Here is a 57,671-nt window from a genome sequence, read left to right on the forward strand (position 1 = left end):
CTTCAAGCCCCCACGCGGATGCGCGTAGATGCTAGCGTAAATGGTTTCGTGGCTGACGCGCTGGGCAGGATCATCCGGATACATATGCGAGAGCTTGGCAGCAATCTGCTGGGGCGACCAGCGCCATAGCACCAGATGATCTCGCACCAGCTGGAATAACGGCGTTCCTGGCGTCAGTCGCCGCTGCCGGACGCTAAGCTGACGCCGTGCGCGGTAGCGCTTGCCCGCACTGCGCGCGCAATAGGTGGTACTGTCCTGCTTGGCCAATTCCCGACTCAATGTCGACGGGCTCCTGCCTAAAATCCTGGAAATCGCGCGCACACTTTGACCGCGCCCCCTCTCGATCTGGAGCATTGCGCGCTCTTCCGCACTGGGGTGTTGATAGCTTTTTGACATGTGCATACCCTAACTGCTGAGAGGGTGTTGCACTTGGAAATTGAGTCTAAGCTGCTCCAACGCACTCCACGGCAGCCGATGGCTCAGCTGGACCAGTGGATGGCGCAAGTCGATCTGGTTCTCCAGGCGCGAACGAAACAGCTCATCGGCAGGCAACTGCTCGGCGGCAGGACGGCGTGTACGCATGGGCGAAAACTGCCAGAAACCAGGACGTAGCGTAACGAACACTGGCAATTCCAGCACACCGAAAACGCAGATGAAGCCTTGCAATGGATGTGGTCTGGGGGTTTTTCAGGGGCGACTAGTGAAATAACAACGGCCGCAGTACGCGGCCGTTGTCGTTCGATCAGGGAGCCCGAATCATCTGAAGATTCCCGATTCCCGATTCCCGATTCCCCAATCCCGAACCTCAATGATCGCTGGAGCGCAATCCATCCACATCCAGGATCAGTGCCATGCGGCCGTCGCCGATCAGGGTGGCGCCGGCGTAGCCGGGTAGGCCGCGCAGGGCGCGTGGCAGGGGTTTGATCACCACTTCCTCGCGGCCGCGCACCTGGTCCACCACCAGGCCGAAGCGGGTTTCGCCGGCCTGCAGCAGCACCACGGTGAGCAGCGGCGGTTGTTCGGCCGGTACGCCCAGCCAGCGGCGCAGGTCGATCAGGGGCAGGGTATGCGAGCGGCGGTCGAGCACGGCGCGGCCGTCGAACCAGCCCAGCGAGGTCTGCGGTGCATGCAGCACTTCCACCACGCGGGCCAGCGGCAATGCGTAGACCGCTTCGCCGGCCTGCACCAGCAGGGTCGGCAGAATCGCCAGGGTCAGCGGTACGCGGATCATGAAGCGGCTGCCGCGGCCCAGTTCGGACTGGATCTGGATCTGCCCGCTGAGTTCGCGGATGCGCGATTGCACCACGTCCATGCCGACGCCGCGGCCGGAAATGTCGGTGACTTCCACCTTGGTCGAAAAGCCCGGCATGAAGATCAGGTGCAAGCACTCGTCGGTGCTCAGGCGCGCGGCGGCTTCGGCGTCGATCAAGCCCTTGTTGCGGGCGATTTCGCGCAGGCGCTCCGGGTCGATGCCGGCGCCGTCGTCCTGGATTTCGATACTGACGTAGTCGCCTTCCTGCTGCGCCGACAGACGCACATGGCCGCTACGCGGTTTGCCGGTGGCTTCGCGCAGCGCTGGCGATTCGATGCCGTGGTCGATGGCGTTGCGCACCAGGTGCACCAACGGGTCTGCCAGGGCTTCGACCAGGTTGCGATCCAGTTCCGTTTCGGCGCCGATCAGTTCCAGCTCCACTTCCTTGGACAAGGTACGCGCCACATCGCGGGCCACCTTGGGGAAGCGGGCGAATACCTTGCTCACCGGTTGCATGCGGGTGCGCATGACCGCGGTCTGCAGGCGTGCGGTGGCGATGTCCAGCGTGCTGACTGCGCGGTCCAGTTCTTCGTCGCGCAGGCGGGTGCGCAAGGTCTTCAAGCGGTTGCGCGAAAGCACCAGTTCGCCGATCAGGTTGACGATGGCGTCCAGGCGCTTGGTATCCACGCGCACGGTCTGTTCGGCTTCGGCGCCGGCCTTGGCTGCGGCCTTGCCGGCCGCCTTGGGGGCGGGGGCATGCGCATCGTCGCCATGTGCGGCAGCCGCCGGTTTGGCCGCCGCTGCCTGCGGCGTGGCCTTGACCGCCGGCGGGCCACTCTTGGCATCGAACTGGGCGATCAGCGTGGCCGGCGCATGCGGCACGGCCTCGCCGGAGCTCATCGCATCCAGCATGGCCTGCAGATAATCCAGCGACTGCTGCGCGGCATCGAAGTGATGCGCCTGCAACACCGCCTGGCCCGAGCGCGCCATGCCCAGGGTTTCTTCCGCGGCGTGGCACAGCTCCACCATCGGCTTGATCGCCAGAAAGCCGGCGCCGCCCTTGAGCGTGTGGAAGCCGCGGAACACCGCGTTGAGCTGGTCGGCTTCGTCTGGCGCCTGTTCCAGCGAGACCAGCTGTTCGCCGAGGCGATCCAGGATTTCCTGGGCCTCGACGATGAAATCGGCAGCAATATCGTCTGGAACAGCACTCATGGTTACAGCCCCAATCCGGACAGCAGGTCGTCGGCGTCGTCCTGCGACACCGCGTGACGGTCCAGGCCCTTGATTGCAGGACCGGCAAGACCGCCGTCGTCTTTCTTCGGTTCGATGTTCTTCGGCGGCAGGCCGAGCGCACCGAAGCCTTCATGCACGCGTCGCACGATACCGGCCACGCGACGGATGATCTGGCCGCTGAGGTCCTGGTAGCTCTGCGCCAGCGACAGCTCGGTGAGGTTGTGGCGCATTTTTTCCAGCAGCGCGCCCTGGTCCTGGTTGAGCCCGCCTTCGCGCAGCTGGTTGGCCAGCTCGCGGCATTCTTCGACCAGATCCAGCGTGCGGTGGCTGGCCTTTTCGGTCATTTCCACCACATGGTCCAGGCGCGAACAGGCATCGTCCAGTTCGCCGGCTTCTTCGGGCACGGTGGGCAGTTCGCCCAACGCCTGGCCGAGTTCGCGGGCGAGCCGGCTCAGGCTCTGCATCATCGGGCGCGTGCGCAGGGCGGCGAGATGATCCACCTCGCGACGCCAGGCGACCTGGTCACCGCTTTCCAGTGCATCCAGTGCGCCTTGCAGGCGCTCGATCAACGCGGCACGTTCGGCATCGCTTTCCACGGTCGCGTTCATCAGGCGGTCGCCGCCAGACGTTCGAACACCTTGCCCAGCTTTTCTTCCAGCGTCTGCGCGGTGAACGGCTTGATGATGTAGCCGTTCACGCCGCACTGGGCCGCTTCGATGATCTGCTCGCGCTTGGCTTCGGCGGTCACCATCATCACCGGCAGGTGCTTGAGCTTGGCGTCGGCGCGGATGTTGCGCAGCAGGTCGATGCCGGTCATGCCGGGCATGTTCCAGTCGGTGACCACGAAATCGAACGGGCCAGCACGCAACGCCGCCAAGGCGCTGTTGCCGTCTTCGGCCTCTGCGGTATTGGTGAAGCCGAGATCGCCCAGCAGATTCTTGACGATACGTCGCATCGTCGAGAAGTCGTCCACGATCAGGATCCGCATGTTCTTGTTCACATCAAGCTCCTAACAGGAAAAAATACGCGAAAAATTATTCGTCAATTTCGACACCGGCATCGGCCAGTTCGAAGACTTTGAGGCGGCCCCGCAAACGCACCACCGCCTGGCCGTGGATCTGGCAGACGCGCGATTCGCTGACACCGAGCACGGCGCCGATTTCTTTCAGATTCAATTCCTGTTCGTAGTACAGCGACAGCACCAGCTGCTCGCGCTCGGGCAATTGGCCGATGGCCTTGCCCAGTTCGCGGCCGAATTCGCTACGTTCCATCATCTGCTGCGGGTTGGGGCCACCCTTGGCGGTGGTGTCCAGCTCGCCGTGATCTTCGATGCGCGATTCCAGGCTCAGCACCTGGCCGCGTGCGGCGTCTTCCATCAGACGCAGGTAATCGGGCAGCGGCATTTCCATTGCGGCGGCCACTTCGGCGGCGGCAGCGGCGCGGCCGGTGTTCTGTTCGATCTTGCGCACAGCGGCAGCGGCATCGCGGGCGCGGCGGTGCACCGAGCGCGGCACCCAGTCGCCGCGGCGGATTTCGTCGATCATCGAACCGCGGATACGGATCGAGGCGTAGGTTTCGAACGAGGCGCCCTGTTCGGAGTCATAGCTGCGCGAAGCCTCGATCAGGCCGATCATGCCAGCCTGGATCAGATCGTCCACTTCCACGCTGGCCGGCAGACGCGCGGCCAGGTGGTGGGCGATGCGGCGAACCAGGTCGGCGTGCTGGGTTACCACGTTGTCGGCGTTGTTGCGCTGGACGGCACGGTACTGCGCTGCGGCGGTGGTGTTCATGCGGCAACCCCCCGTTGGATGATGCGTTCGACGAAAAACTCGACATTGCCGCGCGGCACGGTGGGAGCCTGCCAGCGCGATGTGCGACGTGCGATCTCGGCAATGGCCTGCGCCGAGGGGCTGGCCGGGTAGGCCTTGATGACCGGTTGCTGGCGCTGCACCGACAGGCGCAACCAGTCGTCCTGCGGCACGTGGCCGAGGTAGTTCAGCGAGACGTCGCCCAGGAACTTTTCGCACACGCGCGAGAGCTTGTCGTACAGCAGGCGCCCTTCATTGGGGTCGCGCACCATGTTGGCGATGATCTGCAGGCGGTCCACGCCGCGTTCGCGCGAGAGCACCTTGATCAGCGCGTAGGCGTCGGTGATCGAGGCCGGCTCGTCGCAGACCACCACCACGGTGTCCTGGGCGGCCTGGCAGAAGGTCAACACGCTGTCGGTGATGCCGGCGGCGGTGTCGATGACCATCACGTCCAGGTCGCGTTCCAGTTCGGAGAACACGTTGACCAGGCCGATGTGCTGGGCCGGGGCCAGTTCGGCCATGTGACGGCGGCCGGAGGCGGCCGGCACCACCAGCACGCCGCCGGGGCCTTCGATGATGACTTCATCCAGCGTGCAACGGCCGGCGATCAGGTCGGCCAGGGTGTACTTGGGCGCCAGGCCCAAGACCACATCCAGGTTGGCCAGGCCAAGGTCGGCGTCCAGCAGCAGCGTGCGTTTGCCCATGTCGGCAAGCGCCACGGCCAGGTTGGCGGAGATGTTGGTTTTGCCCACGCCACCCTTGCCACCGGTCACGGCAATGGTGCGCACCGGGCCCAAAGGCTCGGGACGGGTCGCCGACAGGGGGAAGGCGTTGGTCAGCTTGGCGTATTCACGCGACTGCATGGTTGTGCTCCGGAGTACAGGGCTTATCGGCAGCGCGCCGCAAATCTTCAAGGCGAAGAACGAGACTGGCGGCATTGGCGCGGTGCAGGTCGTCGGGGACCCGCTGTCCGTCAGTCACCCAGGTGATGGGCATTTGGTGGTCGACCACCACCGACAAGGCGCTGCCGAAGCGGCCGGTCTCGTCGAGTTTGGTCAGCACCACGCCTTGGGGTTTGGCGTGGGCGAAGCGGCGTACGACCTCGTCGAGGTCGGAAAAATGGGCGTTGGCAGGCAGCACCAGCAGCGAGGTGACCTGCTGGGCGGCGCGCAGCCAGTTCAGCTGGGCGGCCAGGGCGCGGTCGCGCTGGCCCATGCCGGCGGTGTCGATCAGCACCAGCTTGTAGTCGCGCAGGCGCTCGAACAGGTCAAGCAGGCTTTCGGCGCTGTCGGCTTCGTGCACCGCGACGCCGAGCTGACGGCCGTAGCTGTGCAGCTGCTCGCGGCCGCCGACGCGCTGGGTGTCGGTGGTGACCAGGGCCACGTCGCGCGGAGTGTGCTGTGCGGCGAAGCGCTGGGCGAGTTTGGCAATGGTGGTGGTCTTGCCGGCGCCGGTCGGGCCGACCAACGCGATCACGCCGCCGCGTTCCAGCGGGTCGACCGGGGCCACCGGCAGACGCTTGGACAGCAGGCCCAGCATCAGGCCGCGGCCACGGTGCAATTCGGTATCGGCCGGGATCTGCATGGCGACATCGCGGGTCAAGCCGGCATCGAAGCCGTAGTCGTCCATCAGCTCCAGCGCCTGCGCACGCGCCGGTGAGCCACGCAGGCGCTCGTCGGTGAGGCGGTTCATTTCGCGCTCGATCATCTGCCGCATCAGCGCCAGCTCACCGCGCAGCTGCTTGAGTTCTTCGTCGTTCTGCGGCGCCGGAGCGGCAGCAGCGACCGCCACGGCGGCCGGGGCGACCACGATCGGCGGCAGCGCGTCGTCCATGTCGAAGCCGTCGTCGTCCTGCTCGTCGTCGTCCTGCCCGTAAGAGGCGTGGGTGGCAAGCGCGGCGGCCATGATCGGCGTGCGTGCCTGCACCGGGGCAGCGTGGACCGGAGCCTGCACCGGAGCCTGCATCGGAGCGGTGGTCAAAAAGTCGGCGAACAGCTGTTCCGGCACGGCCGACAGCGCGTGTTCCTGGCGCGGTGCGGTGGTGACGGCCACCGCGTGCGCCAATGCCTGGGCGGCCGGCGAGGGGATGGATGCGGTGCGCACCGGTGCGGCGGCCGGCGCCTGGCGCGGCACGTTGACCGGCTGACGCAGCGCCATGGCGGCGATCATGTCTTCAGCGGCGTTGGCAACGCGCTGGCGCTGGCTCACGTTGGCGTTGGCAGCCAGCTTGAGCGGGGCATGCACCGGCGCGGCAGGCTTGGTCGGGGCTTGCGGGGCAGGCGCCTGCTGGATGGGGGCCGCCGCATTATGTGCGGCGGCCGACGTCTCGGAGCGCGCGGTTTCCAGGGCGCGCTGCACGAGTTCTTCGTCGTAGTTGCTGGCAGCGACGATCTCGATGCCTTCGGCGGTACGGCGGTTGGACAGGATCACTGCGTCCGGGCCGTGTTCTTCACGCACCATGCGGAAGGCGGTGCGCATGTCCGGGGCAACGAAGCGTTTGATTTTCATGCGAATTGCCTCGAGGAACGGGACCCGCCGGACGCCGGACGGGTGCGCGATGAATGTGGGTGTGTTGCCAGCGTCATGAGGTGCCTGTCCCGGTCGTTGTTCCAAGTCCTGCGTTCGCTCCGGAGCGGTGCTGCTGCTGCGGTGTCGGCAGAGCTGATGCATGCGGTGTGCCAAAACGCGCTGTGCTGGGTTTCTGGCGCCGGAAGATAGAGGGCCGCGACAGGGGCGACGCAGTGCGTGCGGCTCGGCTGGGGCTTCACGTCACTGGCTTGACTTGCTTTTTGCCCAGGACGTTGAAACGCTGGCGTTAGCGTGCGGGCAGATGCGGCGGGGTAGCCGGCCTTTGCAGCCCTCAGGCATGGCCAGCGGCGTGCAATCGATTGGATGGTCAAACCAGTGGCGGCTTTCCGACGCCGGCTGTGGTGGTCGATCGCCGACCCGTCGCCGGTACTGATGGCGTGACGCTTGCCGGGTGCACGTGTGCGTCGTTGGGCGCGATGGGCCTTGCCGGTAAGCCCGGTCGCGCTCGGGGGCGCTTCTAAGGCGTGCGTTGGTTGGCGGACACATGCGGGCGTCTGCGGGATTCAGCTGATCGTACCCACCAGCTTCAGGCGCTTGTCTTCCGGCACTTCGCTGTAGGCCAGGACCGACAGGCTGGGGACGCTGTGGCGAACCAAGCGGGCCAGTGCGGCGCGTACCTGGCCGGGCACCAGCACCACCGCCGGTTCGTTGCGGGCTTCCTGTTTGCCGACGCACTCGGCCAGGCTCTGGTGCAGGCGTTCGGCCAGGCCCGGTTCCAGCGCCACGCCATTGCCGTGGGTGGATTCCTGTAGCACGCGCTCCAACTGCGGGGCCAGGGTGAACACCGGCAGTTCGGCCGACATGCCGGCGATTTCCTGCACGATAAAGCGGCCCAGCGAGGTACGCACTGCGGCAGTGAGGGTGGCCGGGTCCTGGCTGTGCGGGGCGTGTTCGACCAGTGCTTCGACGATCTTGCGCAGCTGGCGCACCGGGATCTTCTCGATCAGCAAGTTCTGCAGCACGCGCACCACGACCGACAGCGGCAGCGCCTTGGGGGTGAGATCTTCGACCATCTTCGGCGCAGTCTTGGCCAGCGTCGCCAGCAGCTGCTGCACCTCTTCGTGGCCGAGCAGTTCCGGGGCGTGTTCGCGGATCAGGTGCGACAGGTGGGTGGCGACCACGGTGGCCGGGTCGACCACGGTGTAGCCCATCGATTCGGCATAGGCGCGTTGATGCGGCTGGATCCAGGTGGCGTCCAGGCCAAATGCCGGGTCCTTGCCGGGGATGCCGTCGAGCTGGCCGAGCGCGCCGCCCGGGTCCAGCGCCAGCTCGCGGTCGGAATAGATTTCTGCGGTGGCCACCGGCACGCCGTGCACCAGCAGGCGGTAGGCGTTGGCGGACAACTCCAGGTTGTCGCGGATGTGCACCGGCGGGACCAGGAAGCCAATGTCCTGGGTGAGTTTGCGGCGCACCCCCTTGATGCGCGCCATGAGTTCGCCGCCCTGGTTCTTGTCCACCAGCGGGATCAAGCGGTAGCCAACCTCCAGGCCCAGGGGGTCGATCGGGCGCAGTTCGTCCCAGCTCAGTTCGGCGCTGGCTTGGGCAGCAGTGGCGGCCGCGGCGGCCTTGGGGTCGGTGGCGGGGGCGCCGGTCGGGGCGACCACCAGGCTGCGCTTGTACATTTTCCAGGCGATGACGCCGAGGATCAGGCCGAGCGTCAAAAACGCGACGTTCGGCATGCCCGGCACCAGGCCGACCAGGCCCAGGATGGCCGCGGCCACCGCCAGCGCGCGGTGCTGGCCGAACACCTGGCTGACCATGGCACCGCGCATGTCCTGCGCGCGCGAGGCGCGGGTCACCAGCAAGGCGACCGACGACGACACCAGCAAGGCCGGCAGCTGCGCCACCAACCCGTCGCCGATCGACAGCAGCGTGTAGGTGGACGCGGCATCCATGAAGCTCATGCCGTGCTGGAGCATGCCCACGGCCATGCCGCCGACCAAGTTGATGAACAGGATCATGATCGCGGCGATGGCGTCGCCGCGGATGAACTTGTTGGCACCGTCCATCGCGCCGTAGAAGTCGGCTTCTTCGCGGACTTCTTCGCGGCGGGCCTTGGCTTCCTCACGCGTCAGCAAACCGGCGTTGAGGTCGGCGTCGATGGCCATCTGCTTGCCGGGCATGGCGTCCAGGATGAAGCGCGCGGTCACTTCCGACACGCGCCCGGCACCCTTGGTGATGACCACGAAGTTGATGATGGTCAGGATCGCGAACACCACGATGCCCACGGCGTAGTTGCCGCCGATCACGAACTGGCCGAAGGCCTCGATCACCTTGCCGGCGGCGGCGTGGCCGTCCTGGCCGTTGATCAGGATCACGCGGCTGGAGGCGACGTTCAGTGCCAAGCGCAGCATCGTGGTCATCAACAGCACGATCGGGAAAATGGTGAATTCCAGCGGGCGCTGCACGTACACCACCGCCAGCAGCACCATCAGCGAGATGGCGATGTTGAAGGTGAACAGCGCATCCAGTACCGGTGCGGCCAGCGGCACCATCAGCATGGCCAGCATGGCCATCAGGGCCAGCGGGGCGCCCAGGCCGTTGCGCAGCAACTCCATGACGCGACGGGCATTCATCGGGGCGGGTTGGGCGCTCATGCGCTGGCTCCCTTGCCGAACTCATCCACTTCCAGCGAGGGCAATTCCGGCATCGGGCCGCCGTTCCAGCCACGCAGCTGGTAGACGTAGGAAAGGACCTGGGCCACGACGGAATAGAGTCTCACGGGAATTTCCTTGCCGACTTGCGCTTCCCTATACAAGGCGCGTGCCAACGGCGGTGCGGTGACGATGGCCACCCGGTGCTGCTCGCCCGCTTCGCGGATACGGAAGGCCATTTCGTCCACGCCCTTGGCCACCACGATCGGGGCGCGCATCTTGCCGCCTTCGTACTTGAGCGCCACCGCGTAGTGGGTCGGATTCATCAGGACCACGTCGGCCTTGGGCACCGCTTCCATCATCTGGCGCTGCGACATCTGCATCTGCATCTGGCGGATGCGGCCCTTCACTTCGGGGCTGCCCTCGCTTTCCTTCATCTCGCGCTTGATCTCTTCGCGCGTCATCTTCAGCTTTCGCATCCAGTTCCACTTCTGGTACGGCGCGTCGATGGCGGCCAGCAGCACCAGTGCGCCGGCGGTGTAGAACAGCAAGCTCTTGGTGAAGTCCAGCCCGTTGCCGACCGCCTGTTCTAGCGGCTGGCTCACCAGCGAGCGCAAGCCAGGCAGGCTCTTGGAGATGCAGAAACTGGCGGCCAGGCCGACGAACAACAGGCGCAGCACCGACTTGACCAGCTCGGCCAGACTATTGCTGCCCCACATGCGCTTGAGCCCGTTGGCCGGGTTGAGCTTGGTGAGGTCGGGCATGATCGCTTTGCCGGAAAAGTGCAGGCCGCTCATCAGCAGCGGGCCGGCCAGGCCGGCGGCCAGGCAGATGCCGATCAACGGCAGCATCACCCATAGCAACTGCAGCAGCAGATCGCCGAAATGGCCGAACAGCGCCATCGGGTTTTCGCGCATCGTCGGGTCCGGGCTGAGCGCGGTCTTCATCCACGCCGTAGCGCCATCGCCGATGCCGCGGGCCAGCGCCATCAACGCGAACACGCCGGCACCGAATACGGCCGCCGTCGACAGCTCGCGCGACTGCGGGATGTTGCCCTGCTCACGGGCCTCGCGCAGACGTTTTTCGGTGGGAAGCTCTGTACGCTCGCCGCCGTCTTCGGACTCGGACATGGAGGTGCCGGTGGGGGATTAGCCCAACTGATGCAAGCGGCGTTCCAGTGCGTGGAATCGGGAATCGGGAATCGGAACAGCAGTGGCGGCACGTGGCGTTGCGGCGTGTCGGGGCTGCCTGGTGGGGAGGGCCACACACGGGAGCTGGCAGGTTTCCACGGCGGTCCAGATCGCTGCTCGGCCCGGCCAGGGCGTCGTTGAGCGTGGAGGCCGGGTGGGCGTTCGTTCGACGCCGTTTGCAGCTCAGCGAGCCAGGCGGCGCGGGCCGTTGCGCTGGGCGACCACGGTGGCGATGAAGCGTTCGGCGTCCATCGGGCGGCCCAGCAGATAGCCTTGCAGTTGGTCGCAGCCCAGCCGTTCCAGGGTGTTGCGCTGGGCGATGGTTTCCACGCCTTCGGCGACTACCTGCAGACGCATGGTGTGGGCCAGTGCCACCACGGCGGCCACGATGGCGATGTCTTCGGCACTGCTGTCCATGGCCTGCACAAAACTGCGGTCGATCTTGAGCTCGTGCGCCGGCAGCTTGCGCAGATAAAGCAGGTTGGAATAGCCGGTGCCGAAGTCGTCGATGGCGATGCGCACGCCCAGTGCGTTGAGCTGTCCGAGGGTGCGCAGGCAGGCCTCGGCATCGCGCATGGCCATGGTTTCGGTGATTTCCAGGGTGAGCTGGCCCGGTGCCAGCATGAACTCGCTGAGCGTGGTGGCCACTTCGTCCAGCAAGCTGGGCGAGGCCAGCTGGATCGCCGACAGATTGACCGCCACCCGCCAGTCGCCGTGCCCGGCCGCGCGCCAGTCGTGCATCTGGCGGCAGGCCTGCCGCAGCACCCAGCTGCCGAGCAGGCCGATCATGCCGCTGCGTTCGGCCAGCGGGATGAAGCTGTCCGGCGGCACCAGGCCGCGTTCGGGATGCTGCCAGCGGATCAGCGCTTCGGCGCCGATCGGGCGGCCGTCCTCGGCGCAGTATTTGGGCTGGTAATGCAGCACGAACTGGCCCAGCTCCAGCGCGCGCGGCAGTTCGTGCAGCAACTGCAGGCGTTCGCGGGTGGTGGCCGTCATCGAGCGTTCGAAAAAGCTGTAGCGGTTGCGGCCCGCGTGCTTGGCGTGGTTCATCGCCGCGTCGGCATGCGTCAGGAGCTGGGGACCGCTGGTGGCGTCTTCCGGGTACTGTGCGATGCCAAGGCTGCTGCTCAGACGCAACTCGTGGTTGGAAACCATGAACGGCACCGCCAGTGCCTGCACCAGATGCGCGGCGAGTGCGGCGGCATCTCCCGGGTCTGCAATGTCGGCCACCAGCACGAACTCGTCCGCACCCAGCCGTGCCAGGCTGCCATGCGCGCGCCGATGCGCGTTCAAACGTTCGGCCACCACCACCAGCAGGCGGTCGCCCAGCTGATGGCCGTAGCCGTCGTTGATCACCTTGAAGCCGTCCAGGTTGATCAGCATCACCGCAAAGCGCTGCCCCTGGCGCTGGGCGCGTTCGATGTTCTGCAGGAGATGCTCGTGCAGCAGCACGCGGTTGGGCAGTCGGGTGAGTGGATCGTGTAGCGCCGCCAGGGTCAGGTCAGCATTGGCCTTGGCCAGCGATTGCATCAGCACGTCGGTACGCTGCTGAAAACGGCGCGACAGCACCGAAATGACCAGCGCCAGTATCAGCAAGGCCAGGGTCACCAGCACCACTGCCGCCAGCCACGACAATGGCAGCTGCGTATCGGCCTCGACTCCACACAAACTGCCGGGTGCGAACCGCGCGGCGGCCATGTCGGTGTAATGCATGCCCACGATCGCCACGCCCATGATCACGGCGGCGATCATGCGCAGACTGTAGCGATGCCCGTCGTGGCGCAGCCGGAAGACGATCCATAACGCAGCGGCAGAGGCGACGATGGCGATGGCGATGGCGATCGAGAGCCCGAACAGCAGTGGGTCATAGCTGATCGCCTTGACCATGCACAGCGCGCCCATGCCCATGTAATGCATCAGCGCAATGACCAGCCCCATCAGCAGCGCACCCAGGCCCAGCCGTGGCACGGACAAATCCGCGCGTGAGGTCAACCAGAGCGCTAGCGCGGAGGTCAGAATCGCCACGAGCATCGAATAGACCGTCAACGCCAGGTCATAGCCCACCGGAATCGGCAGGCGGAACGCCAGCATGCCGATGAAGTGCATCGACCAGATGCCAATACCCATGGCAATGGCGCCGCCGGACAGCCACGCGGCTGCGAAGCCGACACGGCTGGCAGTCATCCATGCGACTAGCGGCAGCGCGGTATAGAAGGCCAACACGGCCACCACCAGTGACAGCATCACCATGCCAAGGTTGTAGGTTCCGACCACCTATCCAGTTCCCACGTCGAAAGACGCGTTGCCCAAGACCTAGCGACCCCTCGCGCGACTTCTTGAGTGCAGGGGAGCGACCAATGTCATCAATGGTGCGTTGCCGCCAGATACGGCGCGCTTGAACCTGCTGCGGCCGCCCGGCCTGCGCAGGCGACATGCGCAATCACAGCGCGTTCGCGCGCTTCTCAACTGCCGGTGCAGCATGTGCGGCACTGGACGCGTGCGCGCGACATCCTTCGCGCGCGCCCTATGCCACCGAACTCTCCGGTTCCGCTGGTTCGATGCGATTACGGCCCGAGCGCTTGGCGCGATACAGCGCCTCGTCGGCACGCGCCAGCAACGACGCGGCGGTGTCGCCGACGCGGAACCAGGACACGCCCACCGAACAGGTCACCTGCAGCGGGCGTGCGGCACCCACTTCGTAGGGGGCCAGGCTGAGCGCTTCGTGGATGGCGCGCAGCCGGCGCTGGCTCTGTTGGATCACGCCCGGCAGCAACAGCAGCAATTCTTCGCCGCCGTAGCGGCCCACCTTGTCCGAATCGCGCAGGCAGGCCGTCAGCCGCGCGCCCACCGTGGCCAGCACCGCATCGCCGACCAGGTGCCCATGGTCGTCGTTGACCTGTTTGAAGTGGTCCAGATCGATCAACACCACTGCCAGCGGATGCTCGCCGTGCGCGCAGCCCTGCAGTTCTGCGGCCATCGCTTCCAGGATGCCGGAGCGATTGAGCAGGCCGGTCAGCGCGTCGTGGCTGGCCTTCAAGGCCAATGCCGCGCGCGCGTTTTCCAGTTCGCGTTTTTCGCGCTCCAGCTGGTAAGTGCGCTCGGACACCAATTCGGCCAGCATGCGTTCGCGCGCCACCAGATGGCGGTGCCGCCAGCGCCACAGGCCGATCAACAGGCCGCCGCCAATCAGTACATACAGTGCGATCGCCGGCGGGCTACGCCACCACAGCGGCGCGACCGCGAAGGGCAGGTCGGCGATGGGCGATGCGGTGCGACGGTAGCGATCCAGCACCTGGACCTGCAGGCGGAAATGCCCGGAGGGCAGGGGGGGCTGGTCGATGGACAGGTTGTCGCTCTGAATCCATTCGTCGTGCAGGCCGAGCAGGCGATAACGCACCGTCAGGCGGCTGGGGTCGTCGTAGACCTCCATCGTCGACAGCTCGATATGCAGCGGTTTGTCGCTCCAGCCCAGCAGTTGCCCGCGCTGCACCGGCATCCCGCCGCGGCTGAGGCTGTCGATGCGTACGCTCGGCTGGCGCTCGTCGAACAGGTGCGCCGGGTCGCTCAGGTGGCTCACCCCGCGTGCGGTGCCGATCCAGATCGAACCATCCGGATCTTCGGCAAACGCCGCCTCGGAGATGTCCTCCCAGATCAACCCCTGCGACTGCGACAGATGCGCCCAATGCTCACCGTCGTAGACCTCCACGCCACGTGTATGGCCCACCCAGACCCGGCCGGCGCTGTCGCCGCACAGCAGATACACGCCGACATCGCGCAGCGCTTCGTCGCTGATTTCTTGCAGGTCCAGGCCGTCGCGCAGCAACATGCCGTGCCACAGGCCGGGGCGATAGAACGCCAGCCAGACCTCACCGCTGTCGCTGATATGGAACTTGCTGATCCATGGCTCGGGCGCGCCGCCGTTGACCTGGACTTTGACGTTGGACCAGTGCCCATCCTGCAGCCGGAACAAGCCATTGGAGGTGGAGACCCACAGCGTTCCGTCGGCGGTTTGCTGGACATCGGTGTAGGCGATGGCGGGCATGTCGGCCACGGCCTGCATGCTGCCGCCGTCGAGCGGGTGCTCGATCACGAACAGGCCACCGGCACTGAGCATCCACAGCCGGCCCTGGCGGTCGATCAACAGGCGACGCCCAGTGCGCGGCAGCTTGGCGATTTCCGCGCTGTGTCCGTCCGGCCAGGTGCGGCGCAAGAAACCGGCCGAACTGAGTGTCCACAGACTGCCGTCCTGGCTGCGCTCCATGCCCACGATCTGGATGCCGGCGCTGTGCAGGGCCGGGACGAAGCGCCCATCCGGATCGGTCTGGCGACCGATGCCGTGTTCATTCCCGACCAGCAACGCGCCTTGCCCGTCGCGGGCGATCGACCAGGTCGGCGCGGCCGGCATGCCTTGCGAAGCGTCCCAGTTTTCGATCCATTCGTAGCCGGCCCAGCGCACCAGTCCTTCGCCGTCGACGGTCATCCAGACATCGCCTTCGCGGTCCACCAGGATCGCATCGCTGCTGGCCGGTGGCAGGCCGTTCTCGGTGCCAAACGTGCGCCAGCGGCCGTTTTCCCAGCGCGCCAGGCCGTCGTTGCGACGCACCAGCACGCGTCCCTCGCGGTCCATCACCAGCGGCGCCTGCCGACCGACCGTACTGCCATCCAGCAGCGGCAGCGGACGAACGCTGAAGGTGTCGGCGCCGCGCGCACGATAGAGCAGGGTGCCGGCACCGCGCACCCACAACCCGCCGTCTTGGTCGCGCAACACGCTGGACCAACGGTCTTCCGGCACACCACGTTCCGGTCCGAAGACCTGCACCTTGTGCTGCGCATCGATGGCGCACAGCTTGCGAGCGCAACCCGCCCACAGCGTGTTGCCATCCACCGACAAGCTGAACACCTTGGACAACTCGGGAACGCGTACGCGGGTTGCGGTGTCCAGCAACGGTTGGCTCTGCCAGTGCCCGTTGGCGCGTGGCTGAAGGATTTCCAGACTGCCCTCATTGAGCAGCACCGTGCCCCAGGGGAGGCCGGCAAGTTGGATTTTGTCCTGCAGGTGCTGGGCTTCGTCCGGCGCCAGTTTGCGGAACCCGTGTTCGTCGCCGACGAACACGCTCTGAAAGCCGGCCACCCACAACCGCCCATCGGCGGATTCGGTCATCGAACTGATGGGCTCGTTGCGCAAACCATCCAGCGGCACTTGTTGAAACGTGCGCCCGTTATAGCGATACAGCCCGCTCTCGGTGCACACCCACAGCAAGGTGGCGCGGGTCTGCAGCAGACAGGTGCCGGCAAGACCGAGCAGGCCCTGGTCGTGGGCATACCGCCGGATGCTGATGCTCTGCGCGCCTGCCAGATCCGCCAACGACAGCAACGCCAACAGCAACACCACGGCAAACGGTGCACGCCGGTGCGACGACCTCCATTGGCGTTGCTGAAACCCCACGGGCGTTGCAGTCTCCCATGCATCGGCGCATGCGTTCCGCGCAAATTGCGCGGTGTCTCACGCTTGCAATTGGCAGCCCCCCCCATAGCAGGCCGCATTGTAACCATTAGCGGCTGCCAATACGTATTTCTTTAATGTTCCAGCGAGCATGGCGACGTGAGGGGTGCGAGCGCGACTGTTTGCTCGGTTCGGTATACGGCGCTGGTCGCGCGCGTGCGCACGCTTGGCCCATACGCAGTCGCGAAAGGGTCCAAAGCGCTTGACCGGCCGGCATATGCGTCTTGCGGCAGTGCGATGCGTTGACGGCGCCGACCTGCCTTAAACAGCTGCGGTTGATGGGGTGCGACAGACGGCTGTGTCACTCGCGCTGCTGCGGGTCCAGCGGCAAGACCTGCCCAAGACGATCCAGGGGCACGTGGTCGTAATCGATCCGATTGCGGCCGCTGCGCTTGGCGCGGTACAACGCGGCGTCGGCGCGTGCCAGCAGTTGCTCCAGCGTTTCGCCAGCCTGGAACCAGGCTACACCGATCGAGCAGGTGACGTGCAGCCAGCCGTCGTCGACGGGGTAGTCGCCGCAGATGCCGCGGTGCATGGCGTCCAGGCGATGCGTGGCACCCGGCGTCAGCCCTGGCAGCAGCGCCAGCAATTCTTCGCCGCCGTAACGGCCGATGCGGTCGTCGCCGCGCACCAGCGTATCCATGCGGTGGCCGACCCCGGCCAGCACGGCGTCGCCGGCCAGGTGGCCATGTTGATCGTTGACCAGTTTAAAGTGATCCAGATCGATCAACACCACCGCCAGCGGCCGCCCGCTGCGCGCGGCGTGCAGCAGCATTTCGCGCAGCGCGGCCAGGATGCCGGCGCGGTTAAGCAGGCCGGTGAGTTCGTCGTGGGTGGCTTTGAGCGAGAGTTCGGCGCGCGCTGCTTCCAGATCGCGCTTGTCCTGTTCCAGCTCGGCGGTGCGCTCGGCTACCAGTTGCTCCAGCTCGTGTTTGCGCCGCAGCAGTTTGGCGGTGCGCCAACGCAGCAGCGCGATCACCGCCACGACGGCCAACAGCAGGTAGCCGGCGATGGCAGCGATGCTGCGCCACCATGGTGGACGTATGACGAACTGAAAGCGCGCGATCGGGCTGGCACTGCGCTGATAGGCATCCAGCGCCTGCACCTCCAGCGTGTAGTTGCCCGGTGGCAGCAGCGGATAGGTGAGGTGGCTGAGTGAGGACGTGGTCCAGCGCGCCTGGACCCGGTAGCGGAAGCTGATGCGGTTGGCGCCGCCTTCCACGCCGGGCGTGCTCAGCTCGATCTCCAGCGGCGTTTCCGACCAGGCGATCGACGCGCCGGAATGCACGATCTGGGCACCACGCCGGACCTCGGCGATGTCGACCCGCAGCGGTTGCGCGGCGAACAGCCGTTGCGGGTCGCGCAGATGGCTGAGTCCCCGGCTGCTGCCGATCCAGATGCTGCCGTCGTCGTCTTCCAGAAAGGCGTTGGACGACATGTCGTCCCATAGTAGCCCCTCGGCGCGGGTGATCCGCGACCAATGGCCGTTCTGGTACAGATCCAGCCCCTGGCTGCTACCTACCCACAACCGCCCCTTGCGGTCGTGGCGCAGGATGTAGGGCATGATTCTGGAAATCAGCGGGTCGTCCACCGCCTGCAACAGCAGGCTGCCGTCGCCTTGCAGGCGGCCGTGCCACAGGCCGGTGTCGCGCAGCGACAACCAGATTTCGCCATTGGGCGCGAAGTCGATCTGGAGCATGTCCTGGCTGGGCAAGCTGCCCCGCACGGGAATCTTCACCCAGGTAGTGCCGTTGCGGCGATACAGGCCATCGCGGGTGGCCGCCCACAGCCGGCCCTGGCGATCGAAATCGATATCGCCGATGAACTTGCCTTCCATTGCCGGGTCGGGGGCCAGTGCATAGGGCGGGGCGGCCTGGCCGCGGACCAGGCCGCGCGGTGTCGCGATCCACACCGTCCCTGCCTTGTCGAACAGCAATTTGTAGCCGGCGATGGGCAAATCCATCACGCGGCTGGTCACCCCGGTGAGCGGATCGCGCCGGGCAATGGCGCCGGAGTAATACGACACCCAGGCCGCACCATCGGGCGCCACAGTGATGTTCAGTGCCTGCGACAACACCGCACCGTCTTCCAGCAGCCATGGCTGCGCATGCGTGGCATTCCGCTTCAACAAGCTGGCGCCACCGTCGGCACCGACGGCGAGCATGCCGTTGGGTAGGCGCTGCATGGTCCAGGTCGGCGCTGGCGGCATGCCTTGCGCTTCGGTCAGGTGCTCGATGCTGTCGTAGCCCAACACCCGCTGCAGGCCCATTCCGCGGGTGCCGAGCCATAGCGTGCCGTTGCTTTGCAGCAGCAACGGGCCGACCAGGGCGTTCAGCTGGAGGCCCTGGTCGGCGCCGATATCGGTCCAATGCGTGCCTTCCCAACGCACCAGGCCATGATCGGACCGGGTCAGCATGCGTCCACGCGCGTCTTCCACCATCGTGGTCGAGCCGGACAGCGTATTGAAACTGTTTTCCGGATTGGCCGGGTGTTCGGTAAAACGGGCGCCGCCGGGGGCGCGCGAGACGATCGTGCCGCCGCCGCGCAACCACAAGCGTCCGCCCCGTTCGCGGAAGATCACCCGCCAGCGTCGCGCCGGCACACCATCGGCTTCGGACAGCGCTTCGACCACAGTGCCGCGCGCATCCAGGCGACAGACTCCGCCATCGCACGGTACCCAAAGGAACTGCCCATCTGCCAACAGCGTCGTACCCGGCTCACGCAGTTTGCCGTCGGCGGTGCGCACCGGCAGCGGTTGGACCTGCCAATGGCCGTCGGCCTCTGGCGTCAGTGCCAGCAGCGCGCCGTTGCTGGCCACCGCAACCCCGGTGCGGTAGGCCGCGATGACATTGCCGGCGTCGGCACGGATGCGTTTGCCGTGATCCAGCACTTGCACGAACTGCTCGCCGTTGCGCACGAAGACGCCGTTAGCGGTGGCCACCCACAGGCGCCCGGCATGATCCAGCGTCAGCGCGCGCGTATAGCGCGCATCCAGCCCCTGATCCTGGCCGACCGGAATGAAACGATCACGCTCGAAACGGTGCAAGGCCAGCTCGGTCGCCACCCACACCACACCGCGGCGGTCTTCGACCAGGCCGGTGATGCTCATGCCTTGCAGACCATCGCTCTGCGCGTAATCGCGGAAGCTGTAGCTCTGCGCGCGCGTACTTCCGATGCCCGCCGCTGCCAATGCGACCACGAACAGCCCGCGCCAGACCCAGAACGCGATGCGCTGCGGCGCAGAAAGGGCGAACAGGATATGCAGCTTGAACATCGGTCGCCGTTGGATGGGTAGGTGGTTGATGAGGTGTGAGCATCAATAAGTCAGTGGGATTGACGGCCTGTCGATTACAAACTTGAACGGCGGACTACGCGGTCAATTTTCTGGCGGCGTCGAATGCGGTATCGAACATGCGCTGCACAGGGGGGGCGAATTCGCTGGCGAAGCTCGACAACAGGAACAGCCCCAGCAACACCGTCAGCGGCAAGCCCAACTGCACCGGATTCAACGCCGGCGCGGCCTTGGACAGCGCGCCGAAGGCCAGGTTGACCGCCAGCATCGCCACCATCATCGGCAACGCCAGGGTCAGCCCGCCGCGCAGGATCTGCAGAAACAGGGTGGGCGCTACTTCGGCGAATGCGCCGGCATCGGGCAATGCGGTGCCGATCGGCAAGGCTTTATAGCTATCCACCAGCAGTGCGATCACCGCCAGATGGCCGTTAGCCGCGAAGAACAGCAGCCCGAAGCCGATGTAGAACCACTGCGCGATCACGCCCGACGTCACGCCGCGCATGGGGTCGGACATCTGTGCGAACGACAGGCCGGTGGACTGCGACACCAGCTCGCCGGCCAATGCGCCGGCTTCGAAAATCAGCTTCAGCATGAAGCCCATGCTGGCCCCGATCGCCAGCTCGCGCGCGATGCTCAGCACCGCCTGTGCGGTAAAACCGTCCCACTCCGGCACCGGCGGCAGGATCGGCGCCAGCACCATTGCCAGCGTCCCGGCCAGCATCACCCGCACCCGTCCGGGCACGGCGCGCGTGCCGATCAACGGCATAGCGGTGAGCAACGCACCGGTACGCAGCATGGTCCACATGATCGCCCCGACCATCGCGAACGCGCGCTGGCCGTCGATCACCATCTGGGTTGCAGCATCCATCCGCGCTACCCGCTAGCCGATCAGATGCGGTATGCGCTGGAACAGCGCGATGGTGAACTCCACCAGATGCCCTAGCAGCATGCTGCCGGTGGCAAACAGCGTGGCCGTCAGCGCCACCGCTTTGGCCACGAAGGCAATGGTCGGCTCGTTCAATTGGGTCGCGGCTTGCACCACACCAATCACCACGCCAACCACCAGCACGGCCAGCAACATTGGCCCGGCAATCCACAGGACGGTGACCAGGCCACCACGCAGTTCAGTCAGGGCGATTTCAGGACTCATGGGAGGTGCTGATGCAAGTGGGATGCCAAAGGGGGGGGGCGGGATTGGGGAGTCGGGATTTGTGATTTGGGCTTGGCAGGCTATTTGCTGGTGGATGAGGTCGGTTTCATCCCTGCGATTGGCCTTGCCGTCAGCCTGTTGTTGTTGTTGCTGTGCTCTTGCTTGGCTTTTGCAGTTCGCTTTTCATCCTCCATACCGCAGCGGCAGGCCATCCGGGTCAAACCCCACAGGGGCGGCGCGCATGGATGCGCGAGGTTTTTGTAAAGAGCCCAAAAGCAAGAGCTAAGCACAATGACAAAATGCACAGCCGCACAGCCGCACAGCCGCACAGCCTGAGCAGTACGGCTGTGCTGTGCGGCCCCTTCGACAAAACGCACTCAGATGGCAAGTGCTAAAGCGGGCAACGCGCGGCTACCCCTACGCGGCGTTGAAACTCGCAGCCAACGTGCCGACCACCAGCACCCAACCATCCACCAGGATGAACAGCAGAATCTTGAACGGCGCGGAGATCAGCATCGGCGAGAGCATCATCATGCCCATCGACATCAGTACGCTGGCCACCACCAGGTCGATGATCACGAATGGGATGAAGATCAGAAAGCCGATTTCAAAGGCGGTCTTCAACTCGCTGGTCACGAACGAGGCCACCAGCACCGGGAACGGCACGGCGTCCGGGCCGACGTATTTGCCGTCGCCCGCCATGCCGGCGAAGGTCATCAGATCGGTTTCGCGGATCTGCGCCAGCATGAAGGCGCGTAGCGGCTGGGTGGTCAGTGTCCAGGCGGTGGAAAAATCGATCTGGTTGTTGAGGTACGGCTGTAGGCCGGCGCCCCACATCTTTTGCCACACCGGCATCATCACCAGCGCGGTGAGGAACATCGACAGGCCCAGCAGTACCTGATTGGACGGCGTCTGGCCGGTGCCCAGCGCCTGGCGCAGCAGGCCCAGCACGATGGTGATACGGGTGAAGGCGGTCAGCACCAGCAGCATCGACGGCAGCAGGGTGATCGCCGTCATCAGCAGCAAGGTCTGCAGCGGCAGGCTCACCGGCTGGTCGCCGATACGGCCCACGCTCACGTTCGGCAGCGACGGTAGCTGGTTGGAACCGGCCGGCACCGCAGCCGGCGTGGCCGCAGGTGCGGCTGCCTGCGCCATCGCCGGCAGCGCGGCCGGCGTGGCCGCGGCCAGCAGCGGGCAACTCATCAACAGCACGATCAGCACCCGGCGCACGCTACGCCCCCAACGATTCCAACGGCTCAACATGTCACGGGTCCTTGCGCAGCTTCTGTGCGAGCAGCTGGGCGAAATTGGGGAGTTGCTTGAAAGTGGGCAGGGTGGGTGCGGGCGTGGTCGGCAGCGGTTCGGGCAAGGTGTGCAGGGTGCTGATGCCGCCGGCGGTGACGCCGAGCAACAACTGCTGGCCGTTCACCTCCACCACCACCACACGTTCCTTGGCACCAACTGCCAGGCTGGTCACCACACGCAAGCCCTCGGTGCTGCGGAATCCGCTGCCGGGCATGCGCTTGAGCAACCAGCTCAGGCCGACGATCAGCGCGAGCACCAACAGCAACGCAAAGATTGCGCCAAACAGGCTGGGCGAGGACGGCGCCTGCGCGCCGACCTGGGTCGCCTTGGCCGCGACTGGCGCGACTGGCGCGACGGTGGCAAGCAGGCCGATCACCGCAGCCTCCGGATCCGTTCGCTGGGGCTGACCACATCGGTCAGGCGAATACCGAAGCGGTCGTTGACGACGACCACTTCGCCGTGTGCGATCAGGGTGCCGTTGACGTACACGTCCAGCGGTTCGCCGGCGCCGCGTTCCAGTTCCACCACCGAGCCCTGGTTGAGCTGCAGCAGGTTGCGGATCGGAATGCGTGCGCGGCCCACTTCCAGCGACAGGGTCACCGGCACGTCCAAAATCACGTCCAGATTAAGGTCGGCGGCGTTCTGGTCGTGTTCGGCCTGCAGGCTGTCGAAGGTGGCAGGCGAGGCGTCGAGGATGTCGGAGTTAATCATTTGCTGGAGTCCTGGGAGGGAACGGCGCGTGGGGCTTGCACGCCGGGCGGGCGTACGGCGGTGATCTTGACGGCGTTGTTGCCATTGGAAACGCCGAATTCGCCGGTGAATAACGGGATTTCTTCCACGCACAGCGGCACCTGGGCGGGCAGGTCGATCGGCAGGATGTCGCCGACCTTCAAACCGGTGAGCTGGCGCAGACTCATGCGCTTGCTGGCCAGCACGCTGGACAGGGTCACCTCGGCGGTGTCCAGCTGCTCGCGCAGCATCACGTTCCAGGAGTCGTCGCGGTCGTTGCGGTCGCTCTGGATGCCGGCGTCGAGCAGTTCGCGGATCGGCTCCAGCATCGAATAGGGCAGGGTGATGTGGATCTCGCCACCGCCGCCTTCCAGCTCCACATGGAAGCGGCACACCACCACGTACTCGCGCGGGGTGACGATGTTGGCGAAGTGCGGGTTGATCTCCGAGTTGATGTACTCCAAGTCCACGTCCATCACCGGCGCCCAGGCTTCCTTCAAGTCGGCGAAGGTCTGCTTGAGCATCAGCTGCACCACGCGCATTTCGGTGGCGGTGAATTCGCGGCCTTCGATGCGGGTGTGATACCGGCCGTCGCCGCCGAAGAAGTTGTCCACCACGGTGAACACCAGCGTGGGTTCGAACACGATCAGGCCGGTGCCGCGCAGCGGTTTGAAGCGGATCAGGTTGAGGTTGGTCGGCACATACAGCGAGTGCATGTATTCGTTGAACTTGACCAGGTCGATGCCGCGCACCGACAAATCGGCCGAGCGCCGGATTAGATTGAACAGGCCGATGCGCCACAGCCGCGCAAAGCGCTCGTTGACCATCTCCATGGTTGGCATGCGCCCACGGATGATGCGGTCCTGGCTGGACAGATCGTATTGACGGGCCTCGCCGGGCAGCGGCTCCGGCTCGGTATTGACCGCGCCCGAATCCACGCCATGCAGCAGGGCATCGATCTCGTCTTGGGAAAGCAGATCACTGACGCTCATGGGGCAGGCCTTACTGAGTAACGAAACTGGTGAACAGCAATTCTTCGACGCACTTCTTGCCGGTCTCGCTGGTCATGACCTTCTGCGTTTCCGCCAGTGCAGCCTTCTGCAGCTTCTGCTTGCCGGCCAGGTCGGCCACGTCGGTGGCCTTGGTCTGCGACAGCAGCATCAGCAGGTGCGCACGGATCGCCGGGGCGTTCTCGGTGATGAGCTTGAGCTCTTCCGGGTCGCGGGTGACCAGCTGCACTTCCACCTGCAGGTACTGCGGGCCATCGCCGGGGTCGGCCAGGTTGACCACGATCGCCGGGTCCATCGGGAAGTACTGCGCCGGCTTTGGCACCTCGGCCACCTTGGGTGCGTGCTTGTCACCTTTGTCATCGGCCTTGTGGCCCAGAAAGAACCAGGCGCCGCCACCAGCGGCCGCCAACACCACCACGCCGATGGCGACCAGCAGAATGGGCTTCTTGCCGCCCTTCTTCTTCTCGCCCTTATCGTCTTTGTCTTCGGACTTCTTGGGTTTTTCGGCCGCTGCCACAATCTGCTCCAGGGGAATGCTCGCACTGTCGATGCAATTTGCATGCCAAAGCGGCGTCGGTTTCCTGGCGCGGGCAGCGCGCAGGCCGAAAAAACCCCCGCAATCCTTGCGCTGCGAGGATGCAGGCGCGTCATCGGCAGGCAGCCGAGGCGCGATGTTCAGCGGTGCCGGGGCGTGCCCGGCACGTTATCTCAGGCGTAGGCGTCCAGCAATCCACGCTGGCGTAACACCACCGACGGAATTCCGACGGGCGGGCTGTCGTCCAGGGTGAGGCCGTTGCCGTGGCCATTGCCGCCATTGCGATTGCCGGACGGATGCTGGTGTTGCTGGCCGACATCGGCCTGGCCAAGCTGGAAGCCGTTCTGGCCGAGCATTTCGCGCAGCCGCGGCAGGCTCTGTTCCAGCGCCTGACGGGTGTCGGCATTGGCAGCGGTGAAGCTGGCATTGACCTTGTCGCCGTCCAGATGCAGACGCACTTCGACCGGACCCATCTCGTTCGGGGTCACCTTGATGTGGGCGTGGCCGATCTTCTGGTCGGCCAGCCAACTCATGCGTGCGCCGATGGCATCGTCGAAGTTGTCGCTGCCCAGGTCCGGGGTGGGGGTGGGCGAGGCGCTGAAAATCGGCGCCGCATCCTGCAGGCGGCTGAGCGCCGGCGCGGTGGTGGTCGGCAGCGCGAACGCCGGGGTGTCCGGCGCGGCCGGAGCGGTACTGTCGTCGGCAGCCGGTTCCAGCGCTTTGGCGGCCATGCTCATCAGCGCGGCAGTCTGTGCGTCGCCGTTTACGGCGGTGGTCGACGTGGGTTTGCCGCCTGCGCCTGCGGCGGCGGCCGGCACCAGTGCGCCCAACGCGGGCAGGGCGGGGGCAGCGCTCGCGGTTGCGTTGGCGGCGGTTGCATCGGTGGGCAATGCGGTGGCCGTCCCGGCGGCGTTGGCTGCGCCGGCCATGCTGGCGGTCAGCGCCGCGGCTGCGGCAGCCAGCACATCGCCACCCGGCAGCGCCTGCGCCAGCAAGCCCATGCCGAAGCCGCCCAGGCCCGCGGGCGGCCAGCCGGCATCGGTCGCCGATGCAGTTGCCGCCTCTGCGGGTGCGTCCTCGCTCGCCGTGGCGGCGGTCTTGGTGTTCTTGCCGGTCTTGCTGGCAGCGGTAGCGGCGCTCTTGTCGGACGCTGCCGCGTCCTTGGCGGTGCCGGACTTGGCCGGCTTGGCATCGCCGTCCTGCGCCCGCGGCCGTGCGGTGGCATCGCCGGCCGCGTCGTCGCGGTTGTCGTCGTCGCTGCGATTATTGTCGGACTGGTTGGACTTGGGCGCGGCCTGCTTGGCGGGCACGCGTTCTGGCGCCTGCGGCGGGGCCTGGTGCGGCGTGTTGGCCGGATTGAGCATGCGCGCAAACTGGTCCTGGCCTGCGTCCGGTTCGGACGACGGGTCGCTGTAACTGGATTTCTTGCCAGTGCCGGCAAGCGCGCCGAGGCCGGCGGCGAAGGCGGACAGGGGATTCATGCGGATTCTCCGTGGGTGTCCTGGCTGCGGGCCAGACGCGAACGACGCGCGCCGAGGTCGTCCATCTCACGCTGGTCGCGGCGTTCGATCACTTTGTTTTCCTGGGCGCGATAACTGGCGGCCAATTGCTCCAGTACCTGCTTCTCGCGGCTGGCCAGCAGCAGGCGGGTACGCTCGGCTTCGACCTTGGCGATGTTGCTTTGCACGGTCTGTGCCTGCTGCAGCACGGCGCTGTCCAGACGGTCCAGAAATGCGCGGCGGTTGGTCAGCGCCACCGCGCTGGTGCCGGCCATCTTGCTGTTGGCGTATTCCTCGACGTAGCGGCGCAGTTCTTCCAGACGCGATTGGTGGGTTTGCAGGGTGCGCTGGCGTTCGGCCAGATCGCGAGCGACCTTGTCTTCCTGTTCCTGCGCGCGGCGCAGTAATGGGTCGATCCGTTTGGACTGCATCATGAATTAGTTCTCGGGTTCGACCAGCTGCTGCAGGGCGGACAGGCTGTCGCTCAGGACCGACGCCTTGTGTACGTCCTGCCCTAGGAATTCGACGATCTCCGGCCAGCGCGCCAATGCTTCGTCGGTGGCCGGGTCGCTGCCACGCTGGTAAGCGCCGATGGCGATCAGGTCGCGGTTGGCGGTGTAGGCGGAGAGCAGCCGCTTGAGCTTGCGGATGCGCAGGCGCCAGGTGTCGTCGGCGATGTCCTGCACCACGCGGCTGACCGAGGATTCCAGGTCGATGGCGGGGTACAGGCCGCTGTCGGCAACCCGACGCGAGAGCAGAATGTGGCCGTCCAGAATGGCGCGGGCGGCGTCGGCGATCGGGTCCTGCGGGTCGTCGCCTTCGGTCAGCACGGTGTAGAACGCGGTGATCGAGCCGCGGCCCTTGGCACCGTTGCCGGCCCGTTCCACCAGCGCCGGCAATTTGGCGAACACCGACGGCGGGTAGCCGCGGGTGGTCGGCGGCTCGCCGACCGACAGGCCGATCTCGCGCTGCGCCTGGGCGAAGCGGGTCAGCGAATCCATCAGCAGCAGCACGTTCAAACCCTGGTCGCGGAACCATTCGGCGATGGCGGTGGCGCGATAGGCACCATGCAGACGCGCCAACGGCGGGCGGTCGGCTGGGGCGGCCACCACGACGGCGCGGCGCAGGCCTTCTTCGCCCAGGGTGGTCTCGACGAAATCGCGCACTTCGCGGCCACGTTCGCCGATCAGCCCGACCACGATCACGTCGGCCGCGGTGAAGCGGGTCATCATGCCCAGCAGCGTCGATTTACCGACGCCGGAGCCGGCGAACAGGCCCACGCGCTGGCCGCGGCCGATCGGCAGCATGGCGTTGATGGCGCGTACGCCGACATCCAGCGAGGTGGTGATGGGTTCGCGCGCCAGCGGGTTGATCGACACGCCGGCCATGCCGACGCTGCCTTCGGCGCGGATCGGGCCCTTGCCGTCCAGCGGGGTGCCGTCGCTGTCGATGACGCGGCCGAGCAGGCCTTCGCCCACTTCCACGCCGCCGCGGTGCCGCGAGGGCACCACGCGCGCATTCGGCAGCAGGCCGTGCAGTTCGGCGCTGGGCATCAAATAGGTCCGTTCGCCGGCGAAACCGACCACTTCGGCATCGAGCCAGCCGCCATCGACTTCGACCTTGCAGGTGGCGCCCATCGGCGCTTCGCAGCCTGTGGCTTCCAGGGTCAGGCCGACCGCACGGCGCAGGATGCCTTCGCGGATCAGGGTGCGGCCGGCGGTGGGTTCCAGGCCGAGGGTGCCCAGGCGCGTGGCCAGGCGCAGATTGCGTGCATCCAGCCAATCGGCCGGGGTGGCGCCGAACAGGGCGCTCACAGGCCCGCTCCGGATTTGCGCATGACTGTCTCCAGTGCGGCCCGCAGGCGCGCATCCAGGGTGCCGTCGATGCGCACGCTTTCAGCGTGCACACGCAGGTCGCCGCGGCTCAGGCTCATGTCTGGGGCCACGCGGGTGGTGCTGCTGGGCGCCAGATACGGCAGCAGCGCGGTGATGTCGTCCGGGTGCAGGCGGACTTCGACCTCGCGGCCGGCACCGCCGACCGCATCCACCGCTTCGCCGACCAGCTCGGCCAGCAGCTGCGGATCGGCTTGATAGGCACGTCCGACCAGCTGACCGACGATGCGCACGGCCAGCTCGCCGAGCGCGCCGACCACTTCGTTTTCCAGCCGCGCCAGCGGGTGGGTGAAGTTGTCCAGGATGCCGTCGATCTGCGCGGTCAGGCGCCGCACTTCCGACTGGCCCTGGGCGAAGCCTTCGGCATGCCCACGGGCGAAGCCCTCCTGCTGGGCGGCATCTTCGATGGCCTGGATCTCTTCCAGGGTCGGCGCACGCAGCACCGGCTCATAAACGGCCGCTTCGTCGAATTCGGTTTCCGGCCCGGCCGGGACCAGGTGCAGGTCCGGGGCCAGCCAGCGGGTGACCACGTCGTTCATACCATCGCCTCCGCACCGGCGCCGCCCAGGCTGATGGTACCTTCGTCAGCCAGACGGCGGACGATGGTGAGGATTTCCTTCTGCGCCGCTTCCACGTCGGCCAGGCGCACCGGGCCGCGCGCTTCCATGTCCTCGAGCAGGATTTCGGCCGCGCGCTGGGACATGTTGCGGGTGATCTTTTCGCGCACCTTGACGTCGGCGCCGCGCAGGGCCAAGCCCAAGCGCTCGCCGGAGACTTCGCGCAGCAGCGTCTGCAGGCCGCGGTCGTCCAGGTCCACCAGGTTGTCGAACACGAACATCAGGTCCTGGATCTTGCCGGCCAGGTCGGCGTCGATCTTGCCGATCTCGCCCAGCACGCCCTGGTCGGAGCCGGTGTCCAGGAAGTTGAGGATGTTGGCCGCCACCTTGATGCCGCCGACGTTGGACGACTTGAGGTTCTGGTTGCCGGCAAACTGACGCTCCATGATGTCGTTGAGCTCGCTCAGCGCATTCGGCGGGATCCGGTCAAGGGTGGCAATGCGCAGCAACACGTCGGCGCGGGTGCGCTCGGGCAGCAACTTGAGCGCCTCGGCAGCCTGGTCGCTGTCCAGATGCGCCATCACAATCGCGATGATCTGCGGGTGTTCGTTGCGTACCAGGTCGGCGACCGCGCGCGGGTCCATCCACTTCAAGGTGTCCAGGCCGGTGGTGTTGCGGCCCAGCAGGATGCGGTCGATCAGGCCACCGGCCTTGTCGGCGCCCAGCGCCTGGATCAGCACGTTGCGGATGTAGTCGTCGGCGCCCACGCCCAGCGAGGTCTTGCCGGCCAGTTCGCCGTTGAAGTCGTCCATTACCTTTTCGACCTGATCGCGCGAGATGCCGGTCATGGTGGCCATGGCGATGCCGATCTTCTGCACCTCCTTGGGGTCCATGTGTTTGAGCACTTCGGCGGCGTCGCTTTCCCCAAGCGACAGCAACAACACCGCAGCACGCTGCACGCCACTCATCGGTTCTGTTTCAGGCTTCACTGGCAACCCATCCCTTTACGACTTGTGCAACACGTTTTGAATCGGCTTTGACTGCTTCGCGTGCAACACGCATGCGTTCTTCGTAGGCATCCGGCAGGGCGATTGCCGGTTTGCGCTCCTGCCCGATGCTGGCGGTGTCCTCGCCCATGTGCGGCAGCAGCGAATCCTCGTCATCGACCATCCGCACGTCGGCGCTCTGTGGAGTGCCATCGTTGCCGCCCTTGCGCTGCTTTTCCTTGATGGGGGTCACGCCGGTGAGCTGACGCAGGGTGGGGCGCACCACACCGAACAGCAGCGCCAGCACCACCAGCGCACCGACCAGCAAGCGCAGACCGTTCTGCACGCGCGGGTCTTCCCACCACTTCGGCCCTTCTTCGCCGGCCACCGCTTCACGCACGAACGGCGCATTCATCACCGACACCGTGTCGCCGCGTGCCGCATCAAAGCCCACTGCCTGCTTGACCAGGCCTTCGATACGGGTGAGCTCGGCAGCGGTGAGCGGTTGTTCGACCATCTTGCCCTTGGCGCCGGGGCGCGGGACGTTGTCCAGCAGCACCGCCACCGAGACGCGCTTGATGCGGCCGGCCGGCTGGCGGGTGTGCTGCAAGGTTCGGTCCAATTCGTAGTTACGGGTGGCGCTCTTGGAACTTTCGGTCGGCGCGGCCGCTGCGGTGGCCTGGCCGTTGGCAGCAGCGGGGGTGCCCGGTGCGCCTGCAGCGGCCGGTGCCGGCGGCTGGCCGGGGCTGTTGCTGGTGGCGCCCGGAGGGCCCTGCGGGCCGGTCGCCGTGGTGCTGGTGTCGTTGACCTGCTCGCTGCGTAGCTTGGCCGGCTCACCGTTGTAGAGCTCGCGGGCTTCTTCGACCACCGAAAAGTCCATGTCCACGCTGGTTTCCGGGTTGACCCGGCCTGGGCCGGTCATCGGTTCCAGCAATTCGCGGATGCGCTGGTTGTAGGAGCTTTCCTGGCGGCGCACCTGTTCGAACTGGGCAGCGTGCTGGGCGGCATCGCTATTGGGGTCGGCGATGGAGAGCATGCGGCCACTCTGATCGACCACGGTGACGCGCTCGGGGGTGATGTTCGGGATGCTGGACGCCACCAGATTGACGATGGCATCGACCTGGTTGCGTTCCAGACCCTGGCCACCGCGCAGTTCCAGCACCACCGAGGCGCTGGCCACATCACGCTGGCGGGTGAAGGCGCTGGGTTTGGGAATGGCCAGGTGCACGCGGGCTTCGCGCACCGGGCGCAGCGTGCCGATGGTGCGCGAAAGTTCGGTTTCCAGCGCGTGCTGGTAACGGGCGTTTTCCACGAACTGGCTGACGCCGAAGCCCGGGTCCTTTTCCATCAGTTCGAAACCGCCGCCGGTTTCCTTGCCGGTGAGGCCGGAGCCGGCCAGCTTCAGGCGGGCGTCGTACAGACGGTCCTGCGGCACCGAAATGGCGCCGGTACCCTGATCGATCTTGTAGGGGATCTGCGCGGTGCGCAGCAGGTCGGCCGCTTCGGCATTGCCCTTTTCATCCAGGCCGGTGTACAGCGACTGATAGCCGGGCTTCTGCGACCAGAAGAACACCGCCAGGCCGGCCGCCACCGCCAGGGCGATCATCGCCATCATGGTCAGCTTGCGGGTGATCTGCAGGCTGCTGACACGGTCGAACCATTGCCCCGCCTTTTCGGCGTTCTGGTTCATGTTTTCTTTGCTGATCGCAAGTGCCATGTGTCGTCAACCTTTACAGCGGCATGTTCATGACGTCCTGATAAGCCTGGACGAGACGGTTGCGGACTTCCACGGTGGCGCGGAAGGCCACCTGGGACTGCTGGGAGGCGACCATGACCCGTGCCAGATCGGCATTGGGGTCGCCCATTTCGAATGCTTTGGACAGGGCGCCGGCCCTCTGCTGGGCCTCGTTGACGCCACCGATGGCGCTGCGCAAGGTCTCGCTGAAGCTCGATGCCTGGGTGGCCGGTGTTCCCTGTGCGCCGGCCAGTCCCTGGATCTGGTTGCCGCGCGCCGCATCGCCCACCGCGCGCATCGGGCCTTGGCCCATCTGCGTCTGGTAGCTGCGGATCTGCGAGAGGATGGAGGTAACGGAGTCGCTCATGGGTGCGGTCAGCCAGGGAGGCATCCACACCAATGCAAGCGGCGTGCCGAAATGGTGCCAGTATCCCGGCGCCGGGGGCAGGGAGGGGGCTGTGCCTCGGCTGCCGGGAGCAGGCAGCGATTTGTGTGCTGGGCTGCGAGGCACTGCGCGGCCGCAGTTTCCCTTGGCGCCAGTGCGCCTGGCGCCTCCTCAAGAGTCGGACAGTTGTCGGCAAGGTGTTGTCGACAGGGCGCGCGCCTGTTCAGCCAGCCTGTCCAGCAAGACGCGGGCCTGTCTGGCGGAAAGCAGCTGATCTGCGGTTTGGCAGCAGGGTCCTTGCCCGCCCACCATCGCGGGACACGCTGCAAGTACGTCCTTGTCAGCACCGTGGCGGCATCCATGCCGCCACGGGTCCCGCGACGGTGAGCGGGCAAGGACCAGTGGTGGAGATGGTCGGTGTGTCGGTGCAGGCGACAGGTGACGTTCGCTCGCTGTGGAAACAAGCGTTGGCAGCTCGCATCTCCCCAAGCGTGACGCCGCGCCGTCTTCGCACCATGCGCCGCTTTTATAGAACCGCCGACCAATGTTCTGGTGCGGTGGCCTCGCCGCTTTCGGGACCGTTGGCGGCATGGATGCTGCCATCGAGCCCCCAGGGACGGGTTAACAGCGTGTCCCGCGAGCGGTGAGGCGCCGCGCACGCGACCGACTTGGCTTTTGCGACTCTCTAGAGCGACGCTGCGACCGAATAGTTCCCATGAGCGACAAGTGCGCCACGCACTCAACCGACTCGGCCTCTCCCTCCAGATAGATAACGCTAAGACCCGACATCTCTAAAACTGCGAGCCATCTGCGCATGATGATGGGCGTGCCCACCGGTGTTGGAGCGCCTCGCGCGGCTGAGTGATCAGTCCGGCAACCACGCCTCCCGCCAGCGCTCCAGATTGCTGCCGCTGAGCATCCAGTCGCGCCGCACCACCTCGCGCAGGGCGGCGCCCTTGGCGCGGGTCGCATCCAGGTCGGCCAAGTGCTCGCGGATGGCCCCGATCCAGTCGCGGTAGCGGTTCTTCACCAACGTCACCGGCAGGGTGCCCTGGTAGCAGCGCACGTCGCTGGCGATGACCGGATAACCGCAGGCACCGTATTCGAGCAGGCGCAAGTTGCTCTTGCACTCGTTGAACAGGTTTTGCTCCACCGGTGCGAGCGCCAGGTCCAGATCCAACGCCGCCAGCGCCGCCGGGTAGTGATCGATCAGCACGCCTGGCTGAAAGTGGTGGATGTGCTGGCGCAGCGCGAACGGGTACATCCCCATGAACACCCACTCAACTTCATCGGCCAGCTCGCGCACCACGTCGGCGATCAGTTCCAGATCGCCGGTATGGCTGGCCCCGCCGGCCCAACCAATCCGCGGCTTGCCACACTGGCGCTCGCCTCTCGCCGGCAACTGGTCCCACCAATGGGGCGGCAAGCGGTTTTCGGCCACCCGGATATCTCTGTGCAACCCGGCGAACGCCTCGGCCAGCGCCGGAGTGGACACGACAAAACGGTCCACCATGCTAAGACCACGCCGCACCGTTTTGAGAATGTCCTTGGGCATGTGCTCGCGGTGCGCATTCTTCAACGGCAAATTGGGCAGGTAATCGTCCAGCTCGTACACCTTGAACGCGCGCGACAGCGCCTTCATCCGCCGCATCGCCTCCAGTCGCGCCTCGCCGACCTGGCGCTGCAGGATCACCACATCGGGATCCTGACGCGCCAGTTCGCTGATCTCCAGGTAGCCGTTGAACAGCACTCCTTCGGCGAGTCCAGCTTCCCGAAGGGCGCGTAGCGGCTGGATCACCCGGTAGTGGCCGCAGCCTTCGATATCGGCCGGCAACGCGATCACGCTCGGCAGCGGCCGCCATGACTGCAATGGACGCCAGCTCGCGCGTGGGTCGGCCAACGCGAAGCCGGCGCCCGGGTCCAACGAAAAGCCCGGGTTGTAGGCAGGGTCGTTGGCCATCACCGGCAGCCACCGCGCGTACATCGCGTCTTCGTCCAGCGCGGTGACGGGTGTTGCCTCGAGCGGGTCGATCAACAACTGCGCATGCGCTGCGAAGACATTGAGGTAGCCCGCTTGCTGCAAGCGCAGGCACAGATCGACATCGCTCCACTGCGCCAGCGCCGGCTCCAGTTCGAAGCCACCGGCGTCCATAAACAGCTGACGCGGCAACATCAGGCATTCGCCGCTCAACGCGCTGTAGTTTTGATCCAGTTGCAGGCGCTGCAGATAACCCGATTCGTCGAATGCCGCGCCTTCGAACGCGCGCGTTGCCGGTGCCCCCAGGCCCAGCAGCAGGCCGGCGTGGTGCACCGTGCCATCGCCGCGCAGCAACTTGCCGGCTACCGCACCGACCTCCGGGCGCAGCGCATGGTTGAGCAACTGCTCCAGCCAATCGGCCTTCATCACCGCGGCGCCTGCCGCCAGCCACAACAACATGTCCCCACGCGCGTGTTCGGCGGCGGCATTGCACACCGCTTCGCGCGACGGTTCGCCGGCAAAGCGCAGCACGCGGATCTGCTGCATGCCGAGGGTATCGATGCCGGTCAGCCAGTCGCGCAGGTCTGGCGCAGTGGTGCCACGATCCAGCAGGAGCACCTCGTAATGCGGGTAAGCGGTGTTGGCGAGAATGCTTTCGAGGCAGCGCTGCACCTGCGGCAAGCGGCCATCGACCAGCACCAGAATGCTCACCAGCGGCTGCTGCGCATGGCGGTAGTCCACCGCGTGCCGGCCGGGCCCGGTGCTGTGCACCGCGGCGTCCACGTAGCCGCGTTCGGCGAGATGACGCGCAATCGCCTGCCGCTCGTCTTCGTCGGCATGCTGCGGCGTGGCCGATGCAATCAGCAATGGCTCAGCGATATGTCGAATGCAGGCCAGCCCGTAACGCTCGACCAGGCACAGCTGGTAATCCAGTTCGAATGCCGCGCTGGGCCCGGTGGGGAAGCCGCCATCGACCAGCAGCGTGCGCTGCCGGAACACCCAGTGCCGCGACAACGTCGCAGGTGCGCTCAACAGCATGTCCAGATACAGCGCCGGCCGCAGCGCCAGCCCCAGCTGGCCGTTGTCCAGCGCCATCACTTCATCGGCGTAGATGGCCTGGCAGTCGTCCGGTAGCGCGAGCATTTCCAGTGCCAGCATCAGCAAACCGCTGGCGGTGAACAGGCTGCCGGCATCGACCAGCAGCACCCAATCGATCGCGTCCTGTGAGGTGATCACTCGGTTGAGTGTTGCCGCCAAGTCTTGTTCGTCGATCAGCACGCCGCGCTCACCGGATTCGGCAACCTGCTGCGGCGAGCTGCTGATGACCCAGGTGTGATGGTGTTGATAGCAGGCCACCGCATCCAGGCTGGCCCGCGTTGCTGCCACCCCCGCGGCATCGCCGTGACGGTCGATCAGCAATACCGCAATGCGCGGGCCACCGGCATGCGCCTGCAGGCGCGCTTCGATCAACGCACGCTGCACTGTGTTCGGATGACGCACACCCAACCAGGTAGCCGGCGACACGCGCTCGGCCATACCCGCGCTTTGCATCAACGCATTGACCAGATCCACCGGCTTGAACACGCGTGCCTTGTGCGGACTGAGCGGTGCCACCCGCACCAGTCGGTTGTCGCCAGTCTCGCGTCGCCAACCGAGCTGCCGGATGCCCTGGCGCAAGTCTTCATGGCCCTGATCGCCGATGCCGGGCTGATCGCGACCACTCTGACTGAACTGCGCACTCGAGACACGGAACTGGGTCAGCGGGCTGGCCAGCATCGCCAGGTTGCCGTGGCGCAGCAGCTTGACGTAGATCGCCAGATCGCCGACCCAGTGGATGGCCTTGCCATTCAACGCCATCAACGCGTTGCCCAACGCCAACAGATCCGCGCGTCGTGCCAGCACGCAACTCGGCTCACCGATGAAATTGATGGTGTGGTCGGCCAGAAACGACACCAGCTCCGGCCCGTCGATCAGCACGTCGTCGGCGAATGGGAAGCATGTGGCCAGGATGTCCGGCAACGGCTGCCCGTCGTCATCGATGCGTATCCGCCGCGAGGAGGCCATCGCCGTGCCCGGATTACGCTCGATCGCTTCCACCAGCTGCGCAATGCAATCGGGCTGCAGCACATCGTCATCGTGCAGGAACTTGACGTACTCGCCCTGTGCCAGGGTGATCCCTTTGATTTTGCTGCCGAGCTCGCCCAGGCGAGCTGGATTGCGGAAATAGCGGATCGGAAAACGGCATTGCAGCGAATGCCTTGCGACGCGCTGTTCGATCAAGGCATCGGCACTGTCGTCGCAGACGATCAGCTCGAGCCTGGGGTAAGACTGCAGAACTACGCTCGTAAGCGCTTCATCGAGATAGCGCAGCTTGTAGGCAGGCATCACGACGCTGACAAGCGCACAGGTGGCGGAGCGATCTTCTGGGTGGTGCATCATGGGTCAATAAGCAGCTCAAAAATAAGGGCATGCAGAGGAGTCAATAGCACACACAGCGGAAGCTCCGGCATCGCTCTACCTTTTTCCAAATCGTGAATATTCCTGGGCTTACTCCGCCCAAGGCGGCGGTGCGGCACCGGCGACGGGCGATGCATATAAGACAAGGTCGTAGTAGTGGCCGGGAGAGTGCTGGCGTAGACGGAAATGATAGCCCTCCACCAATTTGTCCAGTTGTTCCACGATATCCAGCAAATCCTGGGCGTAGTGGTAGACACAAATAGCCATGCGGGGGCGCTGGGTCCGGATGAGGTGAGATGCGCCTTCCAGTGCCCTGGCTTCAAATCCTTCGATGTCCAACTTCAGTAGTGTCAGCTTTTCCAATTCGTCGTCCAGGCGTGTAGTAGCCACCGAGATTCCGCCATTCACCGATACATGGCTGGAAACCGTGCCGGTCTCCTCGAAACGCAGCGTCGTAGGTTCGTTTGAGATGGCTTTTTTGATGGCCTTGAAACTGTGCGCGGGAAGGGGGCCGGCATTCGCGATGCCCTCCAATTTCTGGAAGTTGATGCGATCGGGTTCAAAGGCAGTGATGCTTTCGTAGCGATGGCGGGATGTCTCGAGAAACTTATGCACGATGGGTCCCTGGAAGGCACCGCCATCGCAGAAATGTTCACGCTTGCCCAGCTGGAATGTGCTGGTATCGGCGTATTCCGAAAAGTACTCGTTGATCGGCGTCGCCCAGCACTCCAGTAGGAGGCTGGAATCGTAGGTCAGGCGGAACAACAGGTTGCTGTAGAGCGTAAAAACGCTGAGATCGTCGTCCAGTCGATCCGCAAGCCGCAGAAATTCGTCCAGGCGCAGAAGCGTCCGCTGACGGTATACCTGGGCAGGCTCGTATACGGCGACCAGCCCACAATGAGCAACGGCCCGGCAGGCATCGACCCTTTCAATGCCTGCTTGCTCGCAGAGCTTGCGGGCCAGGCCCGATTCTCCGGGGCTGTAAGAAAAATCGATGGCCAATGCCTGGGAATACTGGGCTGCTTGTTCGATGAACTGGCGCGAACTCCAGCGCGGCACCCCATGAACGGTATCGCTGTCGCTTGGCTCTTCATCAATGGCGGCAATGACATGGCTGGAGCGCTGGACGATCTGTGGGCCATAAATGTTGCCAAGGCCCGAGCGCGGTTGAAGCAGAAAAAGCGGGCGCTGCTCGAACCCTGGGATCGGCGGATCCACGGAAGGCGCAACACTCAGTTGCTCAATGCCCGCGCTTGCGCATAGGTCATTTGCAAACACCCGTCCGCGCGGGCTGCAAGAGAAATCGATAGCAATTGCATCGGCATACTGGCCCGCCTTGCTCAGGAACTCCTGACTGCTCCAGCGCGGCGCGCCGTGGATGTGGTCCAGATGGATGCTTTGGTCATCAATTGCGGCAACGACATGGTGCAGTTCGGCTACGACCCGGGGACCGTGCACCATGCCTACATGGGACTCGGGAGCGACGAGGAATACAGGGCGGTTGGCAATCGCAGGTAGGCGTGCAATGACATCCGCGAGTGCAGGGCGCTCCTGCTCCGCAATCCTTAGAATCCGTTGGCGGAGCTGCTCATTTCTTGAGTTCATGAACGTCAGGTCCCGTAGGTATGAATGGGGCTGTCGTAGCGGGCGTCGAAATAGGTTTTGGCAGGCACGTCCTCGCGGTAGACACGCGGCCAGCCAAGTTCGCAGCTTCGTCCTATCTTGACGCCCCGGTGCACGATGGCGCCTGTCCGCAGGACGCTATTGCCGCCGATCTCGACGCCCGCGCCGATTTGCACACCATTCTCTATCCAGCATGAGGATTTGACGCGGCATGCCGGTCCCAGGTGCGCGCCGGCATGGATGACGGTGTTGTAGTCGATCTTGCACCCGTGCCCGACAACAGCATTGGCACCCACAAATGCGTTGAGACCGATGACCGCGTCAGTGCCGATCGCTGCGCTGGAGTGGATGAAGGGCTCCAGCTTGAAGCCGCGTTCCATCGCTGCCTGCATCAGTTCTACGCGCTTGAAATTGCCGAAGCGTTCGTCGAACGCCACGAACATGGCCCCGTCGGTCGGATTCAGTCCATCCAGCACGCCAAGATCGAATTCGTGTTCGGCGTCTTGTGGTACCTCGATCCTGACGACCATCTCGTCCTGACGTGCCTGCTTCCATGCGTGAAATGCCAGGTCGAGGTACTCGCTGCGGCCGATGATCCACCTAGATTTCATGTTCGGTCTCCATCAGCAGCGCGTACCAGCGCTCGACCAGCCGATTCATGGATTCGTAGGCTCCCTGAGTGGGGATGGGTGCATCTGTGTGCAACGCCGCCTGCACCCGCTCCATGATGTCCACGTCTTCGCCCACCACGACCTTGCTCCCATGCATCTGCGCCAGTAGCACTTGGCTGGAAGAGCCGTAAGGCTGTTTCTTGCGGGCGCTAAACCAATAGATTTCCAGGTCGGTCCGGTCCGGTGCGACGGGAATGTGGTGTTCCAGCGTGAAGGAATACCCGCCATTGGAACTGGCGATGTGCATGTTCGGGAAGGCCAACCAATTGAAGTAGGCATCCTGCGTGCCCCAGCGTTCCACTTTCTCGTGCCAGCCAAAGTGTTGAAGGTTGGGTATGGGTGCGTCCGGGCCGCCGAAACTGAAGCGGCGCATCTCGCGTCTCAAGGCAGCGGGCGAGCTGTCTTGCAACGCTTCCATGGACTGCTTGGCGTGTTCTTCGTTTACCTCGGCAACGAAGCTGACGCTCTTGGCTAAGGTCTTGGGGTGGACAAAGCGCGGGTGATTGGCGTCCCGAAGATTCTCGTAAGCGAGTTTCCAGTTGTACCGGCCACGCCATGTGGTCACCATGACCTCAGTGTCATAGGCATTGGAACTGCTTTCCAGCAAGGTGATGAAATCTGCCGAAAACTGCTCCTCGATCGGCATCGGGTCGGGATCGATGTTGACGAACAGCAGATTGCCGATGGCGCGCAGTGCGAATTCACGCAGCTTCAAGTTGTCCTTTTCGCTCTTGTCCAGGCGATAGATCGCATCGCAGTCGGGGATGTTCCTTACCCGGCCTTGTTCGTCGTAACTCCATGCATGGTAGGGGCACACCAAAGGTCGGCAACCGATAGCACCGGTTTGAATCAGTGCACTGCGGTGGAGGCAGACGTTTTCGAATGCACGGATTTGGCCGTGGAAGTTTTGTATCACCAGGGGGATGCCCGCGATCTTGCGGGTGATGAAGCAGTTGTTTTCCCGCAGCAGTGTCTTGAGCCCTGCAAACAACCAAACCCGACGGAAGATTTTGCGCTGCTCACGCTCAAAGATCTCCTGCGACAAGTAATACTTGGAGTGCATCCGCGAGCGCATGGGTCAGTCTGTCGGTATGTTTTTGTTGAACACAATTTTGGCCGGATTACCGAACACCGTGGCTCCGGCCGGTACGTCCTTCAAGACCACCGCGCCAGCCCCGATGACCGCGCCGTCACCGACCTTCACTCCTGGCATCAGGGTCGCGCGCGGATGCACGGTGACGAAGTCGCCAAGCTGCACGCCGCCGCCCATGAAGGCCATTGCGCCAACGTGCACGTAGTCACCGATGCGTACGTCGTGGCCAAGCATGCTCTGGGCATGGATGGTGACAAAATCGCCGATGCGCACGTCCGGCCCGGAATGGACCATCAGGCCAAAAAAGCAGCCCTGGCCGAAATGCACACGCCTGCCCAAGCGGACGTCGGTACAGATGGGAATGAATCGCCCGCCTTTTTGGAGGATCGGCAGCGCGTAGCGGTGGCGGTCGTAGGGATTGCCCATCGCACAAACGAATACATCGTCAGGCTGTGGCAGGTAGTTCATCGGATCGCCAATGATCGGTGTGTCGACACCGTAGCTGTCTAGGATATTGGTGCGGCTGTCCAGGAATCCGCCAATCAGCCAATCCTTGCCATGCCCGGCATCGCCACGCATTTGCTCCAGGACTTCGCGGCCCCAGCCGCTGGCGCCGATAATGAGTGCGCGTTCCATCAGAGCACCGCCCCGCCGTCCATGACCAAACTGGTGCCGGTGACCCAACGGCTGGCGTCGGCCAGCAGGTAGACCGCAGCGTTGGCGACATCGTGCGGGGTGCCCAGCCCTAGTGGATGGCGCGCGCGTTGTTGGTTCAGCATTTCGTTGAGCCCGTTGTCTTCACCCCAGAGGCGCGGAGTGGGCACGGCCGATGGCGAGATACCGTTGACTCTGATGCGGTGCTTGGCTTGTTCCAACGCTAAGCATCGGATGATGCCCAGCAGGCCGGACTTCATTGCCGAGTACGGCCCCACGCCGCGTGTCCCAATATGCGCGGAGGTGGACAGCATGAACAGGATGGAGCCTTGTGCATTAATGGCATTGGCTTGCAGCAGACGCTGCGTCAGCATGACCGGCGCCAGGAAATGCACCTGATACATGCGCGTCATCAGCTCTTCCTTCAGCTGGCGAATCGGAGACAGCATCTGCCCGCCGAAGCAGTGCACGACACCGTCGATGCGCTGGCTGGCTTGCACCAGGCGCTCTCGGTCCTCCGAAACAGTCAGGTCGGCCTGCACCTGCACATGCCCGTTGCCGGCCAGTTGCGCATGGGTTTGCTGGAGACGCTCGGGATCGCGGCCACTGATAACCAAGCGCGCGCCGCGTCGTGCGCAGGTCAGTGCGATTTCCTGGCCAAGGCCGGACGATGCGCCGGTGACCAGGATGGTCTTGCCCTCTAGGAAAAAGGCTTTACGAGTCGCATTGCTCATGCGTAGACGTCCATCGGCACGGTCAGGCCACCATCTACGAGGAAGTAGTTGCGGGTGACCCAGCGACTGGCGTCGGATAGATAAAACACCGCCGCGTAAGCCACGTCTTCCGGTTCGCCAAGTCCCAAGGGGGTCAGTTTGGCGTGCTCGTCGATGCTGCCGCCGCTCTGTTTGAGGCCCTCGAGCATTGGCGTGCGCACATAGCCGGGCACGATACAGTTGGCGCGGATACCGTGCTTGGCCACTTCCAGTGCCAGAGTGCGCATTGCGCCGAGCAGCGCAGCCTTGCTGGCAGAGTAGGCGGCAGTGGCGACAGGACCGATGTGCGAGCCCACCGCCGATATCAACAGGATGGAGCCGTTGGCGTTGATGCGCTTTTTCGCCAGCAGGCCGCGCGTCAGTAGCAGCGGTGCATAGACATTACTGGCGAACGTTTCGTCCAGATGCGCGCGGTTGATCATCCGGAATGGTGCCAGTCGGGCGATGCCGGCTGCGTGTGCGACGCCATCCAGGACGCCGACCGAAGTCACGAGATGGTCGATGTCTTCCTGCTTGTCCAGGTTGGCGATCACCTGCGCATGCCCTGTGCCTTCAAGTAAGGCGAAGGTCTCGGCCAAGCGCCCTTCGTTGCGGCCTGTGATGACCAGTTGTGCACCGATCTGCGCGCAGCTCAGTGCGATCTGCCGTCCGATGCCTGACGATGCACCGGTGACCAGAATACGTTTGCCCTGCAACGAAAACGGGTCGTTCTGATCGAGGGCGATATTCACGACTCGATCAAGTCCGGAAACACCGCACCGTCGATATCCACCAGGCACGTGCCCCACGACAAGCCAATGCCAAAGCCGCATAGCAATACGCGCTTGGGTGCGGATTCGAGTTCTTTATTGATGCGCGCAGTCATGGTCACCGGTAGCGAGGCGCCACTGGTATTGCCGAAGTCGTGCAGGGTGGACGGAACTTTTTCGACCGCAAGGCCGAGCTTCTTGCGAATGGTCTCGTTGATCATGCGGTTGGCTTGATGGAACACGAAGTAATCGATCTCATCTTTGGAAACGCCGGCATACGCGATCAATTTTTCAACTGCGGGAGGTACGCGCTGGGTCGAGAAGCTGAGCACGGCGGCGCCATCGAGTTGCAGGTCGGTGGCTTGGTGCCAGCGATCCTTCTCGTTTTCGCGATAAGGCAGCAGGTGCTGAATCGCGACAGGCTCGCGTTGCCCACCCACCGGCAGGATGATGGCTTTGTAGCCGCTACCATCGCTGTTGAGGTCGAAATACATCGGCGGCGCGTCGGCGCTGAACTCCAGCGCGGTGGCCGTGCCGGAGTCGGAGAAGATCGGGTCTTCCAGGTTCGCGCTGCGGTCGCCGACCAGCAGCAGGCCCTTGTTGACGCCGCCGGCGGCAATCATGGAGCCAAGCAGGTTGATGCCGAACGGATAGGCCGAGCAGCCCAGGTTGACGTCGAAGGCGACGGTGGCATGCGACAGCCCCAGCCGGTCTTGCAGGATGATAGCGGTGGCCGGAATCGGATAATCCGGCGACTGGGTCACCACGATCAGTGCATCGATCTCGTCACGCTTCCACTGCAGTTTTTCGAGCAGTACTTCGGTTGCATCGAAGGCCAGGTCGGAAAAGCACTGCCACTCCGAGGCCATGCGCCGCGTCTCGATGCCGATGTTGCGCACCAGGCGCTCGCGCTCGGAACGGATCTGCGGGCGGCAGTCGGTGAGATTGGACACCACACGCTTGGGCACGCATGTCGCCATGCCGGCAAAGCGGACGTTGTGCAGCGTGGAGGTCGGCATGGTGCTTACGCCTCGGTCAGTTTGTAGAGATCGCCGACGGTGATGGCAGCGGTGAGGTCATCGCCGGTAATGGTCTTGCTGTACTCCATGTCGAACATCACGATCACGCCCAGTGCCGCCAGTGAATCCCATTCCGGCAATTCCAGCAGCACGGTGTCCAGCGTGACCTCCACCGGCTCCTGGAAGTCGGTGGCGGAAATGAAGTTCTCGATAAACGTTTCCTGGGTCATGCGGTCTCGCCTGGTTGCCTGTTGAAGAGATGTAAGTCTGAAATGCACGTGAAGCGTGTTGCGGTCATGTCGCCTGTTGGCCGGCGATGAGATCGGCAACGGTATCGACCTGGTCGCTGCTCAAGCCAGGAAAGATCGGCAGGCACAGCACCTGTGCGGCCACCGATCGCGCCACCGGCAACCACGCCGGCGCCGACGAGGGCAGGGCACGGTACATCGGTAAGTCGCTGATCAACGGATAGAAATAGCGCCGCACCAGAATGCCGTGCTCGCGCATCAAGTGGTACAGCGCATCGCGCGACAACGGATAGTGGTCCTGCACCAACACCGGAAAATACGCGTAATTGGCGCTGGAATGCGCGGGCCGCGTAACACAGCGGATGCCGCGCACATCGCTCAACCGCTGCCGGTACTGCGCATCGATGGCACTGCGCTGTGCGATGGCATTGTCGATGTGCTGCAGTTGCAGCAAGCCGAACGCCGCGCTGATCTCGTTCATTTTGCCGTTGATGCCCGGCGCTACCACCGTGGTTTCATCGACGAAGCCGAAGTTTTTCAGATGCCCGATGCGCTGATAGGTTTTTTGGTCGGGGCAGACAATTGCGCCGCCTTCGAAGGTGTTGAAGACCTTGGTCGCATGAAAGCTCAACACGCTCAGGTCGCCATGGCGCAGGAGCGAGCCGCCGTCATCGCGCACGCCGAAGGCATGCGCAGCGTCGTAGATCACCTTGAGGTTGTAGATGTCGGCGATGCGCGTGATGGCCGTCGTATCGCACGCGGTGCCGTAGCAATGCACCGGCATGATTGCAGTGGTCTGCGGGGTGATGGCCGCTTCGATCTTCGACGGGTCCATGTTGAGCGTCAACGGATCGATGTCCACAAACACCGGGGTGATGCTTTTCCACAGCAGCGAATGCGCGGTGGCAACGAAGGAGTAGGGCGTGGTGATCACCTCGCCGGTGATGCGCAGCGCCTGCAGTGCGGTGATCAGCGCGGTGGTGCCGTTGGTCAGCAATGCCAGATGCGGCACGCCCAGGTAATCGCAGAGCGCGCGCTCGAGTGCGCGGTGCATCTCGCCACCGTTGCTGACGATGCGGCTGGTCCAGATCCGCTCCAGGTAGGGCAGAAATTCTTCCAGTGGCGGCAGCAGCGGACTGGTGACGGGGATGGGCATCAATGCCTCGGCAGGTGCTGGTGAAGGTCGGGATTTCGCCGCAGCCGTCGGCTGCAAAGGGCGTGATCCTGCTGAAGCAAGCGCTATGCCAGCGAGCGCAAGCTGAGCGTGTGACCGCTCAGTTGGCCAGCTCGGTCTGCTCGCGGTCGATGCCGTACTTGCGCAGCTTCTCCACCAATGTGGTACGGCGCAGGCCGAGCAGTTGGGCGGCATGCGCCACCACGCCCTGGGTGCGTTCCAGTGCTTCGTTGATCAACGCCAGCTCGATGTTGGCCATGTGGCCACGCAAATCGATACCGTCATCCGGCAAGCTGGCAGCCGTGGCCGGTTCGGCATCGGCCGTCTTGGGCTGCAGCGTCACCACGTTGCTTGGTAGGTCGGTGACTTCGACCGGCGCGGCCAGCAGTGCCGGTTCCGGCGGCAACTCGACCAGGATGGTCGAGGCGAAATCGCCGCGATACCGCGCCGGCAGATCCTGCACCCGCACCAGCCCACCCGGATGCAGCACCGCCAGGCGCTCCACCAGATTGGTGAGCTCGCGTACGTTGCCTGGCCAGTTGTAGCTGCGCAGCGCCTGCAGGGCTTCTTCGGCGAAGCGCACTTCGCCGCGTCCGGTGCGTGCCAGTTGGCCCGCAATCGTCTGCACCAGCATGGCCAGATCGTCCACGCGTTCGCGCAGCGCCGGCATTTCGATCGGAAACACGTTGAGGCGATAGAACAGGTCCTCGCGGAACTGGCCATCGCTGATGCGGGTTTCCAGGTTGCGGTGCGTCGCGGCGATCACGCGCACGTTGCAGCGGATGGTCTGCCCGCCGCCGACGCGCTCGAAGCTGCGTTCCTGCAGCACGCGCAGCAGCTTGACCTGCATCGGCAGGCTCATGTCGCCGATTTCGTCCAGCAGCAGCGTGCCGCCTTCGGCCATTTCGAAGCGGCCCTTGCGGGTGGTCAGCGCGCCGGTGAAGGCGCCTTTTTCGTGGCCGAACAATTCGCTTTCCAGCAGATCCGGCGGAATCGCGCCGCAATTGATTGCGACGAACGGCCCGTCGCGTCGCGGCGAATGCTGGTGGATGGCGCGTGCCACGACTTCTTTGCCGGTACCGGATTCGCCCAGCACCAGCACGGTGGTGTCGAACGCAGCCACCTGGTCGATCAGCCGGCGCAGGCGGGTCACCGCTTCGCTATTGCCGGTCGGGCCCGAATCCTGCTGCACGCCGGCCTGATGCTCGGCATCCAGCCGCTTGAGGCTTGCACGGCGCAGCAGGGCTTCCAGCTGCGCATGACGCAGGGGGGTGTCCAATGCCCAGACATTGGCTTCGTGCAGGCCGTGCGCTTGCGCGAACGCGGTCGGGCTGCCCTCCATCAGCAGCACGGGCGGCGGCAACTTGGCATCGGCCAGCCAGTCGAAGAATTTGTCGGCCTGTGCAGCGTCCTGCGCCGAGCCCACCATCACCGCCATCCACTCATCGTGGCGGTGACGGCCAGGATTGATATCGGCGCCGTCGGTGACCCAGCGGGGATTGAAGTCCATAAATTCGAGCAGCGACACGGTGCGCTCGGCGCGCACGGCGTCACTGTCGATCAACAGAATGCGGGACTCACTCATTCCTGGCTCCTTACCGTCAGGCCCTCCAGGATTGGCATGACTTCCTGGATATAGGACAGCTTGCTGACAAAATTGTCAGCACCCGCGCGAAGAGCGTGTTCACGATGCTCGGCATCATCGAAGTGGCTTGCGATGACAATATACGGCGGATCGTCCTGCGTCTTGATCAGACGCGTGGCCTGCAGCCCGCCCATCTCCGGCATGGCCAGGTCCATCAGCACGACATTGGGGCGCAGCGACTCAGAACGCTCGATCGCTTCCAGCCCATTGGCGGCACTGCCCACGATATTGAGCCACTCGACTTTGCGAAAATGACGCATCGCAGCGTTGATGAAGCCCTCGTGGTCGTCGACCAGCAGCACGGTGAGTTTGCTCATAGTAGTCCTTATCCTGCCCGGGCAAGCAGCGGTTTGGTGGTGCGGCGGCGCTCGCGTGCCGGGGCGATATCCAGTTGTTCGCGGTACTTGGCGACGGTGCGGCGCGCAATGTGAACGCCTTGCCGCGACAGCAATCCGGCAATGGCCTCGTCGGCCAACGGCCGACCGGCCGGCTCGCTTTCGATCAAGCGACGCACCATCGCCTTGACGGCCTGGCCGGAGACGCTGGCGCCTTCCAGCCGCACGGCGAAGAAGTGCTTGAGCTCGAAGGTGCCGCGCGGGGTCTGGATGTATTTGCCGGTGGTGATGCGCGAGATCGTCGATTCGTGCATGCCGATCTTGTCGGCGATTTCTTTCAGCGTCAGCGGTGCCATCGCTTCTTCGCCACGCGCCAGGAAGGCGGCCTGGCGTTCGACGATGGCGCGCGTTGCACGCAGCAGGGTCTCGTAGCGCATCGACAGCCCGCGAGTCAGCCAGCGCGCTTCCTGCAGCATGTCGCGCAACGGCTGTGCTGCCTCGCCGGCTTCGGCCAGCGCGCGTTCGTGCACCGGGTTGATGCTGACGCGATGGGTGGTGGCCGGATTAAGTGCGACGCGCCAGCTGCCGTCGGCATGCCAGGCGAGCACATCCGGAATCACGCTGGCGTTGCTTTCCTGCAGCAGGTCGTCGCCCGGGCGCGGTTGCAGCGACAGGATCAGCCGCACCGCTTCGCGCGTATCGTCCACCTCGGCATCGTGCGCACGCGCGAGCACCGCGTAGTCATGCGCCGCCAGCAGCTCCAGATCGCCGTCCAGGATGCGCGCCGCCAGGTGGCGTGCCGGCACACGGCCGGGCAGGGCACGCAGCTGCGCTTGCAGACACTCGCGCAGATCGCAGGCGGCCAGGCCGGCCGGGTCACCGTGCAGCAGACGCTGACGGATCGCTTCCACGGCCTGCACGGTCATACCCAGACGGGTGGCGCCCAGCTGCTGCAGCATGGGCAGCGCTTCGGTCAGATACCCGGCGTCGTCGGTCTGCTCCAGCCAGAACGCGGCGGCCCCCAACGCCGCCTCGTCCAGATCCAGCGCCAATTCGCGCAGGATGCGCACGTGCGGGTCGGTGGACTCGCCGGCGGCTACGCGCTGCATGCGATCGTCGTCGCCATCGTTCCAGCTGCTGCTCTGCACGTCCCACATCGTGCTTTCCGGAAGCTCGTCGAACGCGGCGATATCGCTGGCGCCATCGTCGTTGGTGGTGGCCTCGTCCCCGTTATCGGCCAGCTCTTCCAACTCCAGCAACGGATTGGTTTCCAGCGCACGACGGATTTCCAGTTCCAACTGCATGCCGTCCAATTGCAACAGACGGATCGACTGCAACAACTGCGGGGTGAGGTGCAGTTGCTGGCCAAGCTGGGCGGAAATGGTCGTCTTCATGGAAGCGCTTCCGAAGGGCGCTGCACGCAGCAGCGATGGAATGCATCTTGCAGGACCACGCGATGGGTTTCTAATCAGGGAGTCAGGTAAGGTGACTCATGATTTGCCCGGCAGTCTGTCAGGAACTTCCTGACGTTGCAGGCGAGCTCAAGCATGGTCGCCGGAATTCCGTCACTTTTTTGATCATCGATTGGCCCAACAGCGCCCGCCCACGGGGGGCGCGTCAGACCAACTCGTTGTGATGTTTGGCCGCCAGCAGCACCAGATCGTTGGCGCGACGGCAACCGAGTGATTCCATCATGCGTGCGCGGTGGGTTTCCACCGTCTTGACGCTGATGCCCAGATCGGCCGCGATTTCCTTATTGCTTTGGCCGCGGCCAATTTCGCGCAGAATCTCGCGCTGGCGTGGCGACAGTGCGGCAATACCGACCGGCTTTTCGCGGCCGAGCATCGGCGCAATCATCTTGGACGAGATCTGCGGGCTCAGGAACACTTGACCAGCAGCGGCAGCGCGCAACGCCAGTTCCAGTTCCAGCGGTGCGGCGTCCTTGACCACGAAGCCGACGGCGCCGCGATCGAGCGCATCGCGCACGTGCACCGGGTCGTCGTGCATCGACATCATCACCACATGCGTGCGCGGCGCGGCGCGCAGTACGTCGGTCATGGCATCCAGGCCGCTACGGCCAGGCAGGGACAGGTCCATCAACACCAGGTCGGGCCGGTGCAGGGACGTCATGTCCAGGGCTTGTTGCGCGTTGCTCGCCTCGCCCACGACATCGATGCCGGCGAAAGTTTGCAGCAGCCTGGACAGGCCGGCACGGACAAGGGTGTGATCGTCGACGATGATGACTCGCACGGCGCAGAAGAGACCTTTTTTCAGTGAAGACCACCTTAGCTGAACCGGCGCCCCGCGCCAACCATGGGAATCAGCGCTGGCGGCGGGCGTCGGCTACCTGACGGCGATGCAAACGAAACAGGTGGCGTTCCAGCGCGTCCTGCAGGCCCGGCGCAAGCGGGGCAAACCGCAGCCACAGCCAGACATCGTGGCCATCGCTCGCGCTCGCCAGCACGGTGGCAGGAAGCTGTACAAGTTCAGGAAGCCAATCGGATGGCTGCAAACAAACACTGCCAGTGGTGCCTGGTGCGTGGCTGCTTGCGCAACTCAGGCGAATGCCGCGCACCGACCAACGTACCAAGCCCTGGCTCAGGCCGCTGTCGCCGTGGCGCACCAAGCGGCCGATCAGCGCGAGCATCAAATCGAGTTTGGCGTCCATGCGCTGCACCAGCAACGGCAGTTCCCCGCGGTCTTCGCTGGTTTCCTCGCTACGCAAGTCTTCGACCTGGCCGAGGCTGCGCAATAGGGTTTCCGCGGCGCTGTGCGTGCCGGCGTCGCTCCCGGCGCGGAAGCTGGCAGGCAACTGCAACTCGCAACTAAGCGTGTCGGCAAACAGCTCGGCATCGGCAGATGGCGCGAGTGTGCCGAGCGTGCTCATCAGATCCGTCCGACCCGTGCGTAAGCGCGGCTGGCCGACGACGACGTGCGCTGTGCGCGGATGAGCTCCAGCAGCTTGCGCTGACGTTCGCGCATCATCCGCATCAGGTCCTGATGCATCGTGAGCAAGGTCTGCAGCGCGTCGCGGTCCTGTTGGATATCCACCTGCTGCGCGTATTCGCGCAGGTGCAGGTCGTGGGCGTCCAGCATCAGCGGCATGTCCTCGAACTCCTCTTTCGCCATGGCCAGGCGGAGGTTGGCGATTTCTGCTTGAAGGCTTTGCACGCTATGCATGACAGGACTCACGAAACGGCGGAAAGGCCGCGTTGTTCGAGGGGGATGGAGTTCCACGCCGAGTCGATTTCGCTGAGCAAATCCAGCACTTCTGTCAACGCAGTCTCATCGTTGTGCAGGTTGGCTGCGGTCAGCCGCTGCATCACGTAGTCGTACAGGGCCGAGAGGTTACCAGCGATCTCGCCACCGGCTTCGTGATCGAGCGAACCGTTCAAGTGACCAACGATTGCGCAGGCCTCACCAATGGCCTTGCCCTTGCGCGCCTGGTCGCCCTGCGCCAGGCAGGCCTGGGCCAGACGGATGCGCTGGCAGGCACCGGCGAACAGCAGCGAGACCAGCTTGTGCGGGTCGGCTTCGGTCACGCTGGTGGCCACGCCGACCTTGCGATATTGCTCGGCATATTGACGATTGGAACCGTACATGGATGACTCCTCAATGGGCTGACCTTCGCTGGTCCCGGAGCGCTGTGCTCCTGCGACGACGCTCCTGCCGGAAGGCAAGGCCGAAATCACGATAGGCCCTTCTTTTATCGGCAATACCCTGACAGGACTTGAGGATATTCATCACGCAAATCAGCCTGTCAGCAGGCCGCTGAGCGAGCTAGTGCTGCCTTGCAACTTGCTGATCATGGCGTCCATCGCGGCGAACTGCGCGGTGTAGCGGTCGCTGAGTTTTTCCATGCGCGCATCGAGATCGTCCAGGTCCGATTCGTAGCCCTTGATGGTCTTGTTCAAACTGTCCGAGCGCAGGGTCAGCGTGCCGTTGGTTGCATTGACGTTGCTGTCCAGCAGCTTGGTCAGGTTGCCACCAAACTTGCTGTCCTTGCCAAACACATCGGCCGCCGCGCCACCGTCGGAGGCGATGGCGGTGTCGAACTTGCTGCCATCGAAACTCATCACGCCATCCTTGTCGATGGTCAGGCCGAGGGCCTTGAGTTCGGTGACGCTGCCGCTGACCTGACCGCGCAGCTGTTGTTGCAGGCTGCGCACCAGCGAATCGCCGGTCAGCGCCGAGGCGGTCTTGGTGGTGGCGTCGTAACTGCTGCTTTTCGCCAGCAACGTGTTGGCGGTGTTGTAGGCCGCAGCGAAGGCGGTGAGGTTACCCTTGAGCCCGCTGGTGTCGGCTGCCACGCCAAGATTGAACTTGGTGCCTTCAGCGGCCTTGGTGAGGTTGAGCACCACGCCGGGCACGATGTCGCTGATGGTGTCGGAGCTGGAGGTGCGCTCGAAGCCGTCCACGCGCACCCGTGCGTCGGCGGCTGCCACGGTCTGGTTCAGCCCGCCGGTGACGCCGGGGCCGTAGGTGAGGCTGCTCAGGCTCGGGTCGCTGGCACTGATGGTCAGGGCGCCCTTGGTGCCGGAATCGACCGCATTGAAGACCAGATGCTGGCCATCGTTGGCGGTCACAACGCTGGCAGTGACGCCCTTGCCGCCGGCGGCCTTGTTGATGGCCGCCGCGATGTCGGTGAGCTTGTCGGTGCCGCTGATATCCACGGTGACGCTGTTGTCGCCGTAGCCGATCGTCAGCGTGCCGCTACCCACCGTGGCATCGGCCTTAAACGCGCCGGAGGCCAGTTTTTGCGAGCTCGCCAGCGACACCACTTCAACCGAATAGTTGCCTGGCGCCGCCGAGCTGGTGGTGGTGGCGGTGAAGCCGGCATCGGTCGGCACCGTGGCCTTGTAGGCGTTGGTGTCGGCGCTGCTGACCACTTTGTCCAGCGCAGACTTGAGCGTGGTCATGCTGCTCTTGATCTGGCTGATTGCCGACAACTGCGTCGTCGCGGCGGTGCCGGCCTTGTTGATGCGTGCCTGCTCGGGGTCTCTCTGCCGGGACACCAGGGTAGACACCACGGTAGGGATATCCAATCCGGAGGCGGAAGTGCTGATCACCGATGCCATGTTGCATTCCTCGTCTGGGCGTCCGAAACAGACAGACGCATGGGATTACGTGACCGGTATCGGCCGCATCCGCGAGGACTTTAGCGGCAGCGATAGGTCACGCTCACGAGATGGAGCGATGCAAGTTCCATGCCCAAGGATGCTGGCGGGCCGCGTCAATCACCCGTCTAGCATGCGGGGCAGGGCTGCGGCCATAAAAAAAGCCCCTCCGAAGAGGGGCTTTGGACTTGCTGCGGAGCGCTGCCGTATTGCGGCGGCAGCTGACTGCAAGTTACTGCAGCAGGCTCAGCACGTTCTGCGGAACCGACTTGGCCTGGGCCAGCATCGCAGTACCGGCCTGCTGCAGGATCTGCGTGCGGGTCAGTTCGGCGGTGCTCTTGGCGTAGTCGGTATCGGCGATCCGGCTACGTGAGGCCGACAGGTTTTCCGAGGTTGCGCTCAGGTTGGCGATGGTGGAGGTGAAGCGGTTCTGCACCGCACCCATATCGGCGCGCGAGGAGTTGACCGTGGTCAGCGCCTTGTCGACGATTTCCAGTGCTTGCTGTGCGCCCGAGAACGTGGAGATATCCAGGCTGCCCAAGGTCGAAGCGGTGGAGCCCGAAGCGGCCGAAGCGGTGGTGATGCCGGCACCGACGGTGATGCCAGCAGCGCTGGAGGTACCAGCCGACAGCGAGGTGAAGTCCTGGCCAGCCTTCAGCGATTCGATCTGCACCGAGCCATCGCTCTTGATCGAGGCGTACATACCGGTCTGGTCGAGCTTGTCGTTGATCGCCGAGGCAACCTTCTTGTTGACGTCGGCAGCGGTGTCGCCGGCGCCGACCTTGACGTCAGCGATGGTGATGCTCTTGGCCGAACCGCTGGCATCCTTGAACGACAGGCTGATGCCGCTGACCGAACCGGAAGCGGTGGCGGTGCCGCTGACGCCAGCGGCGGAAACGGCGGCGGCGAAGTTGGCCTTGCCCAGCGTATCGATGTTGGCGTCGGCGATGCTGTTGATGCCGATGGTCTGGCCGGCGTCGGCGCCGACCTGGAACAGCGCGCCAGAGAAGGAGCCGTCAAGCAGCTTGGTGCCGTTGAAGCTGGTCTGATTGGCGACCCGGTCGATTTCGGAGGTGAGCTGCTTGACTTCGGAGTTCAGCGCTTCGCGGTCGGTGGACGAGTTGGTTGCATTTGCGGACTGCACTGACAGTTCGCGGATACGCTGCAGGTTGTTGCCGATTTCCTGCATCGCGCCTTCGGCGGTCTGGGACAGCGAGATGCCGTCGTTGGCGTTGCGCGAGGCAACGTCCAGGCCGCGGATCTGGGTAGTGAAACGCTCGGCGATTGCGCCGCCGGCTGCGTCTACGGAAAAGCTGGTGATGCGCTTGCCCGACGAAAGCTGCTGGATGCTCAGCGCCAAGCTGGAGCTGTTGGTGTTGAGGTTACGCTGAGCGTTCAGCGACATTACGTTGGTGTTGATTACTTGTGCCATTTTGATTTCTCCTAAGCGATTTTTCCGGCAAGGGGGACTTGCCCGGAGCCTCCGCAGGGGGGCCATCAAGTTGGCCGTTACCGCTGCTGAGATGAATAACGGCGTTGCGTTGGGAACCTTTAGCGAAATTCAGTATTTTTTTACTGCTTTTCTGCGTCAGGACGAAATACGTGAGCGTTGTGTATCAAGAGGTTTGGTTTATTCGGCAGCACCCCTCCAATGTTTAGCGCTGGTATAACTTTTCGAAAAATAAACTCCGTCCGCCTGCGCAAATGCTCATGCGCAGGAGCGAAGAAAACCCAGGTTTTCTGCGGCAAAATCAGCGGATCAGGTTGAACAACGACGACGACTGCATCTGCTGAAAAATCGTTTGAGCGGCCTGCAACGAGGCCTTCTCGAGTTGGTACTGCCCAATCGCCGAGGCGTAATCCAGATCGCGGATCGACGACAGGGTGGTCTTGAGCGTGACTTCGTTGGATTCGAGCAAGGAGTTGGCGTTGTCGATCGCCGACAACTGCGCGCCACCGGAGGCGCGCGCATCGATCATCTTCGACGACGCCTGCGCGATGTCGCGCATGGACGACTGCAAGGTGTTGATCATCGATGCCTTCTGCGGGGCGGTCAGCGTGTCTGAGTTCAGCGCGCCGACCATGTCGTCGATGGTGGAAAACACGTCCTTGCTGCCGGAAGCGCCGATCTGGAAACTGTCGCCGACCGCCGGCGCGCCGCTGATGCGCATGCGCACGCCGGCTGCGTTGATGTCTTGGCCCTCTTTATAGGTGCCGGTGCTGACCACCGCATTGGTGCTGTCGCGCACTTCATAGGTGTTGGCGGCGGTGAACTGCACGCTGTAGCTGGCGCCGTTCCAACTGCCGGTACTGATATCGCGGCTGAAATCCAGCAGCAGCCCGGTCCCGGTGTTGGCGGCGTTGGCGTGCGCGTCCACGGTGCCGTCGCCGGTGCGGATGCGCATGAAGATTTCGCTGCCGGGCAGGGTGTCGCTGACAAAGGTGTCCGGCGCCACTTCGACCTGCTTCTGGGTCTGGTCGCCGTTGTAGGTGACATTGCCACTGCTCTTGATGAAAGGCGCGCTGCCGTCGGCAGTGCCGCCGAACAGATAGCGGCCGGTGCCATCGGTGCTGTTGGCCAGGCTCACCATGCTGTCGCGCAGGGCGGTCAGCTCCGCGGCGATCGCCTTGCGGTCGTCGGGGCTGAGCGAGGAATTGTTGGCCTGCACCGCCAATTCGGTGACGCGCGCCATTTTGTCGCCGGCCTGCGACAGCGCATTTTCCTGCAGCCCGAGGCGGTTCTGCACGTTGTTGGCGTTTTCGCCGAAACGCGTGATTGCCGCCAGGGCGCGATCCAGACCGACCGCGGTGCCTGCGGCGACCGGGTCGTCCTTGGCCGTGACCAAGCGCTGCCCACTGCCGAGTTGGGCCTCGATCTGGTTCAGCCGCGCCTGCTTGGCGCCCATCGAGGCCACCGATTGGCTGTACATCATGCTGGTAGAGATACGGTCGGTCATCAGCGTACGGCACCCAGGATGGCTTGGAACATGGTGTCGGCGGTGGAAATCATCTGTGCGGCGGCCTGGTAGGCCTGCTGCAGTTTCAGCATGTTGGCGGCTTCCTCATCGAGGTTGACGCCGGAAATCGAATCGCGGCTGGCCTGCGCCTGGTCGTTGATGACCTTCTGCGCATCGGCCGAATAATTGGCTGCGCGCGCGGCCGAACCCACTGACGTGGTCAGGCCCGACAGCGCGCCGTTGAGCGTGACCGTGCCACCGCTGAGCGCCTTGGCGTCGTCGATCTTGGCCAGCAATTTGGCATTGCCGTTGTCGCTGGAGCCGGCGCCGGTCGGCCCGACGCCGAAGGTGTCGCCGGCCTTGGGCGCGCCGTCCAGCGCGAAGCTCCAGCCGTTGGCGCTGATGGTCTGCCCGGCGGTGTAGGCGAACGGGCCGGCACCATCGATGGTGTACTGGTTGGCGTCGATGAACTCGACCGACGACGGGGTCAGCAGCGCCGGGTTCTGCGCATTGGTGACCTTGACGTCGCTGATCTTGCCACTGCCCTGGTTGGCGAGCGTCGCGGTGGCCTTGACCGGGGTGGCCGCAGCAATGCGCGAGGGATCGGTAATGGCGACCGACAGGCTGCCAGCCAGCCCGGCGGTGGGCTGCAGCAGGAACTTGTCGCCGCTCGCCGGGGTGCCACCCACCACCATGCTGACGCCATTGAGCACCAGCGGGTTGGCCGCGGTGCCGGTGCCGGTCATCGGCACCGCAGAGCCAGTACTGGCGTTGGTCGCCTTCCAATTGGTGCCGTCGAAACTCAGCGTGACGTTCTGGCCGTCCACCGCGCTCATATTGCTGAAACTGGCGCTCAGCGATGCGCTGCCGGTGTTGCTGGGGTTGGCGGCAGTGGTCGGCGAACCGATGTTGAAGAAGTTGCCGCCCATCGCGCCATACAGATCCATACCCTGGCGGTGGCCGGCATTGAAGGTGCTGGCCATGCCCACGGCCAGGCGGCCGAGTTCGGCCTGGGTCGGCTCGAGCACGCTGCTGCGGAATTCCAGCAGGCCGCCGATCTGCCCGCCCAGCGAGTTGGCGCTGAGGCTGACGTTCTGGCCCTGGGTCTGCATCGCCACCTGCAGCTTGGTCGGCTGATACGGGTCGGCGACGGTGGTGAGCTTGGAAGAGGTGGTAGCGACCACCAGCGCTTGTCCGCCGGCGGTGAAAACATTGATGAAGCCGCCGTCCTGCATCACCGCGGTACCGCCGGTGTAGCCGACCAGCTTGCTCACCAGCGCGTCGCGCTGATCGAGCATGTCCGGCGCTGCGTTCTGCGCACTGCTGCCGATGGTGCCGTTGAGCTTGGCGATCTGCTGCGTCAAGCGATTGACCTCATCTACCGACGAGGTCAGCCCGCTGTTGACTTCATTGCTCAGGCCGTCCATCTGCCCGTTGAGCTGCTTGAAGCGCGTCGCCAGCGAATTGCCGCTGTCGAGCATGCTCTGGCGCTCGGCAGTGGACGAGGCGTTGGACGACACCGCGCTGGTGGAATCGAAGAAGTTCGACCACAGCCCGGCCACGTTGGTGGCGGTGTTGGAGTAGAGCGCATCGACGCGGTTGGACAGCGAGGACAGCTGCTGCAGGCGCGAGAGTTCGCCGCCGCTGTCGAGCAGGCGCGAGATGGCCAGCTGGTCGGCCACCCGGCCCACATCGGTGATCTTGGCACCATTGCCCACGAACGCGTAGCCCATGTCGGTGGGCGTGCGTGTTGCGAATTCCACACGTTGGCGGCTGTAGCCTTCGGTATTGATGTTGGCGACGTTATGGCTAACGGTCGACAACGCCCGTTGGAAGGCGATGAGTGCGCTGGTCCCGGTGGACATGATGGACATCGGCGTTTACCTCAGCGACGGATGGTGCCAAGCCCGGCCGGCTCGGCGGTGCTGGCATAGCGGTTGGACAGATCGGCCGCCGCGTTGCCAATGGCGGCCACCGCACGGTCGATGGTCGGACCGTGAGCGATCGCCGCGATCTTGGCCGCATAGCCCGGATCGGTGGCGTACCCAGCCTGCTGCAAGCCGCGTGCAAAACCCTTGATGTCGGTGCCGGCCTGCAGCGCGGGCTGGTAACGGCTGTTGTTTTTCAGCAGCCGCACGTAGTCGGCAAAGCTCTCTTCGGCCGAGCCATAGGCGCGGAAATCGGCGGTTTCGGTGGTTTTGACGCCGTTGACGTATTCGTGGGTGCCGGTGGTGACCTTGTCGCCGCTCCAGCCGGTGGCCTTGATGCCGAACAGGTTGTTGGAATCGCCCCCATTGCCGATGCCGCGACGGCCCCAGCCGGTTTCCAGTGCGGCCTGTGCCACCAGCGCGCGTGGGTCCACGCCCAGTTCGCGCGCGGCTTTCTGCGCATGCGTCCAGATCTTGGCGACGAAGCCTTCCGGCGTGCGCTCACCCAGGCTGGCAGCGGCGGTGCTGGCGGCGCTCGCATTGACTGCGGCATTGGCATCGGCCGCATCGCTGGCAGCCACATCGGTCCAGCGGTCGTTGGCGGACGGCCAGCTCAGTGCGGCGGCATCGTCGCTGCCGGATTCGCCAGCGCCGGTGCGCCCGGCAATCAGATCCAGCACCTGGCTCATGCCGATGCCACTCAGATTGCCTGCGCTCAGGGCCGCCTTCGCAACGCTGCTGGTCGTGATGCCGCTGGCCGCACCATCGCGGGTCGGCAGCGGCAACGAGGCGTCGCGCTTGCCGGCAACCAGGGAATACGCCTTGGCCGCTTCGGCGGTGTTCAACGCGGTGTTCAACGCCGGGCCGCCGGTGTCGCCACTCAGTTGCTTGGAAATCATCGCCGACAAGCCCAGCCCCTTGCCCTGGGTCAACGCCTTGGCCATCTGTTGGTCGTACATTTCGCGGAACATCTGGTTTTCGCCCGGAAACATCGGGTCGCCGGAGCTCGCATTGCGCATGCTCTTGACCAGCATCTGCGCGAACTGACCTTCGAGCTGACGTGAGACCTTGTCGATCTTTGCGGGATCGGCCTTGGTGCTCGGGTTGAGATCAATGGGCGAGGCTGCGATACGCATGTCAGATCACCTCTAGCTCCGCCGAGAGCGCACCGGCTTGCTTGAGCGCTTCCAGGATGGCCACCAGGTCGCCGGGAGCGGCGCCCACTTCGTTGACTGCGCGCACGATCTGATCGAGCGTGGTGCCGCCTTCGAACTTGAACATGCGGCTGCCTTCGGAGGTGGCCGTGATCGTCGATTGCTGGGTCACTGCGGTGCGGCCGCCACTGAAGGCACCCGGCTGGCTGACATTGGTGTTTTCGCTGATGGTCACGGTGAGCGAGCCATGCGCAATGGCCGCTGGCATCACGCGTACCAGCTGGCCGATGACCACGGTGCCGGTACGTGCATTGACCACGACCTTGGCCGGTGCATCGCCAGGCGAGAGTTCGACGTTTTCCAGTCGCGACAACAGGCCGATGCGCGCACCCGGGTCGGTTGGCGAGCGCACCGCAACGGTCACGCCGTCCACCGCACGCGCGGTCCCAGCGCCGAAGCTGCTGTCGATGGCCGCGACCATGCGCGAGACGGTGGTGAAGTCGTTCTGATGCAGATTCAGCGTGATCTCGCCGGTGCCGGCAAACACGTCCGGCAATGCGCGTTCGACGATGGCGCCATTGGGAATACGACCGACACTGGGCACATTGACCGAGACGCGCGAGCCGTCCTTGCCTTGTGCACCAAAGCCGCCGACCACCAGGTTGCCCTGGGCCATCGCATAGACCTGGCCATCGGCGCCTTTCAGCGGTGCCATCAGCAGCGAGCCGCCACGCAGCGACACGGCGTTGGCGATCGAGGAGACGGTGATGTCGATCGGCTGGCCGGGCTTGGCGAACGGCGGCAATTCGGCATGGATGGCCACGGCCGCGACGTTTTTCAGCTGCGGGTTGA

At 64.7% G+C, this 57,671-nt stretch carries 50 protein-coding genes and 1 pseudogene (1 of these 51 running past the window's edge); 1 reads left to right on the plus strand and 50 read right to left on the minus strand.

The annotated features are described in order from the left end of the window. The 41 genes and pseudogenes from WJW29_RS10295 to WJW29_RS10495 all read right to left on the minus strand — a co-directional run. Positions 1–396 (minus strand): helix-turn-helix domain-containing protein (locus WJW29_RS10295; RefSeq protein WP_258531530.1); only part of this gene is annotated, 396 nt, incomplete at its 3' end. 51 nt (positions 397–447) lie between these two features. Then, positions 448–624: pseudogene (locus WJW29_RS10300) on the minus strand (IS5/IS1182 family transposase); the annotation flags it as partial. A 181-nt stretch (positions 625–805) separates the two neighbouring features. After that, positions 806–2,464 (minus strand): chemotaxis protein CheA, encoded by a 1,659-nt coding sequence (locus WJW29_RS10305; protein ID WP_011259250.1) that lies wholly within the window; start codon positions 2,462–2,464, stop codon positions 806–808. Positions 2,465–2,466: 2 nt separating this feature from the next. Then, on the minus strand, positions 2,467–3,093 hold the full coding sequence (locus tag WJW29_RS10310; RefSeq protein WP_011259249.1) for a protein phosphatase CheZ: 627 nt from the start codon (positions 3,091–3,093) through the stop codon (positions 2,467–2,469). Further along, positions 3,093–3,485, minus strand: coding sequence for a chemotaxis response regulator CheY (gene cheY, locus WJW29_RS10315; protein WP_002813536.1), 393 nt, complete (start codon positions 3,483–3,485; stop codon positions 3,093–3,095). The genes WJW29_RS10310 and cheY overlap by 1 nt, the downstream gene beginning before the upstream one ends. 34 nt (positions 3,486–3,519) lie before the next feature. After that, the gene (locus WJW29_RS10320; protein ID WP_011259248.1) at positions 3,520–4,275 is read right to left on the minus strand and encodes an RNA polymerase sigma factor FliA; all 756 of its coding nucleotides are present in this window, start codon (positions 4,273–4,275) and stop codon (positions 3,520–3,522) included. Next, positions 4,272–5,156: a MinD/ParA family protein gene (locus WJW29_RS10325; RefSeq protein ID WP_005918202.1), complete on the minus strand. Its 885-nt coding sequence runs from the start codon at positions 5,154–5,156 to the stop codon at positions 4,272–4,274. The genes WJW29_RS10320 and WJW29_RS10325 overlap by 4 nt, the downstream gene beginning before the upstream one ends. Then, the gene (flhF, locus tag WJW29_RS10330) at positions 5,143–6,801 is read right to left on the minus strand and encodes a flagellar biosynthesis protein FlhF (RefSeq protein WP_011259247.1); all 1,659 of its coding nucleotides are present in this window, start codon (positions 6,799–6,801) and stop codon (positions 5,143–5,145) included. The genes WJW29_RS10325 and flhF overlap by 14 nt, the downstream gene beginning before the upstream one ends. 584 nt (positions 6,802–7,385) lie before the next feature. Next, entirely contained in the window at positions 7,386–9,458 is a 2,073-nt protein-coding gene (flhA, locus tag WJW29_RS10335; protein WP_027703548.1) for a flagellar biosynthesis protein FlhA, read from the minus strand. Between the two features lie 17 nt (positions 9,459–9,475). Beyond that, positions 9,476–10,606 carry a flagellar biosynthesis protein FlhB gene (flhB, locus tag WJW29_RS10340; RefSeq protein WP_011259245.1) on the minus strand — a complete coding sequence of 377 codons (1,131 nt, stop codon included), beginning with the start codon at positions 10,604–10,606 and terminating at the stop codon, positions 9,476–9,478. A gap of 243 nt (positions 10,607–10,849) precedes the next feature. After that, complete coding sequence (locus WJW29_RS10345) at positions 10,850–12,940, minus strand: EAL domain-containing protein (RefSeq protein ID WP_011408691.1); 2,091 nt, start codon at positions 12,938–12,940, stop codon at positions 10,850–10,852. Between the two features lie 250 nt (positions 12,941–13,190). Then, positions 13,191–16,112, minus strand: coding sequence for a ligand-binding sensor domain-containing diguanylate cyclase (locus tag WJW29_RS10350; protein ID WP_011259243.1), 2,922 nt, complete (start codon positions 16,110–16,112; stop codon positions 13,191–13,193). A 358-nt stretch (positions 16,113–16,470) separates the two neighbouring features. Continuing rightward, complete coding sequence (locus WJW29_RS10355) at positions 16,471–19,443, minus strand: ligand-binding sensor domain-containing diguanylate cyclase (protein ID WP_011259242.1); 2,973 nt, start codon at positions 19,441–19,443, stop codon at positions 16,471–16,473. 94 nt (positions 19,444–19,537) lie between these two features. Then, positions 19,538–20,329, minus strand: a complete 792-nt coding sequence (gene fliR, locus WJW29_RS10360; RefSeq protein WP_011259241.1) for a flagellar biosynthetic protein FliR — start codon at positions 20,327–20,329, stop codon at positions 19,538–19,540. 12 nt (positions 20,330–20,341) lie between these two features. Next, entirely contained in the window at positions 20,342–20,611 is a 270-nt protein-coding gene (locus WJW29_RS10365; protein ID WP_005917968.1) for a flagellar biosynthetic protein FliQ, read from the minus strand. Positions 20,612–21,028: 417 nt separating this feature from the next. Next, the gene (gene fliP, locus WJW29_RS10370; protein WP_011259240.1) at positions 21,029–21,874 is read right to left on the minus strand and encodes a flagellar type III secretion system pore protein FliP; all 846 of its coding nucleotides are present in this window, start codon (positions 21,872–21,874) and stop codon (positions 21,029–21,031) included. A gap of 1 nt (position 21,875) precedes the next feature. Further along, the gene (gene fliO, locus WJW29_RS10375) at positions 21,876–22,283 is read right to left on the minus strand and encodes a flagellar biosynthetic protein FliO (RefSeq protein ID WP_027703545.1); all 408 of its coding nucleotides are present in this window, start codon (positions 22,281–22,283) and stop codon (positions 21,876–21,878) included. A gap of 5 nt (positions 22,284–22,288) precedes the next feature. Then, positions 22,289–22,627, minus strand: coding sequence for a flagellar motor switch protein FliN (fliN, locus tag WJW29_RS10380; RefSeq protein WP_011259238.1), 339 nt, complete (start codon positions 22,625–22,627; stop codon positions 22,289–22,291). Then, positions 22,624–23,637, minus strand: coding sequence for a flagellar motor switch protein FliM (fliM, locus tag WJW29_RS10385; protein WP_011259237.1), 1,014 nt, complete (start codon positions 23,635–23,637; stop codon positions 22,624–22,626). Before fliM ends, fliN begins: the two co-directional genes overlap by 4 nt. Before the next feature lie 10 nt (positions 23,638–23,647). Further along, a complete protein-coding gene (locus WJW29_RS10390) occupies positions 23,648–24,172 on the minus strand; it encodes a flagellar basal body-associated FliL family protein (RefSeq protein WP_011259236.1) in 525 nt (174 codons plus the stop codon). Between the two features lie 191 nt (positions 24,173–24,363). Continuing rightward, complete coding sequence (locus tag WJW29_RS10395) at positions 24,364–25,671, minus strand: flagellar hook-length control protein FliK (RefSeq protein WP_011259235.1); 1,308 nt, start codon at positions 25,669–25,671, stop codon at positions 24,364–24,366. Next, entirely contained in the window at positions 25,668–26,123 is a 456-nt protein-coding gene (gene fliJ / locus WJW29_RS10400; protein WP_011259234.1) for a flagellar export protein FliJ, read from the minus strand. Before fliJ ends, WJW29_RS10395 begins: the two co-directional genes overlap by 4 nt. Before the next feature lie 3 nt (positions 26,124–26,126). Further along, positions 26,127–27,503, minus strand: coding sequence for a FliI/YscN family ATPase (locus WJW29_RS10405; RefSeq protein ID WP_011259233.1), 1,377 nt, complete (start codon positions 27,501–27,503; stop codon positions 26,127–26,129). Beyond that, the gene (locus tag WJW29_RS10410) at positions 27,500–28,120 is read right to left on the minus strand and encodes a FliH/SctL family protein (protein WP_011408687.1); all 621 of its coding nucleotides are present in this window, start codon (positions 28,118–28,120) and stop codon (positions 27,500–27,502) included. Before WJW29_RS10410 ends, WJW29_RS10405 begins: the two co-directional genes overlap by 4 nt. Beyond that, the gene (fliG, locus tag WJW29_RS10415; RefSeq protein WP_011408686.1) at positions 28,117–29,106 is read right to left on the minus strand and encodes a flagellar motor switch protein FliG; all 990 of its coding nucleotides are present in this window, start codon (positions 29,104–29,106) and stop codon (positions 28,117–28,119) included. The genes WJW29_RS10410 and fliG overlap by 4 nt, the downstream gene beginning before the upstream one ends. Positions 29,107–29,116: 10 nt before the next feature. Continuing rightward, complete coding sequence (gene fliF / locus WJW29_RS10420; RefSeq protein ID WP_011259230.1) at positions 29,117–30,841, minus strand: flagellar basal-body MS-ring/collar protein FliF; 1,725 nt, start codon at positions 30,839–30,841, stop codon at positions 29,117–29,119. 13 nt (positions 30,842–30,854) lie between these two features. Next, a complete protein-coding gene (gene fliE / locus WJW29_RS10425) occupies positions 30,855–31,226 on the minus strand; it encodes a flagellar hook-basal body complex protein FliE (RefSeq protein ID WP_012445073.1) in 372 nt (123 codons plus the stop codon). 883 nt (positions 31,227–32,109) lie between these two features. After that, positions 32,110–35,607 (minus strand): glycosyltransferase, encoded by a 3,498-nt coding sequence (locus tag WJW29_RS10430; RefSeq protein WP_173340386.1) that lies wholly within the window; start codon positions 35,605–35,607, stop codon positions 32,110–32,112. Between the two features lie 162 nt (positions 35,608–35,769). Further along, complete coding sequence (locus tag WJW29_RS10435) at positions 35,770–37,293, minus strand: FkbM family methyltransferase (RefSeq protein WP_041182149.1); 1,524 nt, start codon at positions 37,291–37,293, stop codon at positions 35,770–35,772. After that, positions 37,290–37,913, minus strand: coding sequence for a UDP-3-O-(3-hydroxymyristoyl)glucosamine N-acyltransferase (locus tag WJW29_RS10440; protein ID WP_011259226.1), 624 nt, complete (start codon positions 37,911–37,913; stop codon positions 37,290–37,292). Before WJW29_RS10440 ends, WJW29_RS10435 begins: the two co-directional genes overlap by 4 nt. After that, positions 37,903–39,048 (minus strand): Rieske 2Fe-2S domain-containing protein, encoded by a 1,146-nt coding sequence (locus WJW29_RS10445; protein ID WP_011259225.1) that lies wholly within the window; start codon positions 39,046–39,048, stop codon positions 37,903–37,905. Before WJW29_RS10445 ends, WJW29_RS10440 begins: the two co-directional genes overlap by 11 nt. A 3-nt stretch (positions 39,049–39,051) precedes the next feature. After that, positions 39,052–39,702, minus strand: a complete 651-nt coding sequence (locus WJW29_RS10450; RefSeq protein WP_011408682.1) for an acetyltransferase — start codon at positions 39,700–39,702, stop codon at positions 39,052–39,054. Next, on the minus strand, positions 39,702–40,454 hold the full coding sequence (locus WJW29_RS10455; protein WP_011259224.1) for an SDR family oxidoreductase: 753 nt from the start codon (positions 40,452–40,454) through the stop codon (positions 39,702–39,704). The genes WJW29_RS10450 and WJW29_RS10455 overlap by 1 nt, the downstream gene beginning before the upstream one ends. Further along, positions 40,451–41,224: an SDR family oxidoreductase gene (locus WJW29_RS10460; protein ID WP_011408681.1), complete on the minus strand. Its 774-nt coding sequence runs from the start codon at positions 41,222–41,224 to the stop codon at positions 40,451–40,453. The genes WJW29_RS10455 and WJW29_RS10460 overlap by 4 nt, the downstream gene beginning before the upstream one ends. Continuing rightward, complete coding sequence (locus WJW29_RS10465; RefSeq protein ID WP_011259222.1) at positions 41,221–42,261, minus strand: ketoacyl-ACP synthase III; 1,041 nt, start codon at positions 42,259–42,261, stop codon at positions 41,221–41,223. Before WJW29_RS10465 ends, WJW29_RS10460 begins: the two co-directional genes overlap by 4 nt. 5 nt (positions 42,262–42,266) lie before the next feature. After that, positions 42,267–42,491, minus strand: a complete 225-nt coding sequence (locus WJW29_RS10470) for an acyl carrier protein (protein WP_011408679.1) — start codon at positions 42,489–42,491, stop codon at positions 42,267–42,269. A gap of 64 nt (positions 42,492–42,555) precedes the next feature. Continuing rightward, positions 42,556–43,665, minus strand: coding sequence for a DegT/DnrJ/EryC1/StrS family aminotransferase (locus WJW29_RS10475; RefSeq protein WP_041182148.1), 1,110 nt, complete (start codon positions 43,663–43,665; stop codon positions 42,556–42,558). Between the two features lie 118 nt (positions 43,666–43,783). Beyond that, positions 43,784–45,268, minus strand: a complete 1,485-nt coding sequence (locus tag WJW29_RS10480) for a sigma-54 dependent transcriptional regulator (protein WP_011259219.1) — start codon at positions 45,266–45,268, stop codon at positions 43,784–43,786. Next, positions 45,265–45,645, minus strand: coding sequence for a response regulator transcription factor (locus tag WJW29_RS10485; protein ID WP_011259218.1), 381 nt, complete (start codon positions 45,643–45,645; stop codon positions 45,265–45,267). Before WJW29_RS10485 ends, WJW29_RS10480 begins: the two co-directional genes overlap by 4 nt. 8 nt (positions 45,646–45,653) lie before the next feature. Beyond that, positions 45,654–47,057 carry an RNA polymerase factor sigma-54 gene (gene rpoN, locus WJW29_RS10490; RefSeq protein WP_011259217.1) on the minus strand — a complete coding sequence of 468 codons (1,404 nt, stop codon included), beginning with the start codon at positions 47,055–47,057 and terminating at the stop codon, positions 45,654–45,656. A 223-nt stretch (positions 47,058–47,280) separates the two neighbouring features. Then, positions 47,281–47,868: a response regulator transcription factor gene (locus tag WJW29_RS10495; RefSeq protein WP_221205632.1), complete on the minus strand. Its 588-nt coding sequence runs from the start codon at positions 47,866–47,868 to the stop codon at positions 47,281–47,283. Here WJW29_RS10495 and WJW29_RS10500 point away from each other — a divergent pair. Further along, positions 47,803–47,940: a hypothetical protein gene (locus tag WJW29_RS10500; protein WP_228329767.1), complete on the plus strand. Its 138-nt coding sequence runs from the start codon at positions 47,803–47,805 to the stop codon at positions 47,938–47,940. The two genes, WJW29_RS10495 and WJW29_RS10500, sit on opposite strands and share 66 nt — an antisense overlap. A gap of 43 nt (positions 47,941–47,983) precedes the next feature. On the opposite strand, the gene WJW29_RS10505 is transcribed toward WJW29_RS10500, so the two are convergent. The 9 genes from WJW29_RS10505 to WJW29_RS10545 all read right to left on the minus strand — a co-directional run. Next, the gene (locus tag WJW29_RS10505) at positions 47,984–48,550 is read right to left on the minus strand and encodes a PilZ domain-containing protein (RefSeq protein WP_011259216.1); all 567 of its coding nucleotides are present in this window, start codon (positions 48,548–48,550) and stop codon (positions 47,984–47,986) included. Beyond that, a complete protein-coding gene (locus WJW29_RS10510; RefSeq protein WP_019302728.1) occupies positions 48,550–48,843 on the minus strand; it encodes a hypothetical protein in 294 nt (97 codons plus the stop codon). The genes WJW29_RS10505 and WJW29_RS10510 overlap by 1 nt, the downstream gene beginning before the upstream one ends. 8 nt (positions 48,844–48,851) lie before the next feature. Next, entirely contained in the window at positions 48,852–49,265 is a 414-nt protein-coding gene (gene fliS / locus WJW29_RS10515; RefSeq protein ID WP_011259214.1) for a flagellar export chaperone FliS, read from the minus strand. A 150-nt stretch (positions 49,266–49,415) separates the two neighbouring features. Continuing rightward, positions 49,416–50,741, minus strand: a complete 1,326-nt coding sequence (gene fliD, locus WJW29_RS10520; RefSeq protein ID WP_011259213.1) for a flagellar filament capping protein FliD — start codon at positions 50,739–50,741, stop codon at positions 49,416–49,418. A 271-nt stretch (positions 50,742–51,012) separates the two neighbouring features. Further along, positions 51,013–52,212, minus strand: a complete 1,200-nt coding sequence (locus WJW29_RS10525) for a flagellin (protein ID WP_011259212.1) — start codon at positions 52,210–52,212, stop codon at positions 51,013–51,015. Between the two features lie 319 nt (positions 52,213–52,531). Continuing rightward, positions 52,532–53,737: a flagellar hook-associated protein FlgL gene (flgL, locus tag WJW29_RS10530; protein WP_011259211.1), complete on the minus strand. Its 1,206-nt coding sequence runs from the start codon at positions 53,735–53,737 to the stop codon at positions 52,532–52,534. Further along, on the minus strand, positions 53,737–55,611 hold the full coding sequence (flgK, locus tag WJW29_RS10535) for a flagellar hook-associated protein FlgK (protein ID WP_011259210.1): 1,875 nt from the start codon (positions 55,609–55,611) through the stop codon (positions 53,737–53,739). The genes flgL and flgK overlap by 1 nt, the downstream gene beginning before the upstream one ends. Positions 55,612–55,622: 11 nt before the next feature. Then, positions 55,623–56,801 (minus strand): flagellar assembly peptidoglycan hydrolase FlgJ, encoded by a 1,179-nt coding sequence (gene flgJ / locus WJW29_RS10540; RefSeq protein ID WP_011259209.1) that lies wholly within the window; start codon positions 56,799–56,801, stop codon positions 55,623–55,625. 1 nt (position 56,802) lies between these two features. Further along, positions 56,803–57,671, minus strand: partial view of a flagellar basal body P-ring protein FlgI gene (locus tag WJW29_RS10545; protein ID WP_011259208.1) — the 3' portion only. The gene runs 250 nt beyond the window's last position; the window shows 869 of its 1,119 coding nt (coding positions 251–1,119); its start codon lies off the right edge, out of view; it ends in the stop codon at positions 56,803–56,805.

The sequence above is a fragment of the Xanthomonas sp. JL1 genome, assembly GCF_038405005.1.

What these genes read in the sequence shown, in the direction of transcription:
- fliM (WP_011259237.1), bottom strand. Translation starts at nt 23,637, where the DNA reads ATGAGCGTCAGTGATCTGCTTTCCCAAGACGAGATCGATGCCCTGCTG.
- WJW29_RS10505 (WP_011259216.1), bottom strand. Translation starts at nt 48,550, where the DNA reads ATGAGCACGCTCGGCACACTCGCGCCATCTGCCGATGCCGAGCTGTTT.
- WJW29_RS10450 (WP_011408682.1), bottom strand. Translation starts at nt 39,702, where the DNA reads ATGGAACGCGCACTCATTATCGGCGCCAGCGGCTGGGGCCGCGAAGTC.
- flgJ (WP_011259209.1), bottom strand. Translation starts at nt 56,801, where the DNA reads ATGCGTATCGCAGCCTCGCCCATTGATCTCAACCCGAGCACCAAGGCC.
- WJW29_RS10320 (WP_011259248.1), bottom strand. Translation starts at nt 4,275, where the DNA reads ATGAACACCACCGCCGCAGCGCAGTACCGTGCCGTCCAGCGCAACAAC.
- fliP (WP_011259240.1), bottom strand. Translation starts at nt 21,874, where the DNA reads ATGTTGAGCCGTTGGAATCGTTGGGGGCGTAGCGTGCGCCGGGTGCTG.
- WJW29_RS10310 (WP_011259249.1), bottom strand. Translation starts at nt 3,093, where the DNA reads ATGAACGCGACCGTGGAAAGCGATGCCGAACGTGCCGCGTTGATCGAG.
- WJW29_RS10475 (WP_041182148.1), bottom strand. Translation starts at nt 43,665, where the DNA reads ATGCCCATCCCCGTCACCAGTCCGCTGCTGCCGCCACTGGAAGAATTT.
- fliF (WP_011259230.1), bottom strand. Translation starts at nt 30,841, where the DNA reads ATGGCACTTGCGATCAGCAAAGAAAACATGAACCAGAACGCCGAAAAG.
- rpoN (WP_011259217.1), bottom strand. Translation starts at nt 47,057, where the DNA reads ATGAAGACGACCATTTCCGCCCAGCTTGGCCAGCAACTGCACCTCACC.
- WJW29_RS10445 (WP_011259225.1), bottom strand. Translation starts at nt 39,048, where the DNA reads ATGCGCTCGCGGATGCACTCCAAGTATTACTTGTCGCAGGAGATCTTT.
- WJW29_RS10410 (WP_011408687.1), bottom strand. Translation starts at nt 28,120, where the DNA reads ATGAACGACGTGGTCACCCGCTGGCTGGCCCCGGACCTGCACCTGGTC.
- WJW29_RS10305 (WP_011259250.1), bottom strand. Translation starts at nt 2,464, where the DNA reads ATGAGTGCTGTTCCAGACGATATTGCTGCCGATTTCATCGTCGAGGCC.
- WJW29_RS10355 (WP_011259242.1), bottom strand. Translation starts at nt 19,443, where the DNA reads ATGTTCAAGCTGCATATCCTGTTCGCCCTTTCTGCGCCGCAGCGCATC.
- WJW29_RS10465 (WP_011259222.1), bottom strand. Translation starts at nt 42,261, where the DNA reads ATGCCGACCTCCACGCTGCACAACGTCCGCTTTGCCGGCATGGCGACA.
- fliE (WP_012445073.1), bottom strand. Translation starts at nt 31,226, where the DNA reads ATGAGCGACTCCGTTACCTCCATCCTCTCGCAGATCCGCAGCTACCAG.
- WJW29_RS10365 (WP_005917968.1), bottom strand. Translation starts at nt 20,611, where the DNA reads ATGAGTCCTGAAATCGCCCTGACTGAACTGCGTGGTGGCCTGGTCACC.
- WJW29_RS10430 (WP_173340386.1), bottom strand. Translation starts at nt 35,607, where the DNA reads ATGCCTGCCTACAAGCTGCGCTATCTCGATGAAGCGCTTACGAGCGTA.
- WJW29_RS10440 (WP_011259226.1), bottom strand. Translation starts at nt 37,913, where the DNA reads ATGAAATCTAGGTGGATCATCGGCCGCAGCGAGTACCTCGACCTGGCA.
- fliN (WP_011259238.1), bottom strand. Translation starts at nt 22,627, where the DNA reads ATGATTAACTCCGACATCCTCGACGCCTCGCCTGCCACCTTCGACAGC.
- flhB (WP_011259245.1), bottom strand. Translation starts at nt 10,606, where the DNA reads ATGTCCGAGTCCGAAGACGGCGGCGAGCGTACAGAGCTTCCCACCGAA.
- flgK (WP_011259210.1), bottom strand. Translation starts at nt 55,611, where the DNA reads ATGTCCATCATGTCCACCGGGACCAGCGCACTCATCGCCTTCCAACGG.
- WJW29_RS10480 (WP_011259219.1), bottom strand. Translation starts at nt 45,268, where the DNA reads ATGAGTGAGTCCCGCATTCTGTTGATCGACAGTGACGCCGTGCGCGCC.
- flhF (WP_011259247.1), bottom strand. Translation starts at nt 6,801, where the DNA reads ATGAAAATCAAACGCTTCGTTGCCCCGGACATGCGCACCGCCTTCCGC.
- flgL (WP_011259211.1), bottom strand. Translation starts at nt 53,737, where the DNA reads ATGACCGACCGTATCTCTACCAGCATGATGTACAGCCAATCGGTGGCC.
- WJW29_RS10485 (WP_011259218.1), bottom strand. Translation starts at nt 45,645, where the DNA reads ATGAGCAAACTCACCGTGCTGCTGGTCGACGACCACGAGGGCTTCATC.
- fliG (WP_011408686.1), bottom strand. Translation starts at nt 29,106, where the DNA reads ATGAGTGGCGTGCAGCGTGCTGCGGTGTTGTTGCTGTCGCTTGGGGAA.
- flhA (WP_027703548.1), bottom strand. Translation starts at nt 9,458, where the DNA reads ATGAATGCCCGTCGCGTCATGGAGTTGCTGCGCAACGGCCTGGGCGCC.
- fliJ (WP_011259234.1), bottom strand. Translation starts at nt 26,123, where the DNA reads ATGATGCAGTCCAAACGGATCGACCCATTACTGCGCCGCGCGCAGGAA.
- fliR (WP_011259241.1), bottom strand. Translation starts at nt 20,329, where the DNA reads ATGGATGCTGCAACCCAGATGGTGATCGACGGCCAGCGCGCGTTCGCG.
- WJW29_RS10395 (WP_011259235.1), bottom strand. Translation starts at nt 25,671, where the DNA reads ATGAATCCCCTGTCCGCCTTCGCCGCCGGCCTCGGCGCGCTTGCCGGC.
- WJW29_RS10455 (WP_011259224.1), bottom strand. Translation starts at nt 40,454, where the DNA reads ATGAGCAATGCGACTCGTAAAGCCTTTTTCCTAGAGGGCAAGACCATC.
- fliS (WP_011259214.1), bottom strand. Translation starts at nt 49,265, where the DNA reads ATGTACGGTTCCAATCGTCAATATGCCGAGCAATATCGCAAGGTCGGC.
- WJW29_RS10525 (WP_011259212.1), bottom strand. Translation starts at nt 52,212, where the DNA reads ATGGCACAAGTAATCAACACCAACGTAATGTCGCTGAACGCTCAGCGT.
- WJW29_RS10325 (WP_005918202.1), bottom strand. Translation starts at nt 5,156, where the DNA reads ATGCAGTCGCGTGAATACGCCAAGCTGACCAACGCCTTCCCCCTGTCG.
- fliD (WP_011259213.1), bottom strand. Translation starts at nt 50,741, where the DNA reads ATGGCATCGGTGATCAGCACTTCCGCCTCCGGATTGGATATCCCTACC.
- WJW29_RS10470 (WP_011408679.1), bottom strand. Translation starts at nt 42,491, where the DNA reads ATGACCCAGGAAACGTTTATCGAGAACTTCATTTCCGCCACCGACTTC.
- WJW29_RS10510 (WP_019302728.1), bottom strand. Translation starts at nt 48,843, where the DNA reads ATGCATAGCGTGCAAAGCCTTCAAGCAGAAATCGCCAACCTCCGCCTG.